Annotated in this window: 43 protein-coding genes, 1 pseudogene and 2 CRISPR repeat arrays (1 of these 46 cut by a window edge); of the genes and pseudogenes, 22 read left to right on the forward strand and 22 right to left on the reverse strand. The window is 72.8% G+C overall.

Translation table 11 applies throughout. The annotated features are described in order from the left end of the window. A protein-coding gene (locus AMK13_RS22050; RefSeq protein ID WP_074003749.1) for a hypothetical protein crosses the window boundary here: on the forward strand, positions 1-224 show its final stretch. Its footprint begins 796 nt before the window's first position; the window shows 224 of its 1,020 coding nt (coding positions 797-1,020); its start codon lies beyond the left edge, outside the window; it ends in the stop codon at positions 222-224. Positions 225-234: 10 nt separating this feature from the next. On the opposite strand, the gene AMK13_RS22055 is transcribed toward AMK13_RS22050, so the two are convergent. Next, a complete protein-coding gene (locus tag AMK13_RS22055) occupies positions 235-1,146 on the reverse strand; it encodes a LysR family transcriptional regulator (RefSeq protein ID WP_049651227.1) in 912 nt (303 codons plus the stop codon). A gap of 292 nt (positions 1,147-1,438) precedes the next feature. Here AMK13_RS22055 and AMK13_RS22060 point away from each other — a divergent pair, with 292 nt between their 5' ends. The 4 genes from AMK13_RS22060 (at position 1,439) to AMK13_RS22075 (ending at position 7,798) form a co-directional block, all read left to right on the forward strand. Next, positions 1,439-2,884, forward strand: coding sequence for a TolB family protein (locus AMK13_RS22060; protein ID WP_074003750.1), 1,446 nt, complete (start codon positions 1,439-1,441; stop codon positions 2,882-2,884). Positions 2,885-3,076: 192 nt separating this feature from the next. Continuing rightward, a complete protein-coding gene (locus tag AMK13_RS22065; RefSeq protein ID WP_074003751.1) occupies positions 3,077-4,483 on the forward strand; it encodes a TolB family protein in 1,407 nt (468 codons plus the stop codon). 163 nt (positions 4,484-4,646) lie between these two features. Then, positions 4,647-6,029 carry a TolB family protein gene (locus AMK13_RS22070; RefSeq protein ID WP_074003752.1) on the forward strand — a complete coding sequence of 461 codons (1,383 nt, stop codon included), beginning with the start codon at positions 4,647-4,649 and terminating at the stop codon, positions 6,027-6,029. A gap of 152 nt (positions 6,030-6,181) precedes the next feature. After that, positions 6,182-7,798, forward strand: coding sequence for a TolB family protein (locus tag AMK13_RS22075; protein WP_074003753.1), 1,617 nt, complete (start codon positions 6,182-6,184; stop codon positions 7,796-7,798). A gap of 201 nt (positions 7,799-7,999) precedes the next feature. Here AMK13_RS22075 and AMK13_RS22080 read toward each other — a convergent pair whose 3' ends face one another. Then, a complete protein-coding gene (locus tag AMK13_RS22080; protein WP_049651232.1) occupies positions 8,000-9,193 on the reverse strand; it encodes a glycine C-acetyltransferase in 1,194 nt (397 codons plus the stop codon). Between the two features lie 75 nt (positions 9,194-9,268). Continuing rightward, positions 9,269-10,297, reverse strand: coding sequence for an L-threonine 3-dehydrogenase (gene tdh / locus AMK13_RS22085; RefSeq protein ID WP_049651233.1), 1,029 nt, complete (start codon positions 10,295-10,297; stop codon positions 9,269-9,271). Between the two features lie 533 nt (positions 10,298-10,830). On the opposite strand from tdh, the gene AMK13_RS22090 reads away from it, so the two are divergent. Further along, on the forward strand, positions 10,831-12,300 hold the full coding sequence (locus AMK13_RS22090; protein WP_079272344.1) for a serine hydrolase domain-containing protein: 1,470 nt from the start codon (positions 10,831-10,833) through the stop codon (positions 12,298-12,300). 79 nt (positions 12,301-12,379) lie between these two features. Here AMK13_RS22090 and AMK13_RS22095 read toward each other — a convergent pair whose 3' ends face one another. Then, positions 12,380-13,441 (reverse strand): ATP-dependent DNA ligase, encoded by a 1,062-nt coding sequence (locus AMK13_RS22095; protein WP_074003755.1) that lies wholly within the window; start codon positions 13,439-13,441, stop codon positions 12,380-12,382. A 66-nt stretch (positions 13,442-13,507) separates the two neighbouring features. Between AMK13_RS22095 and ligD the strand changes: the two genes are divergently transcribed. Further along, positions 13,508-14,515, forward strand: coding sequence for a non-homologous end-joining DNA ligase (gene ligD, locus AMK13_RS22100; RefSeq protein ID WP_198959405.1), 1,008 nt, complete (start codon positions 13,508-13,510; stop codon positions 14,513-14,515). Positions 14,516-14,538: 23 nt separating this feature from the next. Here ligD and AMK13_RS22105 read toward each other — a convergent pair whose 3' ends face one another. Then, positions 14,539-15,744: an 8-amino-7-oxononanoate synthase gene (locus AMK13_RS22105; RefSeq protein WP_079272345.1), complete on the reverse strand. Its 1,206-nt coding sequence runs from the start codon at positions 15,742-15,744 to the stop codon at positions 14,539-14,541. 177 nt (positions 15,745-15,921) lie between these two features. Here AMK13_RS22105 and AMK13_RS22110 point away from each other — a divergent pair, with 177 nt between their 5' ends. The 3 genes from AMK13_RS22110 to AMK13_RS22120 are packed head-to-tail and all read left to right on the forward strand — an operon-like array spanning position 15,922 to position 19,382. Beyond that, complete coding sequence (locus AMK13_RS22110; RefSeq protein WP_074003756.1) at positions 15,922-16,374, forward strand: hypothetical protein; 453 nt, start codon at positions 15,922-15,924, stop codon at positions 16,372-16,374. 31 nt (positions 16,375-16,405) lie between these two features. Next, positions 16,406-18,634, forward strand: a complete 2,229-nt coding sequence (locus AMK13_RS22115; RefSeq protein WP_074003757.1) for a hypothetical protein — start codon at positions 16,406-16,408, stop codon at positions 18,632-18,634. Positions 18,635-18,671: 37 nt separating this feature from the next. Next, positions 18,672-19,382, forward strand: a complete 711-nt coding sequence (locus tag AMK13_RS22120; RefSeq protein ID WP_074003758.1) for a hypothetical protein — start codon at positions 18,672-18,674, stop codon at positions 19,380-19,382. 21 nt (positions 19,383-19,403) lie between these two features. Here AMK13_RS22120 and AMK13_RS22125 read toward each other — a convergent pair whose 3' ends face one another. Further along, the gene (locus tag AMK13_RS22125; protein WP_074003759.1) at positions 19,404-21,365 is read right to left on the reverse strand and encodes a PIG-L family deacetylase; all 1,962 of its coding nucleotides are present in this window, start codon (positions 21,363-21,365) and stop codon (positions 19,404-19,406) included. Between the two features lie 483 nt (positions 21,366-21,848). Between AMK13_RS22125 and AMK13_RS22130 the strand changes: the two genes are divergently transcribed. Continuing rightward, entirely contained in the window at positions 21,849-24,341 is a 2,493-nt protein-coding gene (locus AMK13_RS22130) for a DEAD/DEAH box helicase (protein ID WP_380717171.1), read from the forward strand. 106 nt (positions 24,342-24,447) lie between these two features. Here AMK13_RS22130 and AMK13_RS22135 read toward each other — a convergent pair whose 3' ends face one another. Further along, entirely contained in the window at positions 24,448-25,299 is an 852-nt protein-coding gene (locus AMK13_RS22135) for a hypothetical protein (protein WP_143204601.1), read from the reverse strand. A gap of 305 nt (positions 25,300-25,604) precedes the next feature. On the opposite strand from AMK13_RS22135, the gene bioB reads away from it, so the two are divergent. Genes bioB through bioD form a run of 3 tightly spaced genes read left to right on the forward strand, consistent with a single transcriptional unit; the run spans position 25,605 to position 28,901 of the window. Further along, positions 25,605-26,831, forward strand: coding sequence for a biotin synthase BioB (gene bioB, locus AMK13_RS22140; protein WP_074003762.1), 1,227 nt, complete (start codon positions 25,605-25,607; stop codon positions 26,829-26,831). Between the two features lie 28 nt (positions 26,832-26,859). Beyond that, entirely contained in the window at positions 26,860-28,170 is a 1,311-nt protein-coding gene (locus tag AMK13_RS22145; protein WP_074003763.1) for an adenosylmethionine--8-amino-7-oxononanoate transaminase, read from the forward strand. Next, a complete protein-coding gene (gene bioD / locus AMK13_RS22150; protein WP_074003764.1) occupies positions 28,167-28,901 on the forward strand; it encodes a dethiobiotin synthase in 735 nt (244 codons plus the stop codon). The genes AMK13_RS22145 and bioD overlap by 4 nt, the downstream gene beginning before the upstream one ends. A 91-nt stretch (positions 28,902-28,992) precedes the next feature. Here bioD and AMK13_RS22155 read toward each other — a convergent pair whose 3' ends face one another. Continuing rightward, entirely contained in the window at positions 28,993-29,706 is a 714-nt protein-coding gene (locus AMK13_RS22155; protein WP_074003765.1) for an HAD family hydrolase, read from the reverse strand. Between AMK13_RS22155 and AMK13_RS45990 the strand changes: the two genes are divergently transcribed. Then, positions 29,705-29,836 carry a hypothetical protein gene (locus AMK13_RS45990; RefSeq protein ID WP_274538695.1) on the forward strand — a complete coding sequence of 44 codons (132 nt, stop codon included), beginning with the start codon at positions 29,705-29,707 and terminating at the stop codon, positions 29,834-29,836. The genes AMK13_RS22155 and AMK13_RS45990 overlap by 2 nt on opposite strands. Before the next feature lie 75 nt (positions 29,837-29,911). Further along, positions 29,912-30,358, forward strand: coding sequence for a hypothetical protein (locus AMK13_RS22160; protein ID WP_074003766.1), 447 nt, complete (start codon positions 29,912-29,914; stop codon positions 30,356-30,358). Positions 30,359-30,580: 222 nt separating this feature from the next. Here AMK13_RS22160 and AMK13_RS22165 read toward each other — a convergent pair whose 3' ends face one another. Together AMK13_RS22165 and AMK13_RS22170 are read right to left on the reverse strand one after the other, a co-directional pair. After that, on the reverse strand, positions 30,581-30,808 hold the full coding sequence (locus AMK13_RS22165; protein ID WP_049653014.1) for a hypothetical protein: 228 nt from the start codon (positions 30,806-30,808) through the stop codon (positions 30,581-30,583). Positions 30,809-30,816: 8 nt separating this feature from the next. Next, positions 30,817-31,143: a hypothetical protein gene (locus AMK13_RS22170; protein WP_143204602.1), complete on the reverse strand. Its 327-nt coding sequence runs from the start codon at positions 31,141-31,143 to the stop codon at positions 30,817-30,819. Between the two features lie 107 nt (positions 31,144-31,250). On the opposite strand from AMK13_RS22170, the gene AMK13_RS22175 reads away from it, so the two are divergent. After that, positions 31,251-32,291, forward strand: coding sequence for a helix-turn-helix domain-containing protein (locus tag AMK13_RS22175; RefSeq protein WP_074003768.1), 1,041 nt, complete (start codon positions 31,251-31,253; stop codon positions 32,289-32,291). A gap of 45 nt (positions 32,292-32,336) precedes the next feature. On the opposite strand, the gene AMK13_RS22180 is transcribed toward AMK13_RS22175, so the two are convergent. The 3 genes from AMK13_RS22180 to AMK13_RS22190 all read right to left on the reverse strand — a co-directional run bounded on the left by AMK13_RS22180 (position 32,337) and on the right by AMK13_RS22190 (position 34,705). Then, positions 32,337-32,735 carry a hypothetical protein gene (locus tag AMK13_RS22180; RefSeq protein WP_143204603.1) on the reverse strand — a complete coding sequence of 133 codons (399 nt, stop codon included), beginning with the start codon at positions 32,733-32,735 and terminating at the stop codon, positions 32,337-32,339. A gap of 575 nt (positions 32,736-33,310) precedes the next feature. Further along, the gene (locus AMK13_RS22185; RefSeq protein ID WP_143204604.1) at positions 33,311-33,949 is read right to left on the reverse strand and encodes a DUF6461 domain-containing protein; all 639 of its coding nucleotides are present in this window, start codon (positions 33,947-33,949) and stop codon (positions 33,311-33,313) included. A 132-nt stretch (positions 33,950-34,081) separates the two neighbouring features. After that, positions 34,082-34,705: a helix-turn-helix domain-containing protein gene (locus tag AMK13_RS22190; RefSeq protein ID WP_074003770.1), complete on the reverse strand. Its 624-nt coding sequence runs from the start codon at positions 34,703-34,705 to the stop codon at positions 34,082-34,084. 112 nt (positions 34,706-34,817) lie between these two features. Here AMK13_RS22190 and AMK13_RS22195 point away from each other — a divergent pair, with 112 nt between their 5' ends. Continuing rightward, positions 34,818-36,272 carry an aminopeptidase P family protein gene (locus tag AMK13_RS22195; protein WP_074003771.1) on the forward strand — a complete coding sequence of 485 codons (1,455 nt, stop codon included), beginning with the start codon at positions 34,818-34,820 and terminating at the stop codon, positions 36,270-36,272. Between the two features lie 69 nt (positions 36,273-36,341). Here AMK13_RS22195 and AMK13_RS22200 read toward each other — a convergent pair whose 3' ends face one another. The 3 genes from AMK13_RS22200 to paaK form a co-directional block, all read right to left on the reverse strand. Beyond that, a complete protein-coding gene (locus AMK13_RS22200; protein WP_074003772.1) occupies positions 36,342-37,748 on the reverse strand; it encodes a pyridoxal phosphate-dependent aminotransferase in 1,407 nt (468 codons plus the stop codon). Between the two features lie 243 nt (positions 37,749-37,991). After that, positions 37,992-38,699 (reverse strand): class I SAM-dependent methyltransferase, encoded by a 708-nt coding sequence (locus AMK13_RS22205; RefSeq protein ID WP_107418808.1) that lies wholly within the window; start codon positions 38,697-38,699, stop codon positions 37,992-37,994. A gap of 83 nt (positions 38,700-38,782) precedes the next feature. Then, complete coding sequence (paaK, locus tag AMK13_RS22210; RefSeq protein WP_074003773.1) at positions 38,783-40,132, reverse strand: phenylacetate--CoA ligase PaaK; 1,350 nt, start codon at positions 40,130-40,132, stop codon at positions 38,783-38,785. 338 nt (positions 40,133-40,470) lie between these two features. Here paaK and AMK13_RS22215 point away from each other — a divergent pair, with 338 nt between their 5' ends. The 3 genes from AMK13_RS22215 to AMK13_RS22225 all read left to right on the forward strand — a co-directional run bounded on the left by AMK13_RS22215 (position 40,471) and on the right by AMK13_RS22225 (position 43,877). Further along, a complete protein-coding gene (locus AMK13_RS22215; protein ID WP_143204605.1) occupies positions 40,471-42,042 on the forward strand; it encodes a long-chain fatty acid--CoA ligase in 1,572 nt (523 codons plus the stop codon). A 38-nt stretch (positions 42,043-42,080) separates the two neighbouring features. Next, positions 42,081-42,467: a hypothetical protein gene (locus tag AMK13_RS22220; protein WP_074003775.1), complete on the forward strand. Its 387-nt coding sequence runs from the start codon at positions 42,081-42,083 to the stop codon at positions 42,465-42,467. A 246-nt stretch (positions 42,468-42,713) separates the two neighbouring features. Then, positions 42,714-43,877, forward strand: coding sequence for an ROK family protein (locus AMK13_RS22225; RefSeq protein WP_049649337.1), 1,164 nt, complete (start codon positions 42,714-42,716; stop codon positions 43,875-43,877). A 27-nt stretch (positions 43,878-43,904) separates the two neighbouring features. Here the strand turns inward: AMK13_RS22225 and AMK13_RS42950 are convergent, their stop codons facing one another. Further along, positions 43,905-44,330: a hypothetical protein gene (locus AMK13_RS42950; RefSeq protein ID WP_074003776.1), complete on the reverse strand. Its 426-nt coding sequence runs from the start codon at positions 44,328-44,330 to the stop codon at positions 43,905-43,907. Positions 44,331-44,523: 193 nt separating this feature from the next. Next, positions 44,524-45,297, reverse strand: a complete 774-nt coding sequence (locus AMK13_RS22235) for a GntR family transcriptional regulator (RefSeq protein ID WP_074003854.1) — start codon at positions 45,295-45,297, stop codon at positions 44,524-44,526. Positions 45,298-45,621: 324 nt separating this feature from the next. Between AMK13_RS22235 and AMK13_RS22240 the strand changes: the two genes are divergently transcribed. Further along, positions 45,622-46,425 (forward strand): exodeoxyribonuclease III, encoded by an 804-nt coding sequence (locus AMK13_RS22240; protein WP_049649339.1) that lies wholly within the window; start codon positions 45,622-45,624, stop codon positions 46,423-46,425. Between the two features lie 297 nt (positions 46,426-46,722). Continuing rightward, positions 46,723-47,242: direct repeats of the CRISPR family, unit length 29 nt; unit sequence GTCGGCCCCGCGCTCGCGGGGGTTGCTCC. A gap of 91 nt (positions 47,243-47,333) precedes the next feature. Then, positions 47,334-47,729: direct repeats of the CRISPR family, unit length 29 nt; unit sequence GTCGGCCCCGCGCTCGCGGGGGTTGCTCC. 433 nt (positions 47,730-48,162) lie between these two features. Here AMK13_RS22240 and AMK13_RS22250 read toward each other — a convergent pair. The 4 genes and pseudogenes from AMK13_RS22250 to AMK13_RS22265 all read right to left on the reverse strand — a co-directional run. Next, positions 48,163-48,372, reverse strand: coding sequence for a hypothetical protein (locus AMK13_RS22250; protein ID WP_074003778.1), 210 nt, complete (start codon positions 48,370-48,372; stop codon positions 48,163-48,165). A gap of 15 nt (positions 48,373-48,387) precedes the next feature. After that, the gene (locus tag AMK13_RS22255) at positions 48,388-48,726 is read right to left on the reverse strand and encodes a hypothetical protein (RefSeq protein ID WP_143204606.1); all 339 of its coding nucleotides are present in this window, start codon (positions 48,724-48,726) and stop codon (positions 48,388-48,390) included. A gap of 337 nt (positions 48,727-49,063) precedes the next feature. Then, positions 49,064-49,777, reverse strand: a pseudogene (locus tag AMK13_RS22260) (histidine kinase); the annotation flags it as partial. A gap of 121 nt (positions 49,778-49,898) precedes the next feature. Next, positions 49,899-50,346 (reverse strand): FG-GAP-like repeat-containing protein (locus AMK13_RS22265; protein ID WP_143204607.1); only part of this gene is annotated, 448 nt, incomplete at its 5' end.

Here is a 50,346-nt window from a genome sequence, read left to right on the forward strand (position 1 = left end):
GCGGCCTGGCCGCCTCCGCCGACCTGCGCGCCTGGCACCGCCTCACCCCGGACGGCCCCTGGCTGGACGTCCGGTACGCCGACCTCGTCTCCGCCCGCGGCCGCTGGTACCTCTACTACGAGCAGACCCGCGCGGACGGCGCCCACGAACTGCGGGTGGCCGTCCTGGACGAGTTCGCCGGGGTCCGCCCCGACGGCGGCCCGGCGACGGCCCCCTGCGACTGAGAATCCCGGCTCACGCGCCCGCGGCGGCCGCCTCGGCGAGGGAGTCCAGCACCGGCCGGACCAGCGGGTGCCCGTCGGCGCCGGCCCGGACGGCGGCGAAGACCCGGCGGGTGGCGAGCTCGCTGTCCACCGGGCGCACCGCGACCTCGCCGAGGTCGACGCCGCGCAGCGCCGAGCGCGGCACCAGCGCCACCCCGAGGCCGGCCGAGGCCAGCGCCACCACGGCCCGGAAGTCGTCCGAGGAGTGCAGCAGCCGGGGCTGGAACCCGGCGTGCTCGCAGGCCAGCAGCACCACGTCGTGGCAGGGGTTGCCGGGGTACGGCCCGATCCACGGCTCGTCGGCCAGCGAGGCGACGGCCAGCGGGCCGGACTCGGCGGCCAGCCGGTGGCCGAGCGGCAGCACGGCCTCGAAGGGCTCGGCGTACAGCGGCACCCTGGTCAGCCGGGCGTCGTCGGCGCGCGGGGCGCCCCGGTACTCGACGGCCACCGCGAGGTCGGCCCGGCCGTCCAGCACCATCGGCAGGCTGGCGTCGCCCTCGGCGTCCAGCACCTTGAGCCGCACCCCGGGCGCGCGCCCGGCGAGCAGGCCGACGGCCGGGGCGAGCACGGAGGCGATGGCGGTCGCGAAGGAGGCGACCGTCACCTCCCCGGAGACGCCCGCGCTGTACGCGGCGAGGTCGGCCTCGGCGCGCTCCAGCTGGGCGAGCACCACGTCGGCGTGGCCGAGCAGGATCTCCCCGGCGGCGGTCAGCCGTACGCCCCGGCCCTCCCGGGCGAGCAGGTGGTGGCCGGTCTCCTGCTCCAGGGCGGCCAGCTGCTGGGAGACCGCGGAGGGGGTCAGGTAGAGGGCGGCCGCCGCGGCGGTCACGGTGCGGTGGTCCGCCACGGCCCGCAGGGTCCGCAGCCGTCGTGCGTCGATCACGGACCAATTCTGCCAGCGCGGCACGGCGCACCCGACCGGAGCACGGTTCCGCCGGGTCCGCCGACGGCCGCGCGGGCCGGTCGGGACGGCTCCCGTTCGTCGGCCACCCGCCCCGTACGGCGGGACGGTTGTACCGGCGTGGGAGATTTCGGCCGGAGATACGACCGGTGAGGTATTTCCGGACGAGATCGCTCCTGTCCGTTGACCGGACACCCGCACGGCGCTTGGCTCTTCCCCAACCGGGCCACGGGGGTGTCGACGGCCCGGCACCGTCATCTGGGGAGGATGATCCATGACCACCGCACGCACCCGCCGCCGACTGGCCCGTACCGCCGCCGTCCTGGTGGCCGTGGCCGTGGCCGGCGCCGCGATGCCCGCCGCCGAGGCCCGCCCGCCCAAGGGCGACACCGCCCGGGTCAGCGAGGGCGCCAAGGGCGAGCCGCTGAACGGCACCTCCCTCGCGCTCGGGCTGAGCGACGACGGCCGCTACGCCCTGTTCTCCTCGGCGGCGACCAACCTGCTGCCGGGCGGCGCCGGGGTCCTCGGCGACGTCTACGTGCGGGACCTGCGCAACGGCCACACCGAGCGGGTCAGCGTCGCCGACGACGGCTCCGCCCTGGACAACGGCAGCAACGACGCGGCGATCAGCGGCAACGGCCGGTACGTGGTGTTCAGCAGCTACGCCTCCAACGCGGTGCCCGGGCAGCCGAAGCACCCCTCGGACGTCTTCGTCCGGGACCGCTGGACCGGCCGCACCGAGCTGCTCTCCGCGGGCGACGGCGTCTCCGGCGCGGGCGACGACCAGAGCATCCGCAACGCCTTCAACGCCGCCATCAGCGCCGACGGCCGCTACGTGGTCTACTCCTCCGACCGCACCGACCTCGCCCCCGGCGTGCGCCGCGGCAAGTTCAACGTCTTCCTCGCCGACCGCTGGACCCACACCACCCGGGTGGTCAGCACCGGCGCGGACGGCACCCCGGCCGACAACAACTCCTTCCGCCCGACGATCAGCGCGGACGGCACCGTCATCGGCTTCACCTCGCGGGCCGGCAACCTGCTCCCGGCCGAGCAGACCCCGCCCGCGCTCGCCGCCACTTCCGCCGCGGACCCCGCTGATGGCACGGACCTCGCCGAGGCCGCGCGGGCCCCGCGGACCGCCTCCGCCCGCGCCGAGCTGGCCGCCATCCGCGCCTACCCGTACTACGTCTGGGACGCCCGCACCGGGAAGATCACCGGCGCCAGCTACAACGAGGCCGGCGAGTTCGTCAACAGCGGCAACGACGGGCGGATCAGCCCCTCCGGCCGCTACGCGGCCTACACCGTCTTCGAGGAGGGCGGCCGCCCCGGCTCGCACGGCCGCCACCAGGACGTCTACGTCCGCGAGCTGGCCACCGGCACGACCACCAAGGTCAACAAGCCGCTGTCCGGCACCACCCCGCGCGACTCCTCCTACGACCCGGTGATGCCGATGAACGACCGCTGGGTGTACTTCGTCTCCGACGTCGCCGACCTGGTGCCCGGCGACACCAACGAGCAGGCCGACGTCTTCCGCACCGACCTGCGCAGCGGGCACACCGAGCGGGTCTCCCTCGCCCACGACGGCTCCCAGAGCACCACCTCCGCCGCCTTCCCGCAGGTCGACGCCGACGACACGACGCTGCTGTTCAGCGCCCAGGACGGCAACCTGGCGCCCGTCGTCGACAGCGACCTCACGGACGTCTTCCGGCGCCGCCTGTGACGCCCCGACTCCCTCGGTGACGCCCCGACTCCCTCGGTGACGCCCTGACTCCCTTGCCGGATACGCCTGTTGGCGTATTTCCCGGCGGGACCACCCTCGGCCGTTGACCACCAGCCCTCCCGACGGTTGGCTCTGCGAAAGCCCGCCGCCGGGAGGGAGCCCGGCCGGGCGATCCCAGGGGAGGAAGATCTCATGCCCACCGCACGCACCCGCAGGTGGCCGGCCCGGACCGCCGCCGTCCTGGCCGCCACCGCCCTGGCCGCCGGCGCCGCGCTGCCCGCCGCCGAGGCCAAGCCGCCCAAGGGCGACACCGCCCGGATCAGCGAGACCGCCAAGGGCGAGCAGCTCAACGGCCCCTCGACCGCACTCGGACTGAGCGAGGACGGCCGCTCCGCCCTGTTCACCTCCGCCGCGACCAACCTGCTGCCCGGAACAGGCACCCCCAACTCCGACGAGGTCTACGTCCGCGACCTGCGCAACGGCCACGTCGAGAAGGTCAGCGTCGCCGACGACGGCTCCCCGCTGAACGCCCCCACCACCGACGCCTCGATCAGCGCCGACAGCCGGTACGTGGCCTTCAGCACCACCGCCACCAACGTGGTGCCCGGCCAGCCGGCCCACCCCAGCGACGTCTTCGTCCGCGACCGCTGGACCGGGCACACCGAACTGGTCACCGCCGCCGCCCTGCCGGGCGCCGAGGACCAGAGCGGCTTCGGATCCACCAGCCCCAGCATCAGCCGGGACGGCCGCTACGTCGCCTACGTCTCCAACCGCTCCGACCTCGCCCCGGGCCCCGTGCGGCGCGGCAGGAACAATATCTACGTCACCGACCGCTGGACCCGCACCAGCCGCCTGGTCACCGTCGGCGCGGACGGCGAGCCCGCCAGCAACTACTCCCTCGATCCGATGATCAGCGCGGACGGCTCCGCCATCGCCTTCACCTCCCGGGCCGGCAACCTGCTCCCGGAGGTTCCGGCCGCCCCCGCCGGCCCCGGTTCCGACGAGACCGGCTCCGACGCCGGGTCGCCGGGAGTGACCGGCGGGCCCATGCACCACCCCTCCTACGTCTGGAAGGCCGCCACCGGCACGATCGTCGCCGGCAGCGTGGACGGCACCGGGCAGCTGAGCGGCAGCAGCGACGGCCGAATCAGCCCCGACGGCCGCTACGCCGTCTACAGCGTCGCCGTCTACGGCACCGGTCTGCCCGGCCACGGCGGCGTCCGGCTGGACGTGTACGTCCACGACCTGGCCACCGGCAAGGTCACCGAGGTCAGCGCCGGCCTGCCGGGCACCACGGCGAACGGGTCCTCCTCCGGCGCCGTCATGACGGCCGACGACCGCTGGGTCTACTTCGACTCCTCCGCCGGCAACCTGCTCCCCGACGACGTCAGGAACCAGAGCAGCGTCTACCGCCGCGACCTGTGGACCGGCCGGATCGAACGGGTCAGCCTCACCCGGGACGGCGCGCCGACCACCTCCCCCTCCTACAGTCCGTCCGTGGACGCCACCGGAGACGCGGTGCTCTTCACCGCCGACGACGGCGACCTGGTCCCGGGGGACACCAACGCCGTCACGGACGCCTTCCTCCGCCGCCTGTGACGGCCTGACCGCCACTCATCTCCCTTATGGCATACGACCGGTGGCGTATTTCCGCCCGAGATCGCCGCCGGTCGTTGACCGATGATCCGTACGACGCTTGGCTCTCCTCAAACCGGGCCGCGGGGGTCGTGGGCCCGGGACCGCCACCAGGGGAGGACGATCCATGACGCACACACCCGCCCGACGCCGGCTCGCCCGCGCCGCCGCCGTGCTGGCCGCCACCGCCGTGGCCGCCGGCGCGGCGCTGCCCGCCGCCGAGGCCAAGCCGCCCAAGGGCGACACCGCCCGGATCAGCGAGACCGCCAAGGGCGAGCAGCTCAACGGGGACTCCGTCGCGCTCGGGCTGAGCGAGGACGGCCGCTCCGCGCTCTTCACCTCGACCGCGACCAACCTGCTGCCGGAACCCGGCACCCCGAACTCCGACGAGGTCTACGTCCGCGACCTGCGCAACGGGCACGTCGAGAAGGTCAGCGTCGCCGACGACGGCTCCCGGCTGAACGCCCCCACCAGCGAGGCCTCGATCAGCGCCGACGGCCGGTACGTGGCCTTCAGCACCAGCGCCACCAACGTGGTGCCGGGCCAGGTGGTGCGCAGCAGCGACGTCTTCGTCCGCGACCGCTGGACCGGGCACACCGAGCCGGTCGGCCCGGGCGGCTCCCCCGACGGCGCGTTCTCCGCCGAGCCCTCGCTGAGCCGGGACGGCCGCTACATCGCCTACACCTCCAACCGCACCGACCTCGCCCCGGGCTCGAATCCGCGCTACTTCAGCGTCCTCGTCACCGACCGCTGGACCGGCACCACCCGGGTGGTCACCACCGGCGCGGACGGTGAGGCCCCCAACAACTCCTCCTACGGTGTGACGATCAGCGCGGACGGCTCCACCGTCGGCTTCAGCTCCCGGGCCGGCAACCTGCTCCCGCAGGACCCGGCCGCCACCGAACCGGGCGCCGGCACCGACGGCACCGACGCCGGTGCGCCCGGACTGGCCAAGCCCCGCTTCTACCCCTACTTCGTCTGGAAGGCCGACACCGGCAAGGTCTCCGGCGCCAGCGTGGACGACCAGGGCTACCTGCGCGGCACCAGCATCGGCCCCCGGCTCAGCCCGGACGGCCGCTACGCCCTCTTCGGCCTGCCGGTCCACATCGGCCGGCCCGGCTCCTACCGCTACCGGATGGACCTGTACGCCCGGGAGCTGGCCACCGGCAAACTGACCTGGCTCAACGCCTTCCTGCCCGGCACCACGACCACCGAGGGCGCCCACTACCCCGCCATGACCTTCGACGGCCGCTGGGTCTACTTCGACTCCAGCGCCGACAACCTCGTCCCCGGCGACACCAACGGCGTCAGCGACATCTTCCGCCGCGACCTGAGGACCGGGGCGATCGAACGGGTCAGCCTCACCCGGGACGGCGGGCAGAGCACCACCGGCTCCACGGCCCCGTTCGTCGACTTCGCCGGCGACACGGTGCTCTTCACCGCCGGTGACGGCAACCTGGTGCCGGGCGACAGCAACGGCGCCGCGGACGTCTTCCTGCGCCGCCCGTGATGGCCTGATTCCCTTGCGGCATACGTCTGTTGACGTATTTTCAGCCGAGATCACCCGAGGACGTTGACCCCCCTGCCCTCCCGACGGTTGGCTCGGCGAAAGCCCGCCGTCGGGAGGGAGCCCGGCCGGGCGATCAGAGGGGGGAAGACCTCATGTCCCGTACCACCCGGACGACCCGCAACCGGTGGCTGGCCGGTGGCGGCGGCATCCTGGCCGCGGCCGCCGTGCTCGCCGTCACCGCCGCCCCGGCCCAGGCCGCCCCACTGCCGCGCGGCACCACCCAGGTCAGCGTCGGGCCGAACGGCGCGGCGCCCGACAACCTGTCGACCACCCAGGGCATCAGCGCCAACGGCCGCTACGCCCTGTTCACCTCCCGGGCCACGAACCTGCTGCCCAACCCCCCGGTGGGCTGGAGCAACGCCTATGTGAAGGACCTGCGCACCGGCCGCCTCGAACAGGTCAACCTGTCCGACGCGGGCGGGGCGCTGAGCGGCTCGACCGACCAGGCCGGGATCAGCGCCGACGGCCGCTACGTCGTCTTCGACAGCGAGGACGAGAACGTGGCGCCCGGCGCGCAGGTCAAGAACCGCACCGAGGTGTACATCAGGGACCGCAGGACCGGCCGCACCGAGCTGGTCAGCGACAGCCCCACCAACACCGACGCCGACCAGTACCACGGCTCGTACAACGCGCAGGTCAGCGGCAACGGCCGGTACGTGGTCTTCGTGTCCTCCCGGAAGGACCTGGACCCGACCGTCGTGGAGCCGGAGCCGGAGCCCGACTCCGGCACCGCCCCCTCGCTCGCCAGGCCCTACACCTGGAAGATCAACGTCTACCTCACCGACCGCTGGACCCACACCACCCGGCTGGTCACCCGCGACGTGCACGGCAAGCCGGGCGAGAGCACCTCCTTCCGGCCGACGATCAGCGCGGACGGCCGCACCATCGGCTTCGGCTCCATCTCCAACCTGCTGCCGGACGAGCAGGCGCCCGGACTCGCCGCCGCGACCACCGCCGCCGCGGCCGCTCCCGCCGACGTGGACCTCACCCCGAGCGCCGCCGAGGCCGCGCGCCAGAACGTCCCGCAGAACGCGGCGCAGCCGACCCTGGCCCGTCCGAACGCCGCTCCCTACTACACCTACGACGTACGGTCCGGGAAGATCACGGCGGTGAGCGCGGGCCTCGACGGCCAGATCGGCAGCGCCAGCTTCGAGGCGACGATCAGCCCCGACGGACGGCACGCGGTCTACACCCTGGCCGAGCCCGGCGGCTCGACCGGCGGCCACCGCTCCCACACCGTGCTCTACGTCCGGGACCTCAAGAAGGGCACCGTGACGAAGGTCAGCGGCGGCCTGCCGGGCACCAGTTCGGTCGGCTCCTCCGACCACGGCTCGATCACCGCCGACAACCGCTGGATCTACTTCGAGTCCGCCGCCGACAACCTGGTGGCCGGCCCGCAGCACCCCGGCTGGGACGTCTACCGCCAGGACCTGCGCACCGGCCGCACCGAGCGGGTCTCCACCGCGCCGGACGGCTCGTTCGGCAACGGTTCGTCGCGGGACCCGGTCGTGGCCGCCTCGGGCCGGACCGTGCTGTTCGACTCGACCAGCGGCAACCTGGTCGCCGGCGCCGACGGCCCGGCGGCGGAGGAGAACACCCAGGTGTTCGCCAAGCCCGCGGGCCGCCACCAGGGCCTCGACGCCGCCCAGGACGACGACGGCCAGGGCGACGACCAGGGTGACGGTCAGGGCGAGGGCTGGGACGACTGACCGGCCGCCGCCCGAAAACCGCGACGGGGGCGGGACGTCGGCTGGGCCGGCGTCCCGCCCCCGCAGCGGGAGGGTGGGGCAGGTGGTCTCTGGTCCGTACGGCACGGGGCGGATCGATTCGCCTGCGCCGCACGGCGGTTGGTGAGCCCGTGGGCCGGACCGATTCCGAGCGGTCCGGCCCACGGGCGGCCTGGGTGGAGGTCAGTCCTCCAGGGCGGCGCGCGCGTCCACGAAGGCCGCGACGGCGCGCTCGACGTCCTCGGTGGAGTGCGCCGCGGACAGCTGCACCCGGATCCGGGCCTGGCCGTGCGGCACCACCGGGAAGGAGAAGCCGATCACGTACACGCCGCGCTCCAGCAGCAGCTCGGCGAGCCGGCCCGCCTTGGCCGCGTCGCCGATCATCACCGGGGCGATCGGGTGGTCGCCGGGCAGGATCTCGAACCCGGCCTCGGTCATCTTCGCCCGGAACAGCGCGGTGTTGGCCGCCAGCCGCTCGCGCAGCTCGGTGGACTTCTCGACCAGGTCGAGCACCTTGAGCGAGGCGGCCGCGATCACCGGGGCCAGCGAGTTGGAGAACAGGTACGGGCGGGAGCGCTGGCGCAGCAGGGCGACGATCTCCCGGCGGGCGGCGACGTAGCCGCCGGAGGCGCCGCCGAGCGCCTTGCCGAGGGTGCCGGTGATGATGTCCACGCGGTCCGTCACGCCGTGCAGCTCGGGGGTGCCGCGGCCGTTCGGGCCGACGAAGCCGACGGCGTGCGAGTCGTCCACCATGACCATGGCGTCGTAGCGGTCGGCCAGGTCGCAGATCTCGCGCAGCGGGGCGACGTAGCCGTCCATCGAGAACACGCCGTCGGTGACGATCAGGCGGCGGCGCGCGTCCTGGGTGTCCTGGAGCTGCTTCTCCAGGTCGGCCAGGTCGCGGTTGGCGTAGCGGTGGCGGCGGGCCTTGCTGAGCCGGATGCCGTCGATGATGCTGGCGTGGTTCAGCGCGTCGGAGATGACGGCGTCCCGGTCGTCCAGCAGGGTCTCGAAGACACCGCCGTTGGCGTCGAAGCAGGAGGAGTAGAGGATCGTGTCCTCCTGGCCGAGGAACGCCGAGAGGCGGTCCTCCAGCTCCTTGTGGACGTCCTGGGTGCCGCAGATGAAGCGGACCGAGGCCATCCCGTAGCCCCAGCGGTCCAGGGCGTCCTTGGCGGCGGAGAGCACCTCGGGGTGGTCGGCCAGGCCGAGGTAGTTGTTGGCGCAGAAGTTCAGCACCTCGCCGGGCAGGCCGCCGGCGGTCACGGTGACGGCGGCGCTCTGCGGGGTGCCGATCACCCGCTCGGGCTTGAACAGCCCGGCCTCGCGGATCTCGTCCAGGGTGGCGGCGACGTCGGCACGCACGTTGTCGAACACTGCGGTCTCCTCAATCAGTTCGGCGGGGCGGTTCGGCGGGTTCGGCGGGGGAGCTTCGGCGGGGCTGAGCCGGGCTCAGGCGGTCCAGTCGAGGATGATCTTGCCGCAGTTGCCGCTCGCGGCGTCGTCGAAGGCGGCCTCGAAATCGGTGGCGGCGTAGCGGCCGGTGATCACCGGGGCGAGGTCCAGGCCGCCCTCCAGCAGCACGGACATCGCGTACCAGGTCTCGAACATCTCCCGGCCGTAGATGCCCTTGATGGTGATCATCGAGGTGACGATCGAGGCCCAGTCCACCGGGAACTGCTCGGCGGGCAGGCCGAGCATGGCGATCTTCCCGCCGTGGGTCATGTTGGCGATCATCGACTGCATCGCCTCGGGGCGGCCGGACATCTCCAGGCCGACGTCGAAGCCCTCGCGCAGGCCGAGCTTCTGTTGGCCCTCCTCGATGGTGTGCTGCGACACGTCCAGCGCCAGCGTCACACCGACCTTGCGGGCCAGGTCGAGGCGGTACGGGGAGACGTCGGTGATCATCACGTTGCGGGCGCCGGCGTGCTTGGCGACGGCGGCGGCCATGATGCCGATCGGGCCGGCGCCGGTGACCAGCACGTCCTCGCCGACCAGCGGGAAGGACAGCGCGGTGTGCACGGCGTTGCCGAACGGGTCGAAGATCGCGGCCACGTCCAGGTCGACCGGCACCCGGTGCACCCACACGTTGGAGGCGGGCAGCGCCACGTACTCGGCGAACGCGCCGTCCCGGTTCACGCCCAGGCCGACAGTGTTGCGGCACAGGTGGCGGCGGCCGGCCTGGCAGTTGCGGCACTTGCCGCAGACCAGGTGGCCCTCGCCGCTGACCAGGTCGCCGACCGCGATGTCCGTGACGCCGGCACCCAGCTCGGCGACCTCGCCGACGAACTCGTGGCCGAGCACCAGCGGGGTCCTGATGGTCTGCTGCGCCCAGCCGTCCCACTTGCGGATGTGCAGGTCGGTGCCGCAGATGCCGGTCCGCAGCACCTTGATCAGCACCTCGCCGGGGCCGATCTCGGGCATGGGGACGTCCATCAGCCAGAGCCCGGGCTCGGCCTGCTGCTTGACGAGTGCCTTCACGGCGGCTCCTGACGTGCGGGTGGGACGGCCTGCGGGTACGGGGGCAGGCCGAGGAGGCCCGGTTCGGCCGCTCCTGGCGGACGCGCTCCGGGCAGGCAGAAATCTGCCTGGTCGGAGGGGGTGCGGTCCATCGAGGAATTCTTAAGGGCGGCCACAGCTGGGCTGAACGATCGTGCCCGAGCGGTGGTCGGCGGCGGGTGCGCGGGCTGGCGCGGCGTGCCGGTGCTCACCCGTCCGGCCGAGCGCGGGCCCGGCGCCGCGACCCCGCGCGGCGGCCGGCCGGCCGACCCACCCCGGGCCCGTACTCGACCCTCGGAGTGGACGACCACCGGCCGCCAGCCGGGCGGGGCACTCGGCTGACGGTGCTCCCGTTCGGTCCAGTCGGCCGCCGACCCGCGCGCGGCGGTACGAGGCGGGTGCTTACGGTGACGACGTTCCCCCACGGCCCCGTGGAGCAGCGCTCCGGCCCGGCCGAGCCGCGCTCCGGGGCCCTTCGCCACGGGGCCGTCCGCCCCAGAGAGGCGCCTGCGCCGATGACCGACACCCGACGGCCGCGACCGTCCGTTCCCCGCTCCGTTCGCGTCCCCCGCTCCGTCCGGGCGGCCTCCGCCGTACGGGTGGCCTCCGCCGCCCTCGCGCTGACCGGCCTGCTCGCCGTCTCCGCCTGCTCCGGGGAGTCGAAGCCCGCACGGCAGGCCGGTCCGGCGGTGACCGCCGAACCGGCCGCGCTCAGCCCGTCCGCCACGCCGGGCGGCAGCCCCTCCGGCGGGGTGGTGCCGCTCACCACGGCCGTCACGACCCAGCTGGACGACGCGATCAAGCAGGTGATGGGCCAGGTCGCCATCCCCGGGGTGATCGTCGACTACGCCACCCCCGACGGCAGTTACCAGCGCGCCTTCGGCGTCGCCGACAAGGACGCGGGGACCCCGATGACCCCCGACCTGTACATGCGGATCGGCAGCGTCACCAAGACCTTCACCACCACCGCCGTCCTGCGGCTGGTGGACCAGGGCAAGCTGGGCCTGGACGACCCGGTCTCCAAGTACGTCCCGAACGTGCCCGGCGGCGACGGCATCACCCTGCGCCAGCTCGGCGACATGCGCAGCGGCCTGTTCAACTACACCCTGGACTCCGACTTCCAGCAGGCCTTCTTCAACGACCCGAGCCGCCCCTTCACCCCGGACCAGCTGCTCGCGTACGCGTTCAAGCACCCGGCCAACTTCCAGCCGGACGCCCAGTTCGAGTACTCCAACACCAACCTGATCGTGCTCGGCCTGGTCGTCGAGAAGGTCGGCGGGCAGCCGCTCCAGGACTTCCTGAACCAGCAGGTGTTCACCCCCGCCGGGCTCACCAAGACCAGCCTGCCGACCGACGCCGCCTTCCCCGACCCGCACGCCCACGGCTACACCAACCAGACGCTCACCGGCGCGGTCGAGGACGCCACCACCTGGAACCCCTCCTGGGGCTGGGCGGCCGGCGCCGCCATCTCCACCATCGCCGACTTCCGGACCTGGTCGAAGGTGCTGGCCACCGGCGAGCCGCTGCTCAAGCCCGCCACCCAGGCAGAGCGGCTGAAGACCAAGGCCACCGGACCGACCCCCGACCTCGGCTACGGCTTCGGGGTGTTCACCACCCACGGGTGGATCGGCCACAACGGCTCGCTGCCCGGGTACGAGAGCGTGGTGCTCTACCTGCCGCAGGCGCAGGCCAGCCTGTCCATCATGCTCAACACCGACATCCTGCACGACGGTTCGGAGCCCTCGACGTTCGTGGCGCGGGCGATCACCCAGATCGTCTCGCCGAACAACGTCTACACGCTGCCCACCCCGCCCGCCTCGGGCTCGGCCTCCGCCTCCGCCTCCGCGTCTGCGTCTCCCACGGCCTCCCCCACCGCTTCGCCCTCGGTTTCCCCCACAGCCTCCCCGACCACCTCCCCCACGGCCTCGCCGTCCCCGACGGCCTCGCCCACCGCGGGCGCCACCGCCACGCTGCACATCTCCTGACCCACCCGCTCCGACCGTACGGGAGGCCCGACCCGGCTCACCGGGTCGGGCCTCCGTCACGTCCTCGGCCTCCCGGTCCTCAGATCCCCAGCACCCTGCCGAGGTCGTACGAGACCGGCTCCTCCAACTGCGCGTAGGTGCAGCTCTCCGGCGTGCGGTCCGGGCGCCAGCGGCGGAACTGCGCCGTGTGCCGGAACCGGGTGCCCTCCATGTGGTCGTACGCGACCTCGGCCACCCGCTCGGGGCGCAGCGCGATCCAGGAGAGGTCCTTGCCGCCGGTCCAGCGGCTGACCGCGCCGGGCAGCCGGCCCTCGGCGTGCGCGGCCTCGTCCGCCCAGCCGCCCCACGGGTGCCGGGACAGGTCGTCCATCCGCAACGGGGCCAGTTCCTCGGCGAGTTCGCGGCGGCGGGCCATCGGGAAGGCTGCGCAGACGCCGACGTGCTGCAGCCTGCCGCCGTCGTCGAAGATGCCGAGCAGCAGCGAGCCGACCACCGGGCCGCTCTTGTGCTCGCGGTAGCCGGCCACCACGCAGTCGGCGGTGCGCTCGTGCTTGATCTTGTACATGCTCCGCTCCCCCGGCCGGTACGGCTGGTCCAGCGGTTTGGCGACCACCCCGTCCAGCCCGGCGCCCTCGAACTCGGCGAACCAGGTCCGGGCGAGGTCGAGGTCGGTGGCGGCGGGGGCGGTGAACACCGGGTCGGCGGCGTCGGCGAGCGCGGCCTCCAGGGCCGGGCGGCGCACCGACAGCGGCTCGTCCACCAGCGAGTCGTCACCGAGGGCGAGCAGGTCGAAGGCGACGAAGGAGGCCGGGGTCCGCTCGGCGAGCAGCTTCACCCGGCTCGCGGCCGGGTGGATGCGCTCCAGCAGCTCCTCGAAACGCAGCCGGCCGTCCCGGGCGATCACCACCTCGCCGTCCAGCACGCAGCGCGGCGGCAGCTCCCGCCGGAACGCCTCGACCAGCTCGGGGAAGTACCTGGTCAGCGGCTTGCCGGTACGGCTGCCGAGCTCCACCTCGTCGCCGTCGCGGAACACGATCGAACGGAAGCCGTCCCACTTGGCCTCGTACTGCATCCCGGGCGGGATCTTGGCCACCGACTTGGCGAGCATCGGCGCCACCGGTGGCATCACGGGCAGGTCCATGCGAACGATCCTCGCCCGCTTCGCCCCGGGGCGCGCGCCGGGCGCCCGGCCCTTAGCGTGAAGGGCATGGGCTCAGCCGTGGAACTGGAAGTCGCCGGGCGCACCGTCCGGCTGTCGAACCCGGACAAGGTGTACTACCCCGAGCGCGGCTTCACCAAGCTGGACGTCGCGCAGTACTACCTGGCCGTCGCCGACGGGGTGCTGCGCGGACTGCGCGACCGGCCGACCACCCTGCAGCGCTTCCCCGACGGGGTGGACGGCGAGTTCTTCTACCAGAAGCGCGCGCCCAAGGGCCTGCCGGAGTGGCTGCCCACCGCCCGGATCGAGTTCCCCAGCGGCCGCTCCGCCGACGAGATCTGCCCCACCGAGCCGGCCGCCGTCCTGTGGGCCGCCAACCTGGGCTGCCTCACCTTCCACCCCTGGCCGGTGCGGCGCTCCGACACCGGCCACGTCGACGAGCTGCGCATCGACCTCGACCCGCAGCCCGGCACCGACTTCCACGACGCCGTCCGCGCCGCCCACGAACTGCGCGCCCTGCTGGAGGAGTACGGGCTGTGCGGCTGGCCCAAGTCCTCCGGCGGGCGCGGCCTGCACGTGTACGTGCCGCTGGTGCCCGAGTGGACCTTCACCGACGGGCGGCACGCGGTGATCGCCCTCGGCCGGGTCCTGGAACAGCGGATGCCCGGGAAGGTCACCACCGCCTGGTGGAAGGAGGAGCGCGGCGAGCGGATCTTCGTCGACTACAACCAGATGGCCCGCGACCGCACCATCGCCTCCGCCTACTCCCTGCGTGCCCGGCCCCGCGCCACCGCCTCCGCCCCGCTGCGCTGGGAGGAGCTGGACGACGCCGCCCCCGAGGACTTCGACCTGCGCACCGTCCCCGCCCGCTTCGCCGAACTCGGCGACCTCAACGCCGGGATGGACGGCCAGGCCTTCCGCCTGGAGCCCCTGCTGGAGCTGTACGACAAGCAGCTCCACGACGAGGGCCTCGGCGAACTCCCCTACCCGCCCGACCACCCCAAGGCCGCCGGCGAACCCCCCCGGGTGCAACCGAGCCGGGCCAAGAAGAAGTAGGACGCTCCGTCCGCTCCGGAGCCTCAGCCCCGCGCACCCACCGGCGCCAGCTCGGCGACGATGCGGACGGCCTCGGCGATCTGCCCGTCCGTCAGGTCGCCCCGGGCGGTCAGGCGCAGGCGGGAGATGCCGTCCGGGACGGACGGCGGGCGGAAGCAGCCGATGGCGAGGCCCGCGCGGCGGCAGTCGGCGGCCCAGGCGACGGCGGCCTCCGGGCCCGGGGCGCGGACGGAGACCACCGCGGCCTGCGGCTCGCAGGCGTGCAGTCCGGCGGCGGTGAGCTGCCGGGCCAGGGTGCGGGCGACCTCGCGGGCGCGCTCGGCGCGGGCCGGCTCCGCGCGCAGCAGGCGCAGCGCGGCGAGGGCGGCCCCGGCGGCGGCCGGGGCGAGGCCGGTGTCGAAGATGAAGGTGCGGGCGGTCTCGGTGAGGTGCCGGATCACCCGGCGCGGGCCGAGGACGACGCCGCCCTGCGAGCCGAGCGACTTGGACAGGGTGGCGGTGGCCACCGTGTCCGGCTGCCCGGCCAGCCCGGCCGCGGCGAGCGCCCCGGTGCCGCCGGGGCCGAGCACGCCCAGCCCGTGCGCGTCGTCCACCAGCAGCGCGGCGCCGTGCGCGCGGACGGCCTGCGACAGCGCGGGCAGCGGAGCCGCGTCGCCGTCCACCGAGAACACCGAGTCGGTGACCACCAGCGCCCGCCGCTGCGCCCGCCCGGCGAGCACCTCGGCCACGGCCGCCGGGTCGCTGTGCGGGGCCCGGTGGACGTCGGCGCGGGAGAGCCGGCAGCCGTCGATGAGGGAGGCGTGGTTGTAGGCGTCGGAGACGATCAGGGTGTCCGGGTCGGTGAGCGCGGTCAGCGCCGCGAGGTTGGCCGTGTACCCGGAGGAGAACACCAGCGCGGCCTCCACCCCGCAGAACTCGGCCAGCTCCTCCTCCAGTTCGCTGTGCAGCGCCGTCGTCCCGGTCACCAGCCGCGACCCCGTCGAGCCCCCGCCCCACCGCAGCGCCGCGTCCGCCGCCGCCCGGGCGACCACCGGATGCCTGGTCAGCCCCAGGTAGTCGTTCCCCGCGAGGTCCAGCACCGCGTCGTCCGCCCCCCGACTGCGCAACGTCCGCGTCAGCCCCGCCTCCGCCCGCATCACGGCCGTCTCGTCGAGCCAGTCGAAGACGTGCGCGGGTGCGGAGGCGGCGAGGGCGGAGGGGCGCGGCTCGGCCGCGAGCGGATGGTTCATGCCCGGCACTCTGGCATGCCACCGCGCGTCGGGCAATGTGCGGATCGGCACATATCGACGGGCCACTCCTGTCGTGATTCACCAGTTGTTAACCACATATCAATATCCAATTCATAGAATTCCTCGCCGCATAAATAGTAAGATCCATGCCGATCTTTACCTGGGGGGTATGGAAAAATGACCGACCTCGAATTCGAGCGCCGCATGAATCCGTGGCTCTTCGACGACAAGGGCAATCTGACCGAAGCCGCGAAGAAGCAGTTCCCGGACCTCGCCGGGGCCAACGCCGCCCCGGTCTCACTGGCCCCGGCGGGCGGCGGCAAGACCATCGCCGTGAACGCCGGCGCGCTCCAGCAGGCCGCGCAGAACGCCTTCGCCCTGCGGGACTCCGTCAAGACGGAGTGCGACCAACCCGGCGAGCACGTCAACGCCGCCGCCGCGTCGCTCAAGGGCTGGAACCTCGGCGGCACGCTCACCGGCACCTGGGGCACCTGGACCAGCCAGTCCGCGAGCCTCCAGAGCACCGTCGGCGAGGTCGGGACCAACCTGCAGACCACGGCCCGGAGTTACAGCAGGACCGACTCCGACATCCAGGCCAACTTCAACCAGACGCAGGGCGCAACCAGCTAGCCACAGCACACACGGGGGAAGCAGCACCACCATGGTGACGTACAGTCAGCTCAATCAGGTCGACCTCGGCAGCCTCGCCTCCGCGGCGGGAGACTTCGAGAGCCTCGTCCGCAAGTGGGACCTCACCCAGCGGATGCAGAACGAGGTCATCGGCACCATCCAGCAGTCCGGCTGGCACGGCGACGCCGCCGGACTCGCCAACGCCAAGCTCACCTGGGCCCGCGACCAGATCCACGCCGCCTTCGAGGAGGCCTCGGCCCTGGCGAAGACACTGCGCGACGCCCACACCGAGATCACGGCCGCGAAGAACGACCTCACCACCGCGGTCCGGAACGCCACGGACGCCGGCCTCACCGTCGACGGCGAGGGCGCGGTCCACTGGCCGCCGCCCACCAACCAGGCGGACAAGAAGGACGCCGAGTACGCCAAGAGCTGGAAGGCCAAGGCCGAGACCGCCGCCAAGGCCATCGGCGACGCGATCGACCGCGCCACCGAGGCCGACCTCGACGCCTCCAGGGCCCTGGGCGACGACACCGGCAGCGACGGCACCGCGTTCAACGCCAACCCCGTCGGCGGCATCCCGGAAGAGGAGGCCAAGGCGGCCACCTACATCCTCAGCCTGGGCGACCAGGCCTCCGACGCCCAGCTCAAGCACCTCCAGGACATCCTGGACCACCACAAGAACGACCCGCGGTTCGCCACCTCCTTCTACGGCAACCAGGACCCGGCGACCTTCATGGCCAAGTACGGCGCGATGGCGCAGAGCGGCGACTACGCCAACAGCTCGGCCCGCACCGCGGCGATCAAGGGCATCCAGCAGGACCTGGGCCTCACCCTGGCCACCGCGACCGACACCAAACAGCCGCTGCACGTCTCGGACGAGTGGGAGAAGAGGTTCCGCGCCGCCGGGGCGAAGCAGATCCCGGTGCCGCCCGGCGCCGACCCGGCGCACAGTCCGTACGGCTACCAGATCATGGCCAACCTGCTGCGGACCGGGTCGTACGACGCGCACTTCCTCACGCCGGTCGCCCAGCACATCACCCAGCTCACCCAGGAGAACCCGATGCGCTGGGACGCGGCCACCAAGGCCGCGTACCCGTTCACCGAGCTCAAGTTCATCGGTGTGCCGGACAAGGACGGCAACATCCGGGGCATCAACCCGATGTCCGCCGTCCTGGAGGGGCTCGGCCACAGCCCCGAGGCCGCCACCAGGTTCTTCCACGACGCCCCGACCACCTACAACCCGGACGGCACCGTCAAGAGCACCGGCGGCAAGAACACCTACCTCGACATGCTCACCGACACCGGCCCCCGGTCCGTCCTCATCGACCAGCAGTACCCACCCCGGCCCAACCCCGGCACGGCCGACCCGTTCGACGTCACCGCCCTGGGCCACGCCCTGGAGGCGGCCACCACGGGCAAGGCGTACGACGACGACGGAAAGTTCCCCCCGCACACCGCCGCGATGAACGACATCATGAAGAGCGTGGTGGACAGGTTCGGCAGCAAGGACGGCCCGGACCTGCTCAAGGGCGGCCTGTTCGCGAACCTCAACGGCAGCCTCGGGAACATGACCGCCAACTACATCGGCGACGTCCAGAACGCGCTGGAGGGAGCGGGCGCCGGCTCGAACCTCCTCGGCCAGCCCGCGGTCGCGCGCCTGCTCGGTGCGCTCGGCCAGGATCCGGACGCCTATGCCTCGATAGCGACCGCGCAGCAGGCGTACACCACGGCCCAGCTCCAGGACGTACTGGCCCACCCCGAGTTGCACAAGGACCTGGGCATGGCGGTCGAGAACGTCGCCAACCCGGCCGGGAAGGTCAACGGTCTGATCACCAGCGCCATGATCGAAGCCATCTACAACAAGCACACCGCCAGCGACGCCGAGTTCAACGCCGCCATCGACACCAAGCGGGAGATCGCCGGCCAGGTCTGGTCGTTCGCCGGCGACGCGATCAAGGGCGGAGCGCCCCTGATCGGCGAGGGCATCGACACCGCGGTCAACCAGATCATGGACAGCGTCGCCGACAGCTACAAGGTGGACACCCACAACGACGCCAGCGACGAGGCCGCCACCGCGAGGACGGAAGCCGAGCGCAAGTCGCACCAGGCGATCCTCAACGCCATCCACGACGCCGGGCGCAACACCGGCGCCGACCCGAACTACATCAACGACGTGGCCCGCCGAGCCGCCCAGGAGGAGGACACCGGCTACAACAGCGGCCGGAGCCTGTACCACGATGCGACCCACAAGAACTGACCCCGCGTCCCACCACCTGCCACGAGAGCGTTGAGACATGGTTGACGTCGCCCACATCATCCCGCCGTCCCCGGACGACCCGCCCCGGCGCCGATCCCGGGTCCGGCCCTGGCACGCCGCCGTCGCCCTCGCGGTGGCCGCCGCGGTGGGCGGCGGGCTGTGGGCGTGGAAGCCCTGGCAGTCGGTGGAGTTGCCACAGAGCGCGTGCTGGGGGGTCCTGGACGCGAACGACCTGAAGCCGCTGACGGGCCCGGACGGGAAGGCCACCGAGCCCAGGCCGGCCCGCGAGATCGCCACCCCCATGAAGCCCGCCTCGGGGAGCCGCGACTCCCGTTGCCGCGTCATGTGGCCGGGCGCGACCTTCCTGCTCGACGCGGAGGTACGTCCGGCGCGCGACCGGATCGACGCCGACCGGAGGAACGATGCCAGTGGTGGATCGGTCGCCCCGCTCGACTTCGGCCCCGGCACGACCGGGTGGGCCACGGCCAGCGACGTCGTCCCCGGGAACACGTCGGTCCGGCTCTACGTACCGTGCGATTTCGACTCCCCGAGGGACGACAGCGACCAGCCCCCGCCGAAGTACTTCGGCGTGCTGATCTCCGGGGACATCGTCGACGGCGCCTCCCTCCGCAAGGCCCACCAGGCGTACACGGACATCGCCCTCAAGATCGGCAGGGCGGCAGCGACCGCGTACGAGTGCCGGAACACCGTGACGCTGGCCGCTACCGCCCCCCGCGTCCCGTCCTGACCCGGCCGCCGAGGCGATCGGTCAGAGCGGCAGGCTCTGCCAGGGGCCGAAGGTGGTGGGGGTGGTGGCCGTGCGGAGGTACACCCGGCCGTCGGTGCCGATGGCGAAGAGGTGGAGGACGCCGGTGCCGTCGGTGAGGGCGGCCGGGTGGTCGAGGACGGTGCCGCCGAGGTCCTGCCAGGGGCCGTAGCCGCTGTCGGGGGCGGTCTGGGCGGTGGTGCTGACGCCGCCGGCGGCGTTGCGTTCGAACAGGACGACGCGGCCGGCGAAGGTGGCCGCGGCCGGTTCGCCGACGCCGCCGTGGCCGCCGAGGGGGGCCGGGGTCCGGCTCCACGGTCCGCCGGGCCGGGTCTGGTAGCTGACCAGCACCGCGCCGGTGCCGACCTCGCGGTAGGCGAGTTCGATGCGGCCGTCCTGGTCGAGGGCGGCCTTGGGCGGGCTGGCCGGGCGGGCGTCCGGGATCGGGTCGGGGCCGGTGAGGGCACCGTTCGGGGTGTTCTGGTGCCAGCCGAGGACGGCGGTGCGGGTGGCGGCGAACACCTCGATCGCCCCGGCGCCGTTGCGGATCGCGGCGACCGGGTCCTGGAGGTCGGTGCCGCCGAAGTCCGTCCAGGTGCCCGTCCACACCCCGCCCGGGGTGGTCTGCCGGATGCCGCTGAGGCCGCCGCCGCCGTTCTTGACGAAGAGTTCCAGCCGCCCGTCCAGGGAGTTGGCGACAGCGGGCACGCCGACCTGGTCCTCGTTGCCGAGTCCGGTGTTGGGGTTGCCGTGGTCGGCCCAGCTGTCCCACCAGCGGCCGTTGGGCACGGCCTGCGGCAGGGAGAGGAGGTGGTGGTCGGTGAGGCGGCGGGCGAAGACCTCCAGTCGGCCGTCGGCGTTGGTGCCGACGGCGATGCCGGGGGCGATCCGCCCGCCGGGGTCGGCCATCCGGAGCGGGCCGCCCCAGCTGCCGTCGGCCTGGCGCCAGTAGGTGTGGAGGGCGCCGGCCCGGACGACGAAGACCTGCGGCCGGCCGTCCTGGTTGAGCCCGGCCCAGGAGGTGCCGCGCGACCAGCGGTAGTACATCCGGGAGAACCAGAGGGCGGAGTAGTTCCCGTCGGAGTGGTCGTGGCCGGCGTACTCGGAGAAGAACACGCCCTTGGCGCCGGCCGTCGCCGGGTCGAGGTTCACCGGGGCGTCGCCGATGTTGTAGTCCCGGTAGTTCACCTGGATCAGGTTGCCGCCGTAGAGGCCGGCGGCCTGGCCGGCGAACTTCGCGGCGGCGACGTGGTCGGAGTGGTCGCCGGAGTAGCGGCGGTCCGGGAGTTCGTCCTGGGCCCGGAGCACGGTCGGCCGGTAGGTCGCCATCAGCTGGCGCAGTACTTCGACGACGTCGGCGGCCGTGTAGGTGGACGGCCCGGACAGCGGGCTGTCCTTCGGGACGACCGTGGTGTCGGTGCCGCCGTTCAGCACGCCGCCGAGCCGGGCGTCGTGCAGGTTGAGGAAGATCAGGTGCACCGGCCGGCCCTTGAGGACGTACCGTTCGACCTGCTTGCCGGCGACCGTCCAGGCCTCGGCCGTCCAGTGCCCGACCTCGTCGGTGGCCGGGTCGGTGTCGCCGACCCCGGTCATCCGGGAGTAGGCGTTGACGGCGCCCATCTGCCGGTTCCAGGTGCGCAGCGGTTCGCCGGCGGTGTCCCAGCAGACGGTGGCGCAGGGGTCGCCGGTCGCGTTCCCCGCGGTGACGAAGACGGTGACGGACGGCGTGCCGTCGGCGAGGGCGTTGGAGAGGTCCGGGTTCATGAAGAGGATGTCGTCGTCCTCGTGCGCGACGATCTGCATGAACAGCGGTCCGGAGCCGGTGGCCGCGGCTCCGGGTACGGGTACGGCTGCGGCTCCGGGTTCGGCCGCGGCCGCGCGGGTCGCCGTCGCCTTGGTCAGGACGGGTGCGGCGAGGGCGGTGAGCGCGACGGAGGCGAGGAGTTGTCGTCGTCCGATTGCCATGGGATCCCCCAATTCGAGATCGGGACGTGAGCATGCCAGAAGGAGGTTAACCCATCCCCGGGTCCACAATGCCGCGCGCCGCATTCCGCGAACGTGTCGTACTGGAAAGACAGTTGACGCACGCTCAAACGTCTTCGCCCACTTCCTTCCCGGTATCCTCGTTTCCGGACGAACCCGTTCCTCCGTCGGGCCGCGCACCCCGGCCGACCACGGCGTTTCCCCCGTTCCCGCCGGTTTCCCTCCGCTTTCCCGCCGGTCCGCCGCACGGTTTCCCACCGGCTTCCCACCGGTTTCCCCCTGGTCCACCGCGCGCTTTACCGCCGGTCCGCCGCGACGCCCCGGAGCGGGACGGACGCCCCGCCGCCGTCCCGCACCGCCTGATCGACGTCCGCGGAACCCCCTCCGGCCCTCCCCTCGCGGCACCGGGCTTTGCCCGGGGTGGCGGCGAGCAGGCAAGATAGCCGGGTGACCCTCCTTGATCTGATGCCGAAGCCCGCCACCCCCGACGCGCTGTACGAGACGTTCGCAGCCTGGTCGGAGGAGCGCGGGATCACGCTGTACCCGGCACAGGAGGAGGCGCTGATCGAGCTGGTGTCGGGGAACAACGTGATCCTCGCGACGCCGACCGGGTCGGGCAAGAGCCTGGTGGCGGCGGGGGCGCACTTCGCCGCGCTGGCGGAGGGGAAGCGGACCTTCTACACCGCGCCGATCAAGGCACTGGTCTCGGAGAAGTTCTTCGACCTGGTGAAGATGTTCGGCACCGAACAGGTCGGCATGATGACCGGCGACGCGAGCGTCAACCCGACCGCGCCGATCATCTGCTGCACCGCCGAGGTGCTCGCCCAGATCGCGCTGCGCGACGGCACCCGGGCGGACATCGGCCAGGTGGTCATGGACGAGTTCCACTTCTACGCGGAGCCGGACCGCGGCTGGGCCTGGCAGATCCCGCTGCTGGAGCTGCCGCAGGCGCAGTTCCTGCTGATGTCCGCGACGCTCGGCGACGTCCGCCGCTTCGAGGAGGACCTGACCCGCCGCACCGGCCGGCCGACCACGGTGGTGCGCAACGCGACCCGCCCGGTGCCGCTGTTCTACGAGTACCGCCGCACCTCGATGCACGAGACCCTGGAGGAGCTGCTGCAGACCGGCCAGGCGCCGGTCTACGTCGTGCACTTCACCCAGAAGGAGGCGGTGGACCGGGCCCAGTCGCTGATGAGCATCAACATGTGCTCGAAGGCGGAGAAGGAGGCCATCGCCGACCTGATCGGCGGTTTCCGCTTCACCACCAAGTTCGGCCGCAACCTGTCCCGTTACGTGCGCCACGGCATCGGCGTGCACCACGCGGGCATGCTGCCGAAGTACCGTCGGCTGGTCGAACGCCTCGCCCAGGCGGGCCTGTTGAAGGTCATCTGCGGCACCGACACGCTCGGCGTCGGCGTCAATGTGCCGATCCGCACGGTGCTGTTCACCGCCCTGTCCAAGTACGACGGGCAGCGCGTGCGCATCCTGCGCGCCCGCGAGTTCCACCAGATCGCCGGCCGGGCCGGCCGGGCCGGCTTCGACACCGTCGGCCAGGTGGTGGCCCAGGCGCCGGAGCACGTGATCGAGAACGACAAGGCGATCGCCAAGGCCGGGGACGACCCGAAGAAGAAGCGCAAGGTCGTCCGGAAGAAGGCCCCGGAGGGCTTCGTCGGCTGGACCGAGGAGACCTTCGACAAGCTGATCGGCGCCGACCCGGAGCCGCTGGTCTCCCGGTTCAAGGTGAGCCACGCGATGCTGCTGTCGGTGATCGGCCGCCCGGGCAACGCCTTCGAGGCGATGCGCAAGCTGCTGACCGACAACCACGAGGACCGGGCCGCGCAGCGCCGGCACATCCGCACCGCGATCGCCATCTACCGCTCGCTGCTGGAGGGCGGCGTGGTGGAGCGGCTGCCGGAGCCGGACGCCGAGGGCCGGATCGTCCGCCTCACCCTGGACCTCCAGGAGAACTTCGCGCTCAACCAGCCGCTGTCCACCTTCGCGCTGGCCTCCTTCGAACTGCTCGACCCGACCTCGCCCTCGTACGCGATGGACGTCGTCTCCATCGTCGAGGCGACCCTGGACGACCCGCGCCAGATCCTCGCCGCGCAGCAGAACAAGGCCCGCGGCGAGGCCGTCGGCGAGATGAAGCGCGACGGCATCGAGTACGAGGAGCGGATGGAGCGGCTCCAGGAGATCACCTACCCGAAGCCGCTGGAGGAGCTCCTCACCCACGCCTACGAGGTGTACCGCCGGGCGCACCCGTGGATCGGCGACCACCAGCTGCAGCCGAAGTCGGTGGTCCGCGACCTGTACGAGCGGGCGATGACCTTCTCGGACTACGTCGGCTTCTACGAGCTGGCCCGCACCGAGGGCATCGTGCTGCGCTACCTGGCCGGCGCGTACAAGGCGCTGGAGCAGACCGTCCCCGAGGACGTGAAGACCGACGACCTCAAGGACGTCATCACCTGGCTCGGCGAGCTGGTCCGCCAGGTCGACTCCAGCCTGCTGGACGAGTGGGAGCAGCTGGCCAACCCGACCGAGCCGCAGGCCGCCGAGGTGCGGCTGGACGACAAGCCGGCGCCGGTCACCGCCAACGCCCGCGCCTTCCGCGTCCTGGTGCGAAACGAGATGTTCCGCCGGGTCGAGCTGTGCGCGCTGGAGCACTACGAGGAGCTCGCCGACCTGGACGGCGAGTACGGCTGGGACGCGGACCGCTGGGCGGACGCCATGGACGGGTACTGGGAGGAGTACGACGACCTCGGCACCGGCCCGGACGCGCGCGGCCCGAAGATGCTGCTCATCGAGGAGGAGGACTCCTCCTGGCGGGTCCGGCAGATCTTCGACGACCCGGAGGGCGACCACGACTGGGGCATCAGCGCCGAGGTCGACCTGTACGGCTCGGACGAGGAGGGCCGCGCGGTGCTGCGGGTGACCTCGGTGGACCGGCTCGGCGGCTGAGCCGGCTGTACGTCGACGCCGGATGTACGTCGACGCCCCCGGAAGCTTCGGCTTCCGGGGGCGTCGTCACGTCAGAACGGGCCGCCGTCGCAGCCGGGGAGCGCCGTCACATCCAGGCGAACGGCGACCCCGCCGCGTAGGAGAGCGCCCGGGTGGCCTCGTCCAGGGTCTGCTCGGTGCTGGGCGCCGCGCCGGTGGCCGGCTGGCCGGGCGTGGTCGGCGCCCCGGTGCCGCTCGGGGCGGAGCCCGCCGGGCGGCCGTCGCCGGGCCGCGAGCTGGTGACGGTCACGTAGTGCCCGACCGCCTCGACCCGCGGGTCGCCGCCCTGCTTGGCACCCGGGGCCTGGACGGGGCCGGTGGTGGTGTCGGCGAGCATGAAGGCGACCGCCCCGGGCTTGGTCCGCAGGGCGTCGGCGGCCCTGGCGGCGGAGGGCTGGTCGGGGAAGCGCAGCAGGGTGACGCTGCTGAGCACCGGGTGGTCCTGGCCGCTGAAGCTGACCGTCAGGTAGCCCTGGCAGCCGGTGTCCTTCAGCGGGTCCTGGCCGCGGTCCTGGAGCACCTCGACGCAGTTCTCGCCCTGCCGGACGCCGTTGCGCCGCGCCTTGAAGGCGCCGACCTCGACCGGCCGCTGGGCGGGGAAGAGGTTGTCGACATTGAGGGCCTCGGGGTCGGTGCGCGGCGGCGGGGCGCCCACCACGCGCGGTGTCGCGGACGAGTCCTTGGTGGACGGGCCGAGCCCGGGTATGTAGTCGCCGGGCATCGGGCGGGTGATGAGCCATCCGCCGGCCGCGACCACTCCGACGACGACGATCCAGCCGGCCGCTCGACGGCCCGTCAGCCGGCGGCCCCGCCTGAGGTCCGTCCCCCCGTCGGTGTCGGCGCCCCCGCCGGTCCGCTGCCCTGCCCGGTCGTCCCGGCCTTCTCCCGGAGTCGGGGTGTGCTCCCCCTGCGTGGTCATGGCGCAGAGTCTAAGCACCCCCGGCGTGGCGTGGATCACGGGGTCGGGGGTTGTGGATCATCGTCCGCCGGAGCCCGCCACCGGCCCGCCGCCGGTCGGCCGCCGGCCGTCCGGCACCCCGCTCGCCATCCCGATCGCCATCCCGATCGCTACCGGCCGGTAACCGGAGGTCCGGCCCCGCGTCAAGCTCGTGACCAGCGGCGGAGCCGTGACCTTCGACACTGTGGCAATCGGCACATCCTCACACCGATCTTCTGGCGGGTTTGCTCTGGCGCCGCTCGATCGCCACCAGGCAGGATCGCCCCATGGATCTGCTCGATACCCTCACCGCCAAGGGCCTGCGCGGCGAAGTCCCGACCCGCGAGGAGGCCCTGGCCGTCCTCGCCACCACCGACGACGAGCTGCTCGACGTGGTCGCCGCCGCCGGCAAGGTGCGCCGCCGCTGGTTCGGCCGCCGGGTCAAGCTCAACTACCTGGTGAACCTGAAGAGCGGGCTCTGCCCGGAGGACTGCTCGTACTGCTCGCAGCGGCTCGGGTCCAAGGCCGAGATCCTCAAGTACACCTGGCTCAAGCCGGACCAGGCCGCCGACGCCGCCCGCGCCGGGGTGGCCGGCGGCGCCAAGCGGGTCTGCCTGGTCGCCAGCGGCCGCGGCCCGACGGACCGCGACATCGACCGGGTCACCGACACCATGGCCGCCATCAAGGACGCCGACCCCGAGGTCGAGATCTGCGTCTGCCTCGGCCTGCTCTCCGACAACCAGGCGGAGCGGCTCAAGGCGGCCGGCGCCGACGCCTACAACCACAACCTCAACACCTCCGAGAACACCTACGGGACCATCACCAAGACCCACACCTACGCGGACCGGGTCGACACGGTGCAGAAGGCGCACGGCGCCGGGCTGTCCGCCTGCTCCGGCCTGATCGCCGGCATGGGCGAGAGCGACGAGGACCTGGTCGACGTCGTCTTCGCGCTGCGCGAGCTGGGCTCGGACTCCGTCCCCGTCAACTTCCTGATCCCGTTTGAGGGCACCCCGCTCGCCAAGGAGTGGAACCTCACCCCGCAGCGCTGCCTGCGCATCCTGGCGATGGTCCGCTTCGTCAACCCGGACACCGAGGTACGGATCGCCGGCGGCCGCGAGGTGCACCTGCGCTCGATGCAGCCGCTCGGCCTGCACATCGCCAACTCCATCTTCCTCGGCGACTACCTGACCAGCGAGGGCCAGGCCGGGCAGACCGACCTCGACATGATCAAGGACGCCGGCTTCGAGGTCGAGGGCGCCGGCGAGGCCACCCTGCCGCGCCACCGCGCGGACGTCGCCGAGGCCGCCCAGGCCGGCCACGCCTCCGGCGGCTGCGGCAGCGCGGCCTCCGCGTGCGGCAGCGGCGGCGGTTGCGGGCCGTGCGGCGGGCACGCCCACGCCCCGTCCGCACCGGCCGGGGAGGCGTCCGAGGCATCGGACGACGAGCTCCGCGGCGACCTGGTGAAGGTCCGCCGCCGCGGCGCCGGCACCGAACTCGCGCCCAACGCCTGACAGTTCCGACTCCTCCGGAGAACGCACCATGCTCCAGCCGCCCGTATCCGCGACCGACCTGCTCGCCCTCGACCGCGCCCACGTCTGGCACCCGTACGGGCCGATGCCCGGGACCGTCACCCCGTACGTGGTCGAGTCCGCCTCCGGGGTGCGGCTGCGCCTGGCCGAACCGGTCGCGGGCGGGCGGCGCGAGCTGGTCGACGGGATGTCGTCCTGGTGGGCGGCGATCCACGGCTACCGGCACCCGGTGCTGGACGAGGCCGTGCGCGACCAGCTGGGGCGGATGAGCCACGTGATGTTCGGCGGGCTCACCCACGAGCCCGCCGTCCGGCTGGCGGCCACGCTGGTGGAGATCACCCCGGAGCCGCTGCGGCACGTCTTCCTCGCCGACTCGGGTTCGGTGGCCGTCGAGGTCGCGATGAAGATGTGCCTCCAGTACTGGCAGTCCACCGGGCGGCCGGCCAAGCGCCGGCTGCTCACCTGGCGCGGCGGCTACCACGGGGACACCTTCCACCCGATGTCGGTGTGCGACCCGGACGGCGGGATGCACCACCTGTGGGGCGGGGTACTGCCCGGCCAGCTGTTCGCCCCCGAGCCGCCGGCCGGGTTCGACGCCCCGCTCGACCCGGCGTACGCGGCGCGGTTCGAGGAGCTGATGGCCCGGCACGCCGACGAGCTGGCCGCCGTCATCGTCGAACCGGTGGTCCAGGGCGCCGGCGGGATGCGCTTCCACTCGCCGGCCTACCTGCGGATGCTGCGCGACCTGTGCGACCGGTACGGGGTGCTGCTCGTCTTCGACGAGATCGCCACCGGCTTCGGGCGCAGCGGCGCGCTGTTCGCCGCCGACCACGCGGGCGTCTCGCCGGATGTGATGTGCCTGGGCAAGGCGCTGACCGGCGGCTACCTGACGCTGGCCGCCACACTGTGCACGAGCGAGGTCGCCGACGGGATCAGCCGCGGCGAGGTACCGGTGCTCGCCCACGGGCCGACGTTCATGGGCAACCCGCTGGCCTGCGCCGTCGCCAACGCCTCGCTGGAGCTGCTGCTCGGGCAGGACTGGTCGGTGGAGGTCAAGCGCATCGAGTCCGGACTGGCCGAGGGCCTCGCGGCCGCGGCCGGACTGCCCGGCGTACAGGACGTACGGGTCCAGGGCGCCATCGGCGTCGTGCAGTTGGACCACCCCGTGAACGTCCCGGCGGCGACCGAGGCGGCGGCGCGCGAAGGCGTGTGGCTGCGGCCCTTCCGGGACCTGATCTACACCATGCCCCCCTATGTGACGGAGGACGAGGACGTGGCACGCATCGCCGCCGCCGTGACCGCCGCGGCGGTGTCCGGATGAACGCGCGCATCCTGTTCGTGACGGGGACCAACACCGACGTCGGCAAGACCGTCGCCACCGCGGCCGTCGCCTCGGCGGCGCTGCGGGCCGGGCGGAAGGTCGCGGTGCTCAAGCCGGGACAGACCGGCGTCTCGCCGGATGAGCCCGGAGACGCGGCCGAAGTCCGGCGCCTGGCAGGCGAACTGACGATCCGTGAGCTCGTGCGCTACCCCGAGCCGCTGGCACCCGACACCGCCGCCCGACGGGCCGGGATGCCGTACCTCTCCCCCGCCGAGGTGGTGACCGAGGTCGCCGAACTGGCCGCCACCCACGACCTGGTGCTGGTGGAGGGCGCGGGCGGACTGCTGGTCCGCTACGACGACGAGGGCCGCACGCTCGCCGACCAGGCCCGGGCGGTGCTCGACGCCGGGCTCCCGGCCGAGGTACTGCTGATCGCCTCCGCCGGTCTCGGCACGCTCAACATCGTCTCCCTCACGGCGGAGGCCCTGGCGGCCCGCGAACTCCCCCTCGCGGGCGTGCTCGTCGGCTCCTGGCCCGCCGAGCCCGGCCTCGCCGAGCGCTGCAACCTCGCCGACCTCCCCCGCTCCGCCGGCGCCCCCCTCCTCGGCGCCCTCCCGGAACGCGCGGGCCACGCCGAGGACTTCGCCGCCCTCGCCGTCACCGCACTCGCCCCCGCACTCGGCGGCACCTGGAATGCCGAGCAGTTCGCGCACGCCCACCGGCCCGACTAGGCCGGGCCTCGTCGAGGGCGCGAAGCCGATCCCGGAACCTCCCGCGGTACGGCTGTCGGCCCAGTGCCGCTCCAGTGCGCCACCTGCCCGATCACAAACCCGTCAGTTCCGTCAACGAGGCGATCACCCGGATACCCGCGTCCACGGCACCGGGCCCTCGGGAAACCGAGCGGTCCAGCCAGATGGCCCGCAACCCTGCGTCCCGCGCTCCGACCGCGTCCTTCTCGTAGTCGTCACCCACGTAGGCCACCTCGGCCGGCGCCAATCCCAGGGCCTCGCAGCCCGCCAGGAAGATGCTCGCCGCCGGCTTGGCGGCACCGTGCTCCTGGGAGCAGACCAACGGCTCCGTGAAGTAGCCGAGCAGCCCGATCGCATCCAGCTTCGCGCGCTGGTGCGCAGTCACCGAGTTCGATACGACGCCGAGTCGGAATCGACCCGCCAACGCGCCCAGCGTCGGTTGAGCATCGTCGAACGCCCGCCGGACCACGTCCCTCCGTACCGCGTAGCTCGCGAACCACGCCGTAGCCGCCTCGTCCGTCACCTCAAGTGCGCCGACCACCCCGGCCTGTGCGAGGAATCGCCGTATTCGTTCGGCCTTCTGGGCGGCGAACGTCAACTCGCCGCTCAGGAAGCGCGGGTACTCCTCCTCCCTGACTTCCCGCCACACACGCAGCGCCTCCGCCGGCGACTCGAACCGGTCGGAGAGCTCCTCGGCCACCAGGTGTTCGTGAAGACCGAACTCCTCGGCCTTCTCGTAGTCGTACAGGGTTCCATCGACATCGAACAGCACTCCACGGATCGTCATGTCGATCATTCTGGCGGAACGCGCTGGCCGCGCCGAGGACTTCGCCGCCCTCGCCGTCACCGCACTCGCCCCCGAGCTGGGCGGCGGCTGGGATGCGGAGCACTTCGAGGGCGCGTACCGGCCCGAATAGGGCCCGCTTCGCTCGAAGGGGTGATCCCGGCTTCCGCCACTGTCGGAAGCGGGGATGGCTCAATACCGTTCTTCCATGACAGACGGGCTCACCGCAGACGAGGCCCTGCGGGCCTTGGCCGCCCTGGAGGCGGCGTTCAAGGACGACGACGAGGCACTGACCGCCCTGGCGGCGAGCGGGCCCGGTGAACGGCCGCTCCCGGCGCTGGTCGCCGCGTACGGCGAGCACGCCATGGACACCCTGATGGCGCTCGCGTTCGGGCTGCGCGCCACCATGAGCGACGAGGAGATCGCGGAGATCTCCGACGCCGTCAGTTCCAACATCGGTGCCCGGATGAGCGCCCTGCTCACCCAGACCCTCAAGGCCTGGGGCACCCTGGCACCGTCGGAGGACCTCCCCGTCATCAAGATCATCGCCCACACGGTGATCGACGCGATGCGGGCCGTCACCGAGGACCCGAGCAAGACCGAAGTCCTGCCCCTGCTCGCCACGTTCCGCAGCTACGCCCTCAACGGCACCTGAGGGACCGGGAATTCGGCGCGGGCTTCGAGACGACTCGAAGCCCGCGCTGCTATGCGCGTACTCTCATCCAGCCCGCCACGAGCATGAACGCGCCCGTCGAGGCGGCGAGGAAGACGAGGACGAACACCAGGGCACTCGCCACCGGAGGCACGCGCTCGGGAATCAGCAGGAGGACCGATGCCGCGAACACGAGGCTTCCGGCGGTGATGACGCCGGCTCCGGCTACGGCCGCATACCTCTGCGGAGGACGACGACCAGCCGCTCGATGACGTCCGGCCGGGCGGCCCCGAGGTCGATCAGGATGACGCCGGTGGCCTTGGCCGAGCGCCAGTCGATGCCGAGGGACGGGAGTTTCACGTCGGCGGCGTTCAGGACGGCCTGGAGGTCGTCGAGGACGTCGGCCGCGGCGCGACGGTCCTCCGCCGTGATCTTGTCGATCATGCTGCTCATGGGGCATCTCACTGTTCGGTGTCGGTGAGCCAGCGCGCTTCGGTGTCCCACTCGACGCCGCCGGCGAGCGGCCGGAGGTAGGCGCGGCCGTGCTGCCACCCCATGAAGGCGGCCCAGCGACCCGAGCGGACGTCGAAGACCCGCTCGCCGACGGTCGAGGGCCGGTAGGGGGTGGTCGGCGGCGCAACCCGTCGCACGGGCGGCGCCGCCGGGGTCATGGCGGAGGCGTTCATCCGCGCCTCGGGGATGGCGTCGCCGCACTGCGCGCATCGGCACGGCGGGAAGTTCCGCCGCAGGACGAGGCTTTCGCCGCATTGACTGTTCGTCATATCCACCGATTAGTTCCTCTCTGTTGCTATCCCCTCACCAAGAGTGGCCAATCACGGCTAGCATCGGAAGAGCTTCACTTTGACAGCGAGCACTGTGGAATCGGGTAATCACCATGCCCCATCGGGAAGTAGACCCCACCTCGTCGCCGGACGCGGCCATCGGCGTTCAGCTCCGGCGCTTCCGCACGGCCAGGGGGCTCACGCAGGTCCAGCTCGGGCGGCGGACCAACTACAGCGATTCACTCATCTCCATGATCGAGAACGGCGACCGCCCCGCGCCGCTGCCCCTCGTTCGGCGGTGCGACAAGGAACTCGACACCTGCCAGGCGCTTGAACTCCTGTACTGGACGGCCAAGAGCAGCGCCTTGATCGGCGGGTTCCTCGCCTACATCGAGCACGAGCGCAAGGCCACCGCCCTCAAGATCTACGAGATGAACGTCATCCCCGGGTTGCTCCAGACGCGGGCCTACGCCTCCGCGCTCATCTACGCCGCGGCCCGGCGGGGCGACATCCCCGAGGAGAAGGCCATCGAGCGCCTGAATGTCCGGATGGCGCGGCAGGCCCTGCTGTACCGGGACCCCGCCCCCTCCGTCCACATCATCATGGAGGAGAGCTGCCTGCGGCCCGTCGGCGGCCCCTTCGTCATGGCCGAGCAGCTCCGTCGACTGGAGAGCGTCGCCGGCCTTCCCCACGTCATGCTGCAGATCGCGCCGTCCAGCCTGGGCGAGGACCTCCCCTCGAGCAAGCCATTCACGCTCCTGACCTCCCCGGATGGGGACTGGATGGCCTACCTCGAAACCATCCAACGGGGCTACGTCGAGCGGGACGACGAGGACAAGATCCGTTCCCTGTCAAGGGTTTACGATTGGCTCCAGGCCCAAGCCCTCTCATGTGCGGACTCGCTGGCGCTCATCCGCACCCGGCTCAAGGAGATCCAAGCCATGTTCCCCATCGCGACGGTCAAGCCCGCCTCCTGGTTGAAGTCCTCGTACAGCGACGGCGGCGGCCAGTGCATCGAGGTCGCCCCCGGCCTCCCGGGCGTCCTCCCCGTCCGCGACAGCAAGGACCCCGACGGCCCGCAGCTCGCCTTCGGTACGGACGCCTGGCAGTCCTTCATCACGGGCGTCAAGTCCGGCGAGTTCGGGAGCGTCTGACTCCCTCGCCGCCCTGCCGCTTCGGCGGGGCGGCGGCACCACTGCTCAGCGGGCCCCGGCGACGAGGAAGCGGCCGGAGCGCCAGTGCAGTCGGGCCGGGCCGCCGGTGGGCCAGTCGTGGTTCAGGTGGCGGCGGTCGCGGCCGAGGGCGCCGAGGGCGTGGGGGCGCAGGGTGCCGCTCCTCAGGCCGGTGGCCTCCTCGGCCGTCACCGGCATGATCGTCACGTACTGGGCGTCGTCCCCGCCCATCCAGTCGACGACCTCGGTGAAGATCCACACGAACCGCTGCGAACACCCCAGGCAGCGCCGCAGGTTGACGGCGAAGCGCGAGCCGTCCACCACTTCCGCCTCGTGCTCGAAGCCCTCCCGCTGCCGCCCCCACACCGCCCGTTCGTCCTCGCCGTAGCACTTCGCGCAACCGAACTCCGCCATCGGCCTACCCATCGGTCGACTCCCTGTTCCGCGACGTCCCGTGTCGCGGCCCATGATGCCCGCAGGGCCCCGCCGTCCGGCCGCACCGTCACCCGACCGGGGAACAATTCACGGGCCGTTCCCGCGCAGTTCGCGCCCCAGGGCGGACATCCGCACGGCGGGTTGACGCACCCGGGGCCCGGCCCGATTCGCCCCGGCTCGGGCTTCGGGCCGCACACCTCGGAGTCCAGGCCGACCGCCCTCGCGCCCGAACGGGTCTTCACGGCGAAGGGTGGCACGGGCATGTCCCAGATTTCTGGGATTCTCCTCGCCCACCGACCTCGCGCAGAATCGGCGTCAGGCACCCCGGTGAGCACGGGAGCCCGCCAAGCCACCCGTCGGAGAGGGGAGTTGATCAGCGATGTCACGCTCCTTCAAGCGCGCCGATGACAAGGCCTGGCGGACCCGCTCCCGGTCGCTGACGCTCGGCTGACGAACGGCTCTGACCCCGCACCCCACCCCGCCCGGCGCGCCGCCTCCGCGGCCGCCGGGGGGATCAGGGTCAGGGCAGGGGGCGCGCCGGCCGGAGCCTCGGCCGGCCGCCCCCGTCAGTCGGTCTCCAGCAGGAGGGCCGGGAGCTCGGCCTCCCGCACCAGATCACGCGGCAGGGTGAGGCCGAAGTGCCGGCCGAGCACCTCCAGGCAGGTGCGGTGGAGGTCGTCGCCCGCGCGGTCGTGGTCGGGCAGGCCGACGGCGGCCAGCTCGGCCGTCAGGGCGGCGGCGGTGGCCGGCTCGCCCTGGACGTCGCCGGGGCCCCAGGAGGGGTCCAGGTGGAGGTTGAGGGAGCAGACCTCCCGCCCGTCCCGGTGGGCGCTGAAGAACGGCGGCACCGGCTTGCCGTTCTCCTCCTCGAACTCCAGGTGGTAGACCTCGGCGCCGCCGCGCGAGACCTCCGGCCGGACGCTCAGCTCCCCCTGCCAGTAGCCGTACGCCACCGCGAAGGCGAGGTCGCCGCTGCGCCCGTGGTGCAGCGCGATGTCCTCGATGCCGCCGGCGAACTCCAGCTCGTACTCCTCCACCAGGTCCTCGGCGGTGAGCTCGTCGAGCGGCCGCGCCGTGCGCTCCGGGAGCCCTTCGGCGAGCCGGGCCGCCAGTTCCTCCGGCTCCAGGCCGCGGGCGAGCACGACGCTGTAACCTCCGTAGGCGATCGATTCGGGTTCGGCGAGCCAGGTGAGTGCGTCCGTCATGATGATCATCCTGCCGCACCCACCCGCTCGTTCGGTATTCCGAACGATCCGACCGTCCATCGAACCGCCCGTCGAGCCGACCACCGAACCGCCCGTCAGGCCGTCCGATACCGGAGCCCCGGCGCCGGAGCGTCAGTGCCAGAGCCCCCACGCGGCCGGCCGGACCGGCGAGGCCTCGGCGAGGTGGCCGTGCTGCTCGGCCCGGTACTGCAGCACCAGCACCGAGCGGACCGGCTCGCCGTCCAGCGCGGTGTAGGCGTGCGGGAGCGCGGCGTCGAAGCCGATGTAGTCGCCCGGGCCGAGCTCGATCTCGCGGCCGTCCACCCGCACGCCCAGCCGGCCGGCCTGGACGACGGTGTGCTCGGTGCCGGTGTGGCCGCCGGACTCCTGCGCGGCGCCGGTGCGCACCACCTGGTCATAGAGCTCGAACACGGTGTCCCCGGACTCGATCCGGCGCAGCGGCCGCAGGTCGACGCCCCGCCCGCTGAGCACCTCGGCCTCGGCCGCCCGCACCACCGTCACCTCGCCGGCCGGCCGGGCCTCGACCAGGTCGGAGATCGGCACGCCGAGCACCCGGGACAGCCCGAGCACCGTCTCCAGCGTCGGGTTGCCGGCCCCGGACTCCAGCTGGGAGAGCGTCGCCTTGCCCACCCCGGCCCGCCGGGACAGCTCGGACAGCGACAGTCCGCGCTGGGCCCGCACCCGCTTCAGGTTGGCGGCGAGGACGCCCCGGACGGATTCCTCGGCGTCGTTCACGCTGGGCCTCTTCTCTTGCGGCAGTGTTCGATATACCGTACGGGACGCACACCGACGGACGGGGCAGCGTAGCGAAACACCCCGCTGCCCTCACCCTCACCAGGAGACCGCAGTGACCGAGCCCGCCGAGACCACCGAGCCCGCCGAGACCATCAAGTACCGGAAGAACGGCCTGACCCGCGGGGTCACGGACGAGCTCGCGGAGAGCATGAAGCAGGGCTGGGCCGACACCGAGCGCACCGCCCTGGAGCCCGTCCCCCAGGCCGCGCACACCGGCCGCCGCCGCGCCGCGCTGTCCGCCGCCTTCCCCGGCGAGCTGCTGGTCGTCCCGGCCGGCAACCCCAAGGTGCGGGCCAACGACACCGACTACCCGTTCCGCCCCTCCTCCGACTACGCCTACCTGACCGGCGACCAGTCCGAGGACGGCGTCCTGGTGCTCGCCCCGACCGGGGAGAGCGGCCACGAGGCCGTGCTCTACCTGCGCGACCGCTCCCGCACCGACAACGGCGAGTTCTGGCTGGACGGCCACGGCGAGCTGTGGGACGGCCGCCGCAACAGCCTGACCGAGAGCGAGCGGCTGTTCGGCCTGCCCTGCCGGGACGTGCGCACCGCCCGCGCGGACCTGCGCGCCGCCACCGGCCCGGCGCGCGTGCTGCGCCGCCACGACGCGGGCGTCGAGGAGGCCCTCGCGGACCGGATCACCGCCGAGCGAGACGAGGAGTTCGAGGTCTTCCTGTCCGGGCTGCGCCTGGTCAAGGACGCGTTCGAGATCGAGGAGCTGCGCTTCGCCTGCGCCGCCACCGCCCGCGGCTTCGAGGACGTGGTCCGCGTCCTCGGCACCGACTCCGAGACCGCCGAGCGGCTGATCGAGGGCACCTTCTTCGTCCGCGCCCGGGTCGAGGGCAACAGCGTGGGCTACAGCACCATCGCGGCGGCCGGCCCGCACGCCACCACCCTGCACTGGGTGCGCAACAACGGCCACGCCCGCCCCGGCGACCTCCTGCTGCTCGACGCCGGCGTGGAGACCAACCACCTCTACACCGCCGACGTCACCCGCACCCTCCCGGTCAGCGGCCGCTTCACCGAGCTCCAGCGCAAGGTCTACGACGCCGTGTACGCGGCCCAGGAGGCCGGCATCGCGGCCGTCCGGCCGGGCGGGCGGTTCCGCGACTTCCACCACGCCGCCCAGCGCGAGCTCGCCGAACACCTCACCGCCTGGGGCCTGTTCGGCGACCTGAGCGCCGACAAGGTGTACGAGCTGGGCCTGCACCGCCGCTTCACCCTGGCGGGCACCGGGCACATGCTGGGCATCGACGTCCACGACTGCGCCCACTCCCGCACCGAGGAGCACGTCGACGGCCCGCTGGAGCCGGGCATGGTGCTCACCGTCGAGCCGGGCATCTACTTCCAGGAGAACGACCTGACGGTGCCGGAGGAGTACCGGGGCATCGGGGTGCGGATCGAGGACGACATCCTGGTCACCGAGGACGGCAACGAGAACCTCTCCGCCGACCTCCCGCGCCGCTCCGACGAGGTCGAGGCCTGGCTGGCCCGGCTGCGCGGCTGAGCAGCGGAAGAGCGGCACCGGGGCGTACCCGGTGCCGCTCGCGCCGTACGACTACCTGAGCCGCTCCGGCTACTTCAGCTGCTGCAGCGCCACGCCCACCCGCCGCACGGCGGCCTCGACGTCGTCGGGCATCCGGCTGGTGAAACAGAGCCGGAAGAAGCCCGGCTCCGCGTTGTGCATGGTCCCGCCGGGCAGCAGGGAGACCTCGGTGGGCTTGGCGGCGAGGTAGCGGAACAGCCACTCCTCGTTCGGGTCGAGCCCGTCCGGCCCGATGGCCGGCAGCCCGTTCACGTGCTCGCCGGGCGCGCGCTTGCCGAGGTACCTGGTGAGGTCGAGCCAGAAGAACATCGCGGCGTTGTCGCCGTCCTGGTGGACGTACTCGATCCCGGCGGCGTCCAGGGCGTCCTTGGTCCTGCGGAAGCTCGCGCTCAGCAGCGTGCGGTACTCGCGCATCGCGTACACCGGGTAGGGCTCCCCGTCGACGGTGGCCTTGAACAGCTCCCCGATGACGTAGGTCTTCAGCGAGTCGAACGGGGTGAACCAGGGCAGTGCGCGGGTCTGTTCGGCCGGGTCGTCGCTGCCGAGCATGGCGCGGTGCACGGCCTCGTTCTTGGAGATGACGAAGCCCGTGCGGAAGCCGGACAGCCCGAAGTCCTTGGCGAAGCCCCAGACCAGGTGGACCCGGTCGGTGTGCTCCTGGTACGCGTCCAGGGCCACCGCGCTGGTGAACGGCGTCGTCCCGGTGTCGAGTTGGGAGTGGCAGTAGATCTCGTCGGAGATGATGTGGAGGTCGGTGTGCGCGAGCGCCCAGCCGTAGATCTCGTCGAGGAGTTCCTTCGGGTAGTTGACGCCCAGCGGGTTGTGCGGATTGGTGAGGACGAGCAGCCGCGGGTTGTGCCCGGCCTCCTTCCGCGCCTCGTAGGCGTTCACGATCAGGTTCAGGGTGAGCCGGTAGCGGTCCTCCCCGTGGGTGGGCAGGTGCACCGGGACGCACTTCAGCTTGGGCCGTTCCTGGAACGACCAGTTGAAGCCCTGCCAGTACGGCGCCGGGATCAGCACCTCGTCCCCGGGCTTGAGCGGCACGCCGCCCGTCCCCTGCCGCCGCATGAGCCCGTAGGCGATGCACTCCAGCGCGGAGGAGACCCCGGCGCAGCCGAAGACGTCCTCCATCACGACCGTGCGGCCGAACGCCCGGGTGAGCAGGTCCGCCGCCTGCTGACGCAGCCACGGGATGCCGACCGGGGCCATGTACTTGATGTTCAGCTCGGGGATCAGCCGGATCTTCTCGAAGACGTCCCGCTGCATCGAGTCGTGGTAGAGCAGGACGTTCTCCGCGACGGACAGGTCGACGGCGGTGTCCGGCGCTAGGTGCTGGTGGTAGAAGGCAAGGGCCTGCTCGAAGTCGGGCAGGCCGGCGTGCAGGTCGGCGATCGCCTGGGGCGAGGCGATCCTGAGTCCGTTCTCGGTGATGGTCATGGTGGGTCCCCTGTCGGGTGGGCGGGTCCGGCAGCGCGCCAGCAAGGGTGCCGGAAGGGTGCCGAACGACGCCGGGCACGGCCGGACGATGCCGTTCGCACACGCATCGGCCCCAGCCGACCACGCCCCGGACCCGGCCGCCAGCGCTCGGCGGCCGTCCGGACGGCGGGCGCGCCCCGGCCCGCCGTCCGGACCGGGAACCCGCTTCAGCCCGTCGTCCGTGATGCCGGTGCCCTTGGCCGGTCAGCCCAGCCGCCACACCGTCGTGGTCTTGACCGCGGTGTCCTCCAGGTCCGCGACCACCGGCACCTGGTACGCCGCCACCGCGGTGAACCGGTCCCGGGGCAGGTAGGCCCGGCCCGGGTCGCCGACGACGACGGTCGCGCCGCGCGCCACGGCCCGCTCCAGGAAGGGCAGGAAGCGGGCGGCCATGGCCCGTTCGTAGAAGACGTCACCCGCGAGCACCACCTCGGCGGGCCCGCCGTCGCCGTCCACCAGGTCCACCAGGGCGCCGTCCACCCGGACCCCGTTGGCCTCGGCGTTCAGCCCGATCGCGGCCACCGCGTAGGCGTCGATCTCGGCGGCGCGCACCTCCGTCGCCCCGCGCAGCGCGGCGGCCACCCCGACCAGCCCGGAGCCGGCCGCGACGTCCAACACCGTACGGCCGTCGACCAGTTCGGGGTGGTCCAGCACGTAGCGGGCGACCGCCACCCCGCCCGCCCAGGCGAAGGCCCAGAACGGCGGCGGCAGCCCGGCCCGCCCACGCGCCCGTTCGGTGGTCTCCCACAGGGCGATGGCGTCCTCGGCCATGTGGAGGCTGATCTCGGGCACGAAGGGGACGGGCTTCAGCTCGGTCTCCCGCCGGATGAAGGCGAGGTCCTCGGCGGTCTGAGGATCGGGCTGAAGGGCGGGCGGGAGAGCGGATCGGAGAGTGCGCAGCTCACTCGGCATGTCCGCAGCATAGGGCCCGCGCGGGGGTGCTCCCCGCCACCCATCCGGCGGGACGCCCCCACCCGTGTGCCCGACGGCCGGATTCACCCCCTCTCGCTCAACCCCCGCTCGTCCACCACCCGCTTGATCTTCCCGACCGAGCGCTCCAGCGTGTACGGGTCCACCACCTCGGCCGCGACGGTGATCCCGACCCCGTCCTTCACCGCCCGGACGATCTCCGCGCGCGCCGCCTCCCGCCGCTCCGCGGAGGCCTCCGGCCGGGCCTCCACCCGGACGGTCATGGTGTCCAGCCGCCCCTGCCGGCCGAGCCGCAGCTGGAAGTGCGGCGCGACGCCCGGGGTGCGCAGCAGGATCTCCTCGATCTGGGTCGGGAAGACGTTCACCCCGCGCAGGATGATCATGTCGTCGCTGCGCCCGGTGACCTTCTCCATCCGCCGGAACGCCGGCCGCGCGGTGCCGGGCAGCAGTCGGCTGAGGTCGCGGGTGCGGTAGCGGATGATCGGCAGCGCCTCCTTGGTGAGCGAGGTGAAGACCAGTTCGCCGCCCTCCCCCTCGGGCAGCACCTCGTCGGTGAACGGGTCGACGACCTCCGGGTAGAAGTGGTCCTCCCAGATGTGCAGCCCGTCCTTGGTCTCCACGCACTCCTGCGCGATGCCCGGGCCGACCACCTCGGAGAGGCCGTAGATGTCGACGGCGTGCAGGTCGAGCCGCTCCTCGATCTCGCGCCGCATCTCCTCCGTCCACGGCTCGGCCCCGAAGATGCCGATCCGCAGCGAGGTGCTCCGCGGGTCGACGCCCTGCCGCTCGAACTCGTCGAGCAGGGTCAGCAGGTAGGACGGGGTGATCATGATGATCTCGGGCTCGAAGTCCAGGATCAGCCGCACCTGGCGGGCCGTCATGCCGCCGGAGGCCGGGATGACGGTGCAGCCGGCCCGCTCGGCGCCGTAGTGCGCGCCCAGGCCGCCGGTGAACAGGCCGTAGCCGTACGCGATGTGCGCCTTGTGGCCGGGCCGGCCGCCGGCCGCACGGATCGAGCGGGCGACCACGTCGGCCCACATGGAGAGGTCGTCGTCGGTGTAGCCGACCACGGTCGGCAGTCCGGTGGTGCCGCTGGAGGCGTGGATCCGGCGGACCCGCTCCATCGGGACGGCGAACATGCCGAAGGGGTAGCCCTCGCGCAGGTCGGCCTTGGTGGTGAAGGGGAAGCGGGCGAGGTCGTCCAGGGTGCGGCAGTCCTCGGGGCGGACGCCGGCCGCGTCGAACTTGCGACGGTAGAGCTCGACGTTGTCGTACGCGTGCCGCAGGGTGGCCCGCAGCCGGGTGAGCTGGTGGGCGCGCAGCTGGTCCGGACCCATCCGCTCGCCGGCGTCCAGGAGCTCGGGCGGTAGCGGCTCCCCGAGGTGTCGGCGCGGGACGGGTGCGGTGCCGGTCATCGTCGCTCCTTCGCTGCTGTGCCGATTTCGCGCTGCTCTGCCGATTTCGCTGCTCTGCCGAGGTTCGCCCGCATCGAGGACGCCCAGACCGAGATAGCCGACCGATCGTTCGGTCAGCTCCCCTGCGCTCCATTGATCCAGTACCCGAACCACCTGTCAAGGGATCGCGCGGACCTTCCGGAATGTGAAGTTCCGACCGCTTCGCGGCAACTTCGTGTCGAGAGCTTGGCTAGCCGATATGAAAATCATTACAGAAGTTTGACTCGCTTCCGCCCTTCACCGCCCCGCCCCCATGGTTCAGTAGTGCGGTTTCTGTCCCGCACCCCGGAGTGATCACCGTGCCCACGACTCCCGCCCTGGTCAGCGCGCTGCGCGAACTCGGCGACCGACCCGCCGTCGTCGCCGACGGGCGCGCGATCAGCGGCATCGGCCTGCTGCTCGGCGTCTCCCCGCCCGGCGGACTCCCCCAGGCCCTCGCCCGCCGCATAGCCGAGCACGCCGCCCTGCCGCCCTCCGCCGCCCGGGCCGCCGAACAGCGGCTGCGCTACTGGGCCGGCGTCCTCGGCGCACCCCCGATCCGGCACACCGTGCTGCACCCCGTCACCGACCTCGCCGTCGACCTCGCCCTCGCCACCCTGCTGGCCGGCGGCACCGTCCACTGCGGCGACCCCGACCAGCGGCCCGAGCAGCAGCTCGAAGCCGTCGCCACCGCCCGGGCCACCCACCTCAGCCTGCCCTCCGCCCTGCTCTGGCGGCTCAGCGGACAGCCCGGGCTCGCCGCCCACGACCTCGCCGCGCTGCGCCTGGTCCTGCACGTCGGCCCCGAACCCCGGCAGGAGGACGTGTACGCCGCCGTCGACGCGCTCGGCGCCGTCCTCGCCCACGTCCGCGCCCCGGACAGCAACGCCGAGGCCGCCGACCGCCGACTGCGCGCCGACGCCGCCAACGCCTCGGCCGCCGCCTGGAAGTACGGCATCGGCGTCACCGCCGAGCAGGTCCACGACTTCGGCGCCCAGCTCGACCGGGCCGTGCTCGCCGCCCTCCTGCACACCCTCCAGCAGAACGGCGTGCTCACCGACCCCGCCCGCGGCTACCCCGAGGCCGAGGTCCTCGCCGCCGCCATGGTCACCCCCGCCCAACGCCCCCGCGTCGTCCGCTGGCTGGACGCACTCGCCCGGCACGGCCTGCTCACCCGGCGGGACGGCGGGGCCCAGGGCCCGGTCTTCCGCGGCGGTCCCGGGCCGGACGCCGCCGAGGTCCGGGAGGCCTGGCGCCCCGCCGCCGAGACCTGGGCCGACGGGCTCGGCCCGGCCGCCGCCCTGGACCGGGTCCGACGCGGCGCCCTGCGGCTGCCCCGGCTGATCACCGGCCAGGAGGCCCCCCGGCCGGACGCCTCCCCCGTCCGCTGGGCCGCCTCCCACGGCTTCCTCGGCGCCGCCCTCGGCGCGCTGGTGCGCGGCACCGCCGAGGCCCACCAGGGGCCCGGGCCGCTGCGCGTCCTCGAACTGGACGCGGAGGGCGGCGAGCCCGCCGTCGCCCGCGCCCTCGCCACCCGGCCCCGGCCGCACACCGAGCACCACTCGGCCCCCGACGGCGGGCGCTACGACGTCGTCATCGCGAGCGCGGGCGGGGTGGCGGGCGCGGGCGGGCTGGCGGTGGAACCGGTGCAGGACGTCCCGGCGCTGGTCCGGCTGCTCGCCCCCGGCGGCCGGCTCCTGCTGCTCGCCCCCACCACCGAACAGCTCGACCTGCTGATCACCGGCGACGCCCACGGCCTCACCGCCCGCCCTGCCGAGCAGTGGCGGGCGGCGCTCACCACCGCGGGCTGCCCGACGGTGCTGACCCTGCCGGAGGACGGACACCCGATGGGGCTGCTGGGGCAGCGGCTGTTCGCGGCCCGGGTGGACTGACGCGCGCCCGGGGGTGTGGCTGGCTACGCTCAAAAGTCATGACCACTTCCGCGCGTCCGGCCCGGCCCGCCCGCGGGTCCGTCGGCTCCATCGGTTCCCTCCGCTCGATCCGCTCGATCCGCTCGATCGTGTCCGTCCGGTCGATCGACTCGATCGGGTCGGTGCTGTCGACCGGCTCGATCGGATCCGCCCTCTCCCTCGGCTCGATCGGGTCGGTGCTGTCCATCGGCTCGATCGGGTCGGTGCTGTCCATCGGCTCGATCGGCTCCGTCCTCTCCCTCGGCTCGATCGGCTCGGCCTGCTCGACCCTCGGCGTCCTGTCGGCCGGCTCCCGGCGCGGCCTCGGCCCGCTGCTGTCGGAACGTTCCCTCCGGTCGGTGCTGTCCCGGCGGCTCCCCTACCGGCCCGCCGTGGCCGGGCGGTGAAGTCCGGATCACGCACCGCCACCCGATCCGTACCATTTCGATACCGAAGCCTGGATGAGCTGCGGAGATCCTCGCCGCCCGGGCCCGTCCCCGGGTAGGCTCCGCTTGTCCTCCGGCCCTCGCGCAGGCGGCCCCCTGCCGCCCTGCCGCGTTCTCCGGGGGCGCACCCCCGCGGGCCATTCGGTGGGCACCGCGCACTCGACACCGCGCGCCAGGGCAGTCGCGCGAACGGCGAAGGGCATCGCATTGGCGGATCGGCTCACCGGAGGAGACTCCTCGCTGCTGCGGCGGATCAACGCGGCGGTCACGCTTCGGGCGCTGCGGAACGGCCACTCCGTGACCCTCACTCAGCTCGTCGGCGAGACCGGGCTCTCCCGCCCGACGGTCGAGGGCGTGATCGAGGGCCTGGTCGAGACCGGACTGGTCGCCGAGGTCGAGCAGCCGAGGGAGGACGGCCAGCCGGGCACCGGCCGCCGCGGCCGCCCCGCCCGCTGGTTCCGCTTCCGCGCCGAGGCCGGGCACATCCTCGGCATCGAGATCGGCGTGCACGACATCCGGGTCATCCTCGCCGACCTCACCGGCGAGGTGGTGGGCAGTCACTTCAAGCCGGTGGACGAGACCCTCGACGCCGAGGACCGGCTCGCCGCCGTCCGCACCGCCGTCGCCGAGGTGCTGCGCAAGGCCGGCATCTCCCGCGACAACCTGTGGGCGGTCGGCATCGGCACCCCCGGCATCGTCGACCGCGAGGGCACCGTCCAACTGGGCACTGCGATGCCCGGCTGGACCGGCCTCGACCTCGGCGCCAAGCTGCGGCGCTCGTTCCGCTGCCCGGTCCTGATCGAGAACGACGCCAACCTGGCCGCCATCGCCGAGCACTGGCAGGGATCGGCGGTCGGCGCCGACGACGTCGTCTTCGTGATGGCCGGCCTCAGCCCGGGCGCCGGCTCCCTCATCGGCGGCCGGCTGCACCGCGGCTTCGGCGGCGCGGCAGGCGAGATCGGCGCCCTGCACCTGCTCGGCCAGGAGGTCACCCCCGAGCGCCTGCTGTCCACCACCGGAAAGCCCCTCAACCCGCTGGACGAGGCCGCCGTGGCCCGCGTACTGCGGCTGGCCCGGGAGGGCGACGAGGTCGCCAAGGTCGCCATGGACCGCTTCCTCACCCGCCTCGTCCAGGGCGTCGCCGCACTCGTCCTGGCCATCGACCCCCAGCTGGTGGTCATCGGCGGCTGGGCGGCCGGCCTCGACGGCGTCCTGGACCCGCTGCGCGAACGCCTGGCCCAGTTCACCCTGCGCGCCCCCGAGGTCGCCCTGGCGGCCCTCGGCTCGGAGGTCGTGGCGATGGGCGCCCTGCGCGTCGCGCTCGACCACGTCGAGGAACAGCTCTTCGCCGTCGACCCGCCCCGGGCCTGACGCCGCGCTCAAGGAGCGGGGGTCACCTCAGGGCGCGAAGTCCGGGTCGGTCAGGTCGAGGGTGAGCGTGCTGCCCCAGTCGTTGACGAAGTGCGCCAACGGCCAGTCGACGGACGCCCCAACGAACGGGTTGCCGGTCGACGTGGTCAGGAGCCACCGCAGTCCGCGGTCCGGTCCGAGCCGACCGATGAAGCCAAGGTGCCCGAGGCCGCTGTCACCGTGGACCACGTAGCCCAGCCCGTCCGGCAGTTCGACCTCGTCGATGACCTCGACGCTGCCCGCGTCCCACGGCGGATCGGCCACCAGAGCCGCCACGTCCACCGGCCCGCCCAGCTCCAGCCGGAGGTGCTCCGGCCCGTCGATGTCCGCCTCCCGGGCCGTGCCGTCCGCCCGGAACAGGCAGTCGAAGGCCAGCACCTCCGACTTCGCCCACGATGCGAGGACCGCGTTCACCGGTCGACCCCCGTTCTCACCCATTGCGTGGCTGTGCCACTGCCACGCGGACGCTACCAGGCGACCCGGCCCGGTTTACGGCAGGGCCCCAACGGCAAAGGCCCGGACGCCAGTTGGCGCCCGGGCCTCGACCTGAGGGTTTCCGGAAAATGGTTCAGGGGCTTCAGGGGTTCAGGGATTCACGGGTGGTGCGTCAGGAGGCGGTACGGACCTCGGCCGTCGCACCGACCGGGGTGACCTCGACGAGTCCGGCCTCGCCGAAGGTCAGCTTGCAGGTGTCCGCCCGATAGGTGGCCACCGCCAGCGCCACCAGTCGGCCGGCCGAGGCGTACTGGGTGGTCATGACCAGGACGGGCGCGCCCGGCGGGCGCTCCAGCAGGGCGGCCTGCTCGGCCTCGGCGACACCCAGCTCGACCGAGCGGGACTCGCCGTCCACCTCCAGGCGCTCCAGCTGGCGCAGCACCGAACGGGCGCGGTCGCTCTCGGCGCGGAAGCCCGGCAGGTGCGGCAGCGCGGCGGCCGGGACGTGCAGCGACTCGCTGGCCACCGCGCGGCCCTCCACCAGGCGGACCCGGCGCACGGTGTGCACGGTGGCGCCCTCAGCGATGCCGAGGCCCTTCGCCAGCTGCGCGGAGGCGGGGGCGGTGGTGCAGTCGACCGTCCGCCAGGCCTGGTTGCGCGCGGTGCCGGGCCAGCCCTCCTCCTGCCGGTTGACCGGGACGCCGACCCGCGGGGCGGCGATCAGGGTGCCGATCCCCCGGCGGCGCACCAGGCGGCCCTCCAGCTCCAGCTGGTCGAGCGCCTGACGCAGCGTGGCCCGGGCGACGCCGAAGCGGGCCGAGAGCTCGCGCTCGTTGGGCAGCACCTGACCGGTGGAGAACTCCGAGTCGATGGCCCGCAGCAGCACCGTGCGCAGGTGCCAGTACTTCGGCTCCGGCACCGCCGAAAGCTGTCCTGTCGTCCCCACCGCGTCCTCCACCCGTGAGTTTGTCCGCCCTGCGACAAGGAGGGCGGATCCCGAGCCCACTGTCCGCAGTCGCGGCAGGTGGGAGAGCGGGCCTTTATCCGTCCTTCTTTATTAAAGGTCCTTGCAGTAAGTGACCCTAGGTGCTCCGTCCGGAGATGGTCAAGACCAATGGCGGGGCTCGATGGGACTGCCGCACATCTTCATGCCGCGTTCACGACAGCTCCTGTCAGCCGCTGTCACCACCATCGACACCCTCCGACGGGACCCGCCCGACCCCGCGCGTCACGGTTCGGGCCGGGAACGCCCAGTCGGTAGGCTGCTCGGGTGATCGTGGTGACGAGTGTGAACGTGAACGGAATCCGGGCGGCGGCCAGGAAGGGCTTCGTCGAATGGCTGGCCGGCACCGAGGCGGACGTGGTCTGCCTCCAGGAGGTGCGCTCCGAACCCGAGCAGCTACCCGTCGAACTGCGCGACCTGGACGGCTGGCACGCCGTCTGGGCCCCCGCCGCCACCAAGGGCCGGGCCGGCGTCGCCGTCCTCTCCCGCGCGGAGCCGCAGCGCACGGCGATCGGATTCGGATCGGACGAATTCGACAATTCGGGCAGGTACGTCGAAATCGACCTGCCCGGCCTGACCATCGCCAGCCTCTACCTCCCCTCCGGCGAAGTCGGCACCGAGCGCCAGGAGGAGAAGGAACGCTTCATGGCGGAATTCCTCCTCCACCTCACCGCCCTGCGCGCCCGCGCCGCCGCCGACGGCCGCGAGGTCGTCGTCTGCGGCGACTGGAACATCGCCCACCGCCCCGAGGACCTCAAGAACTGGAAGGCCAACCAGAAGTCCGCCGGCTTCCTCCCCGAGGAACGCGCCTGGCTCTCCCGCGTCTACGACGAGGCCGGCTACGTCGACGTCGTCCGCGCCCTCCACCCCGACCGCACCGGCCCCTACTCCTGGTGGTCCTACCGCGGCCGCGCCTTCGACAACGACTCCGGCTGGCGCATCGACCTCCAGGTAACCACCCCCACGCTGGCCGCCCGCGCCACCGACGCCCGCGTCGAACGCGCCGACACCCACGCGGAGCGGTGGTCCGACCACGCCCCGGTCACCGTGGCCTACGACGTGGACAACTGACCGACGCATAGCACCACTTGGGCAAACTGGAGGTTCCCCGGTGCGCGGTCGTACCGCGCACCGGGGCACCTCCTCACCCCGCCGTCCCCAAGCGTCTTCGACCCGGGAACCTCCACCGTGCCCCTGGTCAGCGTCAGCCCGCCTGCGAAGTCCCGCTCGCCACTTGCCATCCAGTCCACCATCACCACAAGGCCAGCCGGCTCCACCAACAACCCATGAGCTCCACTATGGATAGCCAACCGAATCGAACTGAATCAAATAGCGCTCGCTGAAGCGAATCACCGCAGGTCAGCAAGCGTCGGCCCCGCGCTCGCGGGGGTTGCTCCGCGGGGAAGTCGACCATCATCCCCGCCGTCCCGTCGGCCCCGCGCTCGCGGGGGTTGCTCCGCCGTCGAGGTCCGGGAGCTGGAGGGCCCCGCGGTCGGCCCCGCGCTCGCGGGGGTTGCTCCACCTCCACTGGTGCAAGGGTGAGCGTGGTTTCGTCGGCCCCGCGCTCGCGGGGGTTGCTCCACCACGACTCGGGGGTCCGGGCGCTCGCCCGGGTCGGCCCCGCGCTCGCGGGGGTTGCTCCTGCGCTACACGCTGGCGGCGGACGTGGTGCTCGGTCGGCCCCGCGCTCGCGGGGGTTGCTCCTGGAGGGCGCCGGCGTTCTCGAAGTACGCCCTGTCGGCCCCGCGCTCGCGGGGGTTGCTCCGGTGGCCGATGTAGCCCCTCATCGACTCCACGGTCGGCCCCGCGCTCGCGGGGGTTGCTCCGGGGCACCGACCATGCTCGGCAGCATCGACTCGTCGGCCCCGCGCTCGCGGGGGTTGCTCCGAGCTCATCATCACCGCCGTCACCGGCACCACGTCGGCCCCGCGCGAGCGGGGTTGCTCCTCCCCACCGCCGACCTGCGCCGATGCGCCGACGTCGGCCCCGCGCTCGCGGGGGTTGCTCCTCTCCGGCCTGCTCGCCCGCTCGATCGTCGTCGTCGGCCCCGCGCTCGCGGGGGTTGCTCAACGAGCGCCACCAAATGTCCGAGCAGACCACCGTCGGCCCCGCGCTCGCGGGGGTTGCTCCTGAAGGATGCGGGCCAGGGAGGTCAGGCCGGGGTCGGCCCCGCGCTCGCGGGGGTTACTCCACGGAACGAGACGGCGGTAATGGTGCCGGGCTGTCGGCCCCGCGCTCGCGGGGGTTGCTCCGTCCGCCTGATCGACGGCAAGGCACCGGGGCAGTCGGCCCCGCGCTCGCGGGGGTTGCTCCATCTGCACCAAGTTCAGCACCGAGGCGTACAGGTCGGCCCCGCGCTCGCGGGGGTTGCTCCGGCGCCTCGCTGGCCGCGATCCCGCTGGTCACGTCGGCCCCGCGCTCGTGGGGGGTTACTCCCGGCCAACCCCTGGCTCGACCCGCCCACTTCGTCGGCCCCGCGCTCGCGGGGGTTGCTCGGGCTGCCCCGGCATCGCCAGCCTCACCACCCGGTCGGCCCCGCGCTCGCGGGGGTTGCTCTGGGCGGGCGCCCGCGTAGGCGGCCATGCCCTTGTCGGCCCCGCGCTCGCGGGGTTGCTCCATGAACTCGGTGATCGCCGCGTTGACCTGCACCGGGTTCTCCAGGAATCCCAGGTGCCCGCAGTCGGCGACTTCCCGATAGTGGCAGCCACCGCCGCAGGGGCCGCCAGGGCCTGACTCCGGACGCACGAAGGCCATTGAGCCGTGGGGGGCGTTGCGTCCCCCCGCGGCCCCGCGGCCCCTTCGCGCCGCTCAAGCGGCCTCCGCCTCGAGGACCTCGGCCACCGGACGGCGGGCCCCGGCACGGGCCGGGAACGAGGTCAGCAGTGAGATCAGCGTGATCGTCCCGACGACCACGGCCAGCAGGACGACCGGGCTCGGCGGGTGCGCCGGCCCGCCCTTGCCCACACCGCTGAGGAGCGCGATGCCGCCGGGGATGCCCAGCAGGGCGCCGACCGTCACCGGGATCGCCTGCGCCTAGACCAGACTGGCGCTCACCTGGCCCGCGTTGGCGCCGAGTGCGCGGGCCACCGCCGAGGAGCGGCGCGCGCCGAGGACCGTCGCCCAGACGATGAAGACCGCGTTGATCGAGGCCAGCACACCGATCATGACCGTGATCACCAGCATGGTCTGGCCGAGTCGTTCGGACAGCGGGTCGGCCAGCGCGTTGGGCCCGGAGAACTCCTGGGAGGCGACGCGCAGACGGGCCGTCAGCACCGCGACGATGCCACTGACGGTAATGGCGTCGCTCGCCGCGGCGAGTACCGCCCGTCGGGGCCGCCGGGCCGCCAGCCGCAGGCCGAGCAGCATCGGCACCGGCAGTCGCGTGGACAGCGCGATCAGCCCGCCGCGGCGCTTCGGCGACCGTGCCGAACCTGGCGAGCTGGTCGTCCGTGACCACCGGAGCGGTGTGCTTGCCGTACAGCCGCAGCACCACGTCCGGTCCGGCGGTGGCGGCCCTCGTCCGTTCGAAGGGCCGGCTGGTGACGTCGCGCAGTGACAGGCCCAGGGCCAGGGTCGTGCTCGCGGCAGTGATGACCAACAGCAGCGGGGCCGCCTCGGTGCGGCGACGGCGAAGGTCCCGGAAGGCCAGCCGCAGGGAAACCAGCCCGGACAACGCCGCGTCCAGTCCGCGATCCTCAAGCACGGCCGGGTGCAGCCCCCGCACCAGGTCGTTGAGCTCGGAGATCGCCTCCTTCGCCTCAAGGTGCGCCTCCGCGATCGCCGCGCGGGTCTCGTTCGACATGCCGGGGTGGGCGGCCATGACCAGGCCCAGGTTGACCGCGAGCGAGACCATCCGCTGCTGGGTACCGTCGTGCAGGTCGCGCTCGATGCGGCGGCGCTCGGCATCGACGGCTTCGATCAGGCCCGTTCGACTCTCGGCCAGGTAGTCGACCTGCTCCCGGAGCTGCTGGGTCCGACTGGACCCGAGACGGGCCGCCGCCAGACGCGACTCGACCCGGGCCACCGCACCCGCCGTCCAGGGCACGGCGCACAGGAGGACGAGTCCGCCCAGCAGGTAGCACGGCAGCTGCGTCGCGTACCCGAACCAGTCCTTGCGGACCCGCGCCGGCAGCGCCCACGCCCAACCGAAGGCGGTGGCGCCCGCCAGGCCCGCGATCGCCACCGCGAGCACCAGCAGCTCCGGCACGGCCAGCAACGGGCCCAGGAAGAGGTGGTATCCGACCTGGTACCAGGTCCGTGTCGAGAAGAGCCACCGGGCGGCTGACGCCCACGACCGGCGATCCGGCGTGGGCGTCAGCCGAGGGATGTCCACCCCGAGGAGTGCCCGGTGGCGAGCCCGCTGAACGGCCGTCAGCACCGGGACACCGAGCGCGATCAGGACGACCGACGTGGGAAGGTTCAACCTCGGCCGACGTCGTGAGCCTTTTCCGCATGTTCCAGCCAGGGGCCGCGATGGGTGGTCCCGTGCAAGCGCATGGGCCAGGCAGGAGGAGTTGGACGGGTTGCACGGGCCGGCCGGGCCGTCACCAGCCGTCGGTGAGCCGGAGGGCGTGGGAGAAGGAGGCTCCGCCCGTGTTCGTCCATTCGTCGAGGACGCCGTAGGTGTCGTTGCGGGCGATGAGGTCGGCGCGGCCGGTGCCCCGGAAGTCACCGGCGACCGTCTGCGAGAACGGACCCCACCCGTCGGTGACGAGCACACGACCGGCGAAAGTACCGTCCCCGTTACCCCGCCACATGTACAGGTTGCCCGTCGCATCCTCCCTCGCCATCAGATCCGCGCGACCGGTCCCCCGGAAATCGCCGGCGGTGGTCTGGGAGAACGCGCCCCAGCCGGCCGTCAGGTCGGTCCTGGCCGCGAAGGACCCGTCTCCCCGCCCCGCCCACTCGTACAGGTGCCCGTCCGAGTCGTCGCGGGCGACGAGGTCGCCGGTGCCCTTGCCGTGGAAGGCTCCGGCCGTCGTCTGGGAGAAG

Origin of the sequence: Streptomyces sp. CB02056, from assembly GCF_001905545.1 — a bacterium.
In the GTDB taxonomy this organism is placed as follows: Bacteria; Actinomycetota; Actinomycetes; order Streptomycetales; family Streptomycetaceae; genus Kitasatospora.

Bases quoted from the DNA above. Each gene is read 5' to 3' on its own strand.
- AMK13_RS22185 (WP_143204604.1), bottom strand. From the start codon at position 33,949: ATGACGGACGCACTCACCTGGCTCGCCGAACCCGAATCGATCGCCTAC.
- AMK13_RS22200 (WP_074003772.1), bottom strand. From the start codon at position 37,748: ATGACCATCACCGAGAACGGACTCAGGATCGCCTCGCCCCAGGCGATC.
- AMK13_RS22125 (WP_074003759.1), bottom strand. From the start codon at position 21,365: ATGGCAATCGGACGACGACAACTCCTCGCCTCCGTCGCGCTCACCGCC.
- ligD (WP_198959405.1), top strand. From the start codon at position 13,508: ATGGGCTCAGCCGTGGAACTGGAAGTCGCCGGGCGCACCGTCCGGCTG.
- AMK13_RS22220 (WP_074003775.1), top strand. From the start codon at position 42,081: ATGACCACTTCCGCGCGTCCGGCCCGGCCCGCCCGCGGGTCCGTCGGC.
- AMK13_RS45990 (WP_274538695.1), top strand. From the start codon at position 29,705: ATGTCGATCATTCTGGCGGAACGCGCTGGCCGCGCCGAGGACTTCGCC.
- bioB (WP_074003762.1), top strand. From the start codon at position 25,605: ATGGATCTGCTCGATACCCTCACCGCCAAGGGCCTGCGCGGCGAAGTC.
- paaK (WP_074003773.1), bottom strand. From the start codon at position 40,132: ATGACCGGCACCGCACCCGTCCCGCGCCGACACCTCGGGGAGCCGCTA.
- AMK13_RS22130 (WP_380717171.1), top strand. From the start codon at position 21,849: ATGCCGAAGCCCGCCACCCCCGACGCGCTGTACGAGACGTTCGCAGCC.
- bioD (WP_074003764.1), top strand. From the start codon at position 28,167: ATGAACGCGCGCATCCTGTTCGTGACGGGGACCAACACCGACGTCGGC.
- AMK13_RS22065 (WP_074003751.1), top strand. From the start codon at position 3,077: ATGCCCACCGCACGCACCCGCAGGTGGCCGGCCCGGACCGCCGCCGTC.
- AMK13_RS22070 (WP_074003752.1), top strand. From the start codon at position 4,647: ATGACGCACACACCCGCCCGACGCCGGCTCGCCCGCGCCGCCGCCGTG.
- AMK13_RS22180 (WP_143204603.1), bottom strand. From the start codon at position 32,735: ATGGGTAGGCCGATGGCGGAGTTCGGTTGCGCGAAGTGCTACGGCGAG.
- AMK13_RS22135 (WP_143204601.1), bottom strand. From the start codon at position 25,299: ATGACCACGCAGGGGGAGCACACCCCGACTCCGGGAGAAGGCCGGGAC.
- AMK13_RS22165 (WP_049653014.1), bottom strand. From the start codon at position 30,808: ATGAGCAGCATGATCGACAAGATCACGGCGGAGGACCGTCGCGCCGCG.
- AMK13_RS22075 (WP_074003753.1), top strand. From the start codon at position 6,182: ATGTCCCGTACCACCCGGACGACCCGCAACCGGTGGCTGGCCGGTGGC.
- AMK13_RS22105 (WP_079272345.1), bottom strand. From the start codon at position 15,744: ATGAACCATCCGCTCGCGGCCGAGCCGCGCCCCTCCGCCCTCGCCGCC.
- AMK13_RS22110 (WP_074003756.1), top strand. From the start codon at position 15,922: ATGACCGACCTCGAATTCGAGCGCCGCATGAATCCGTGGCTCTTCGAC.
- AMK13_RS22095 (WP_074003755.1), bottom strand. From the start codon at position 13,441: ATGGACCTGCCCGTGATGCCACCGGTGGCGCCGATGCTCGCCAAGTCG.
- AMK13_RS22155 (WP_074003765.1), bottom strand. From the start codon at position 29,706: ATGACGATCCGTGGAGTGCTGTTCGATGTCGATGGAACCCTGTACGAC.
- AMK13_RS22205 (WP_107418808.1), bottom strand. From the start codon at position 38,699: ATGCCGAGTGAGCTGCGCACTCTCCGATCCGCTCTCCCGCCCGCCCTT.
- AMK13_RS22175 (WP_074003768.1), top strand. From the start codon at position 31,251: ATGCCCCATCGGGAAGTAGACCCCACCTCGTCGCCGGACGCGGCCATC.
- AMK13_RS22090 (WP_079272344.1), top strand. From the start codon at position 10,831: ATGACCGACACCCGACGGCCGCGACCGTCCGTTCCCCGCTCCGTTCGC.
- AMK13_RS22060 (WP_074003750.1), top strand. From the start codon at position 1,439: ATGACCACCGCACGCACCCGCCGCCGACTGGCCCGTACCGCCGCCGTC.
- AMK13_RS22160 (WP_074003766.1), top strand. From the start codon at position 29,912: ATGACAGACGGGCTCACCGCAGACGAGGCCCTGCGGGCCTTGGCCGCC.
- AMK13_RS22145 (WP_074003763.1), top strand. From the start codon at position 26,860: ATGCTCCAGCCGCCCGTATCCGCGACCGACCTGCTCGCCCTCGACCGC.
- AMK13_RS22115 (WP_074003757.1), top strand. From the start codon at position 16,406: ATGGTGACGTACAGTCAGCTCAATCAGGTCGACCTCGGCAGCCTCGCC.
- AMK13_RS22120 (WP_074003758.1), top strand. From the start codon at position 18,672: ATGGTTGACGTCGCCCACATCATCCCGCCGTCCCCGGACGACCCGCCC.